Source organism: Kastovskya adunca, from assembly GCF_059505785.1.
This window is the reverse complement of record NZ_JCACLG010000032.1, coordinates 78,180-134,563: the sequence shown is the minus strand read 5'-3', so window position 1 is coordinate 134,563 and position 56,384 is coordinate 78,180. Positions and strand designations below refer to the sequence as shown.

Here is a 56,384-nt window from a genome sequence, read left to right as displayed (position 1 = left end):
CTTGAGTGATTTCTTTAAACCAAGTCTCAAAATTACTGAGAAGTTTAGCATCAAACTTTAAACCAATCTTATAAAGTTCATTGGCAATACTTTTGATAATAACTAAATATAAATCTGTATATTCGGCATCATTGATATCTAATTCTGCATCGGCTTCTAAATAAATGACTCTGTATTCAGACTCCCAGCTTTGCTGAATCCGCCTAAGTTCGGTGCTTTTACCGCATCCCCTATGTCCCGTAAACAAGATAGTGCAAAATTCCGCTGGTTCAAGAAACTCTAAGCGAGTGGTAACGCTTTGAATCGCCTCAGTGTTGCGGACTTTTGACAAGTCAACATAGTATCGCTGCTGAATATCACCAACCAAGGGACTAACATCGCAAGCGCGAAAGGCGGCTTTAAGGGTAGTAGCACGGTTATCGGGGAGTGAAGTCATTGAGCGAATTTAGTTGCTGTAACTGAATATATACAGCAATTTTCAGATGAATACACCACATTCATTTATCAGTAGGGGCTTGACACAGTGTATTGGTGTCAACTTCAGCTTAAATTCCTCAATCCCTAAAAGGCTATTAAAAATGAATGCACATCTCTAGATAGAGGGAAATTAACTTAAAAAATTCAAAGTCAGTAGGAATTAATCGCCGCTCAACCGCAAGTGAATTAGAGGCGATCGCTCAGGAGCGCGAATTAGCCGAAATTCTGGCTTAAGGGCAACTAAAACCCATTCGGGAACGGTAGAGGGGTCAAGTCTTTCATCTCTAACCCCACAACGATTAAGATGCTTGCGATGAACATTTTAGGCGTGGTAGCGTCTGAGAGCTAGCTAGAACGATATAAAAGTAGAACAAACGCCCAAATATGAAGCGATCGCTCATTAGTCTCACCCTCGGCTTAACTTTGCTAGAATTCCTTGCCCCGGTTGCCTTTGCTGCGCCACCGAGAACCCCCGATCAAACAGTAGAATGTGAAATTTTGGTTGTGGGAGGTGGACTCGCGGGTGCGGCTACCGCCTATGAGGGTTTGCGGGCGGGGCGAACTGTTTGTCTCACTGAGATTACCGACTGGGTAGGTGGACAAATTTCCTCCCAAGGAACCTCCGCACTGGATGAACGCCCCACGCAGCGATCGCAACTATTTTATCCTCGCGGCTACCTAGAGTTGCGACAGCAGATTGAACGCAAATACGGCGAACTCAACCCTGGAGACTGCTGGGTAAGTGAATCTTGTTTTCTGCCCCGCGACGCCCACAATATGTTGTCAGGTATATTGCGCGATGCGGCAAAGCAAGGGAAAGGGCAGCTTAAATGGTTCCCTTCCACAGTAATTAAGGAAGTGGATATTAGTGCCGATGGCAAACAGATTGAAAATGCGATCGCTATTCAACACAAACCTGCTCCTAACGCCCCGCCCCTCAACACTAGACCTCTATCTCAAACTATTGAGGATTCCTATCAGTACCAATCTTCCTCGCAGTTTGACAAAACCATCATCCGCTTTACTCCCAAACCTGCCACAACCCAGCAACCGACAAATTGGTATGTCGTAGACGCCAGCGAAACAGGCGAACTCATCGCCCTAGCTGACGTTCCTTACCGCCTTGGCATCGATCCTCGTTCCTACTTAGAGCCTTCCTCCGCTAGCACCACGAGCGACCCCTATTGCACCCAAGGCTTTACCTACACCTTTGCCATGGAAGCCACAGAGGAACCACAGCCCCATCGGATGCCCTCGTTTTATCCCCAGTACGAACCCTACTACAGCTACGAGTTATCTCGACTAGCAGACTTCGGATTAGTGTTTACCTATCGGCGCATTTGGAGTCCCCAAGCCGGAGAAACGCAAAAGTTTGGCGGCATAACTTACACCGCCCCCGCGCCGGGAGACATCTCAATGCAGAACTGGACGTGGGGCAACGATTACCGCCCAGGTAATGCCGTTGATAACCTGGTTTACACCCGCGAACAATTGCAATCCACAGGACAGCTACAACCGGGAAATTGGATGGGTGGCTTGCGGACAGAAAGCCTGGCTAAAGCTGAGGAAATTTCTCAAGGTTTCTTCCACTGGTTGGTTGCTGGTACGACAGACTCCCAGCTAGGCGATGGCGTCAAAACACCCCAACCCAACAACCGCTACTTATCGGGGTTAGATTCCCCGATGGGAACGGTGCATGGCTTGTCGAAGTACCCTTACATGCGCGAGGGACGGCGAATTATTGGACGCCCCAGTTTTGGTTATCCCCAAGGCTTTGCCGTTGCAGAAATTGATATTTCTCGCCGCGACTACAAAGATGAGTATTACCAACAGGCTCTTTCACCCCAAGCCAATCGCAGTTTAGGGGCTGCCCTTGCAGGTTTAGAAGCCATTTCTGCTATTCAAGGCAACAAAACCCCGCAAGACGTGAGGCGTCGTACTCGCTCTAGTATCTATCCTGATTCGGTAGGGATTGCTCATTACGCTATTGATTTCCACCCCTGTATGACCCTCAGCCCTCCCGAAGCCCCCGGCAACACGGAACGTGAAGGAGAACGACAGGGTGCAGGTCAAGCTTATCCCTTCCAGATTCCCCTGCGGGCGATGATTCCCCAGAAGATCGATAACTTGCTGGTGGCGGGGAAAAGTATTGCAACTAGCCACATTGCTGCCGCCGCTTATCGTGTCCATTCCTTTGAATGGTCAGTAGGAGCAGCCGCCGGAACAACCGCTAGCTTTGCGCTGGAAAACGGCATCATGCCTTACCAGTTAACGGAGGGGCTACCTCGTCAGAAAACGCAGATCCAAGCCCTACGGCAACTTTTGGAAAGAAATGGCAATCCGACAACATTTCCAAATACTTCTATCTTTAATGAAGATTGGGATGAGTGGAGATAGTCATCGGTAGGGTGTTGCCCAATCAGTAGGGGCGTATAGCCTACGCCCATCAAACTTCTGCGTGGGAACCAGAATTTTTAAGGGCGCAAGCCTTGCCCCCCTAAATCAATCAGTATTCCAAAATTGTCCAATACCTGATAAAATCTGGCTTTTATAGCAGAAAAATTGAGCTTTCTGGCAGTACTTCTGTAAACTAGAGGAAAACGAATCGTTGTTTGATTTGTGTGCAGAATTCTGGTAACTGTCCTATGTCTATGGTAATTTCAGCGGCTTTTTATGCGACCTCGGCTTCGCCTGTTAAAGCTCCTGAACGTTCTGGTCAAGTTACCCAAAAGCCCTATCCCAACTACAAGGTGATTGTGCTAAATGATGATGTCAACACCTTTCAGTATGTTGCCGAGTGTTTGATGAAGTATATTCCTGGGATGGTAAGCGATCGCGCTTGGGAACTCACACATCAGGTTCACAACGAAGGGCAAGCAACGGTTTGGGTGGGCCCCAAAGAACAGGCGGAACTTTACCACCAACAGCTTAGACGTGCCGGGTTAACGATGGCTCCTTTGGAATCAGCGTGAGGTGATGAGTAAACCCAGTGGCGGCAGGTTGGTTTGGAATCACTCTACTCATCTTCAAGGTTTGATTCCGATTCTGGAACGACTGACTTATTACCAAGGCATTCAAACAATTACGCCTGCTGTGCTGGGACGTACCAAAAGCCATCGCCCTCATTTGCAACTCAAAGTGTCTGTCCCCATTCGTGGGGGATTTAAGCTGATTGCTAGAGCCGGAAAAACCTATCAAGAAGTGTTTATCCTCACGAGTTTGAGTCAAGACGAATTAGAAGACGCGATCGCTCAAATCCTCAAAGCTAAATAATTTTTGGCACAACTGAATAAGAATCGGCGTTGAGTCAAGCAAATTTAGTTCTAGAAGCGATCGCTTCTGGAATATCTCTGATTCGGCATGTAGATCGTGCCAGAGGTCAGGGGTTTGTTCAGATTCCCAACTTCTTGAAGAAGTCGGGGATCTCGGCTGGGAATCTAGAGCCTCGATATTGCCGAATTCAAGTCGAGAACAATGCACGTAATGAAAAGACTTGCCCGCAGCAAACAGCTCATCTGGGCAATTTTGTTGTGTCTGTCGGTTGTTTTGTTTCCCGTTCTCAGTCAGGCGGTGACGGTGCAGGAGGTTCCCAATCCCCGACAGCTTTATGGCGGTTGGGTAAGCGATGGGGCAAGTCTGCTCAGTGACAGTACTAAAGCCCAACTGAACGCGATGATTTCTGAGTTGGAGGGTCAAAACGGCAGTGAAATTGCTGTTGTCACGGTGACAGAAACAGCCCCCGCACCGAGTCCAAAAGCCTTTACTACGGAACTCTTTAACTACTGGGGAATTGGCAAAAAAGACCGGGATAATGGGGTGCTATTTTTGATTTCAAAAGGCGATCGCCGCGTGGAAATCGAGACGGGTGATGGTTTAGAAGCTATCTTGCCTGATGCCGAAGTAAAGCGAATTATCGATACTCAGATTATCCCTCAGTTCAAACAGGGTAATTTTGAAGCCGGAGCGATCGCAGGAACTACAGCTTTAGTGGACGTTTTAAAGCCAGAGTCAATCACTCCGATTCAGCCCCCGCTAAATGCTCCTCTCCCCTCTTCTCAACCCAACGAAACCACGTCTTCGGACGTTCCTAATCTAGAACTAGAACCAGCGCCCTCTTCTCCTCTGCCCAAGTACGTTGATTTACTCTGGATAATCGCCCTTTTGCTAGCTGTGCTTAGTTACTACGGAACCAAACGAATCGTTTCGCGTCCTGCCGCGATCGCAGCAACGGGTTCCTTTCGCTTCCAACGTACCGATCCTCACGATCAATCCATTTACTTGCTACTAGGGCTAGGCACGTTTTGTGCCGTTTTTGCGGGATCTTTTCTAATTTTAGAATTCTTTGTCCCGTTAGCAGAGACGTCAATCCCACTGATTGCTGCCTTTTTGGGATTAGTCCTCGGCATCCCGCTTTCTTTCTTCCTTGCCCAAAAGTTTTTTAACCCCAATAAAGAGGGACGAGCCTTGCGAAGCTTTCAGTGTGAAACCTGCGCTCAACCCATGAAGGCTGTCAACTCTGTTTCATTATCCCAAATCCTCAGCAAGCCAGAAAAAGTCGCCTCGAAGCTGAAGAGCGTTTGCTATGAAGGTTGGCAATGTCCTAGTTGCAGCCCGAAGCTATCGCGTTATGGAATTAATTTCCGCGCCTATGTCCTCAATTCCATAACTTTCCACAACTGCCCTAAGTGTCAAGAGCTAACGGTCACTCGCACCTCAGATGTTTTGGTACACCCAACACAACATAGCACGGGCGTTCGTCTTATTACTGATACCTGTCACTGCTGTAGCTACATTCATGAAAGACGTACAACGATTGCCCGTCTTCCAAGCAGCAGTAGCAGTAGTAGTAGCAGCAGTAATAGCAGTAGTAGCGGTAGTAGCGGTAGTGACTTCGGCGGTGGTAGCAGCGATGGCGGTGGTGCTGGAGGCAGTTGGTAACGTTGCTGTATTTCAAGCTTCTATTAGAGTTGCCATTGGAAGAAAAGTACCAGACGACCGACAAGGCGATCGCGCCAAGAACGCTTGCGCCAATCGGCTAAATTCACTCGCTTACTGCGGGATAAACCTAACTCGAAAAAGTGCTGGATATTTTCCACTATGACTTGATCGGCAGTAGAGATATCTAATTCATCGTTGTGGAAAAAGCTGCGCGGGTCAAAGTTGGCACTGCCTGTACTCACCCAAAGGTCATCAATCAACAAAATTTTAGCGTGCAGCATACTCGGCTGGTATTCATAAATCTCGATTCCCGCTTTCAAAAGCTCGCCGTAAAGTTCAGTAGAGGCGTAGTAAACAAACTTTTTATCGCTGCGCGATCCCGTGGTGAGGATGCGGACTTCAACCCCAGTGTTGTGAGTATTGATTAGTTCCTGACGCGATTTGCGGTCAGGCAAAAAATAGGGACTGGCAAGCCAGACTCGCTTTCGAGAAGCTAAAATACCGCCTTGAAACAAGGCTCTCACTGAAGAAGACCTGTAGGAGGGGTCATCCCCTGGCGTCACTAACATAAGCTCCTCCTCAGCCCGTTCAGGATTGAAGATGTGTTTTCCAAAGTCAGCTGTGCCGCCTGTAAGCGTCCAGTGTTGCATGAACACCCCTTCCAGGACAGCAACAACGGTGCCTTCCACGCGAAATTCAAAGTCAAACCAGGGGGCAGTATCGCCGATTTTATCCAACCCATCCCAATAGTCAGAAATGCCTGCACCGCCGATTAATCCAACTTCTCCATCGATTAACAAGAGCTTGCGGTGAGTTCGTCCGGCATAGGTGGTGGGGGCTTTCCAGTCGAAAGAGTTGAAAAAGTGAACTTCGACTCCCGCCTTTTGCAGGCGACTCCAGTACTTTTTGGAAATTTCTTTGACGCCGTAACTGTCTACAATAAGCTGAACGTCAACTCCGGCGGCGGCGCGTTCGGCAATCGCGGCGGCGAAGTCATTGGCGCGTCGCCCTGGCGTCATGAAAAAGGTTTCAAAGTGAATGGTGCGCTTGGCACTGGCGATCGCTTCTAGTCGCGCTGATTGCAGTTCATCCGCTTCTACCCAAAACCCTGTCGTCACTCCAGTGGTGGTGAGGGAGTTTGATAAGCTGGCAAGAGCAAGCGGAAAGCGGGGTTCATTAGGAGCAGGAACATTCTTTGCCCTGTACTTGATGCGCTCGCGGAAGGTGCCGAGGAAGTAAAGTGCAAAAAATATTACGACGACTATAACGACAATAGCGATACCGAGCCATTTAAATATGAAAATGATTTGCTCCATGACAAGGCGCTTGCTCCAAGTTCACCCTCACGTTAGACAAGAATGGAGGGCAAATAAAATTAATCAGATCATTTCATTGGTAGTGAGAAATGGCAAACGTTCGGCTTGAAGAAATTACCCGCCAATTCGATAACGTTACGGCAATTGAAAACATTAGTTTTGAAGTGCCAAATGGGGAATTTTGGGTGTTAGTTGGCCCCTCTGGTTGCGGAAAATCGACAATCTTACGGACGATTGCCGGATTGGAAACAGCAACGAATGGCAATCTCTACATCGGTGAAAATTTGGTTAATGATGTCCCCGCACGGCAGCGAGATGTGGCAATGGTGTTTCAAAACTACGCCCTTTACCCTCACATGAGCGTGGCGGAAAATCTTTCCTTTGGGCTGCGGATGCGAAAAGCTGACGCTAAAACTATTGCCGAACGGGTGGAGAGGGTAGCGCGATCGCTGAATATTTCCCATCTCCTCGACCGCAAGCCTAAACAGCTATCCGGCGGACAACAGCAACGGGTAGCCCTCGGTAGAGCGATCGCCCGCGAACCCCAGGTGTTTCTCCTCGACGAACCCCTGTCTAACCTCGATGCTCAGTTGCGGGACGATACTAGAGCCGAACTGAAGCAACTCCACCAACGTCTTGGCATCACTACCCTCTACGTCACCCACGACCAAATCGAAGCGATGACTTTAGGCGATCGCATCGTCGTATTAGAGGGAGGGAAAATTCAACAAATTGGCGAGCCACAAACGATTTATGCCCGCCCTGCAAACCGCATGGTCGCAACGTTTCTGGGCAATCCGCCAATGAACATTTTGCCCGCAACTTACACGAATGCAGACTTCCACGTCAGCGGTCAATTCTTACCCTGTCCAGCGGTCTTGAAAACATCGCTACACCCTACCCAAGAACAAGTGTTTGACTTAGGCATTCGCCCGGAACATCTCAGCATTGTCTCTAGTCCTGCTGAAAAACCCCAAGTAGAGATGGCTCAACTCACCCTAGAGGTAAACGTCGTTGAACCCTTGGGACGCGAAACATTAATTCGCGGCAATCTCCCAGATTCAGAAGTTTTGTTGAACGTACAAGCCGCTGCCAATTGGCGAGGGCGTCCGGGCGATCGCATTACTGTACAACTCAACCTAGACGAGCTATTTGTCTTTGATGCTGCAACGGGTGAAGTCTTGTATTCGTAGGAAAATTACGCGGTTGACTGGAGACGCGATCGCTATTTTTTAGCTGATCATCTGAGTCTAATCAAACGTCAGCAAAGCTAAATAATCCGGCTTTTCAAGTAGCTCCTTGGCTAGCAAAAAACTAGAAATTGTCCAGGTTTGGTACTTCCTGGCTTCTTTGCCAATTAGCCTGCCATTTTGCCCATCATAGTATTCTGGCCACTGCTCCTTACTCAATCTGCTTTCAGCGATCGCCACTGCTTTAACTGCTAGTTCTGTTCTCCCAGTTTTTAAAGCAGCAGCCGTCAACATCCACAGCAAAACGGGCCAATTGCCACCATTGTGATACGACCAAGACTTATTTTTCGGGTCGCATCCCGTCAGCATTTTCCATTCCTGACCTTCCAAAGCGGGGAAACAGATTTTCATCGGCATATAGCCCACCAAATCGTCCCAGCGTTGGTCAATTAATTGCATTACTTCTTGGGATTGTTTTTCGCTGGTTAAGGAAGAAATGACAGCCATCAAATTTCCCAAAGCAAAAAAGCGGCAGTCCAATTGGGAAGGGCCGAGATTTCCCGCTAAGTAGCCACCTTTTTCTGGCAACCAACTACTCAACCAGTCATAGGGGATGGAGTCAGAATAGATATTAAACTGATTAATCGCTGCTTTACCGTACTCTTCCCCTTTGTAGCGGTAAATCACAGTCAATCGCTCCAAGTCTAGCCAATAGTGCTTGCGAAGATGAGCAGAAAGTGGCCCTAAGCGTTGAATGACTGCCTGAATGGTTGATTTGTTGATGGCGTTATCTAGTAGCAGTGCTTCCGCTGCGCGTAAGGCGGTGTAGAACAACGACTGAATTTCTAAAGGATGTCCGTAAATCCCTAGACGGCGGTCAATCATGCAAGCACCATCCGGGACTAGGATCGTGGGATACATATCAAATCGCGCTATCAAGCACAGTTCCAGAATTAGGCGAATTCCTTCTTGGAAGTCTTCTCGTTCTGCTAAAGAGGTGTCCCCCGTGGCTTTGACATAGGCTCGCAAGAGAAATATCCACCAGAGACAGGAATCAACGGGGGTGACTCGACCAATGGCATGATCGCCAAAGTCTGGTTCGAGGTATTGCTGCCCTTTGATCGTTTCAACTTTGAAACTCGCTGGCATCAAACCGCGACCGGGTTCGAGAAAGTCTAATTGCCTTTGTTTAATTTGTAGTTTTAGGGTTTCTTCTAGGAAATTGCGAACAATTTCTGCTCGACCTTTCAGTAAAAATAGTAAGGCGGCGGAGACAAAATCTCGAATAAAGCATTGGTCATAATTTAGGGACTCGACGCTGGGGTCACAGGCAGCTAGAGTCCCGATAGGGCGGTCGTTGTAGTAAATGATCGACTTTTCTAGGTAAGCCCAAGCTTCTTCTTCAATAGTGCATTCCGTTGTCATAGATTCGTCGATGCGTTGATCCATAGGGGCTTAACCTGAGCAGCAAAAAAGTTGAGTGCGATCGCGCTCAATTTTATCAGCTAATTCCGCCAGGAGCCTCACACTGAACTCGTAGGGTCAGTGTCGAGAGGAATGACGGGTCTGTCGATGGGGTTCAACGCCCCAGAGACAGACAAACTCCTAATGTATTGTCGAAGCACATCACTGATAGTTCTTTCTGTAAGCTCACAGTACCGCTCTAAGTGAGCTTTTTCCTTGTCTGCCAGTCTGAAATTTATCTGCTGCATATAGAAAAAGTATAGATATTTGCTATAATCATGACATGAAATTAGCCTACCAGTTCAAGCTAATCCCAACTTCTAGTCAAAAGTGCCGCATGAGTAAATGGCTCGATATGCTGCGACACCAATATAATTATTTGTTAGCAGATAGGTTTGACTGGTGGGAAATGAATCGCTGCTCAATCAACGCTTGTCCGTTGGTGTGCAGTATAACCGAACCACGAGAGCAGCCCGAATACTACGGACAAAAGCGTTCTTTGGTGTCTCTCAAGCTCCAACGGGAATGGTACAAAGATATCCATGCTGATGTCTTGCAAGACATGGTGAAACGGGTAGACTTAGCTTTTGCTCGGTTCATAAAGGGAGATAGCAACGGTAAGCGTAGTGGCAAGCCTCGATTCAAGAGCAAAAACCGATATCGCACTTTTGCCTATCAACGAGTAAAGCCTGACTGCATCCAAGGCAATCGCGTTGGACTTCCCAAACTAGGAGAAATCAAGTTTATCCAACATCGCCCCATTCCCGATGGATTCGTCATTAAACGAGCATTAGTTACGCTCAAGGCAGATAGCTGGTATTTGACGTTGACATTAGAAGATGCGGGCGTCCCAGATAATCCAACGATTGACATTGAACCGACCGAAGCCAATAGTATTGGCGTTGATGCGGGTCTGGAATATTTTGCCGCTTGCTCTGATGGCACAATGGTGGAACCTCCCAAGTTTTACCGACGAGCCGAACAAAAGCTAGCCAAACTACAAGCCAAAAGAGAGCTAAGGAAAAAAGGTTCTACCGCACGTCGCAAACTCAATCATTGCCTTGCTAAATTGCATCAACAAATAGCGAGACAACGCAAGCAATGGCACTTTGAATTGGCGGGTGATCTGGTAGGTAAGGCTGAGGTTATCTTCATAGAAGACCTCAAAGTTTCTAACATGGCAAAGCGCAATAAACCTAAGCAAGATGAAGAAGGAAACTTTCTTCCTAACGGGCAAGCTGCCAAGTCTGGTTTAAACAAAAGTTTTGCTGATGCTGGGATATCTGGATTCTTGAACGAAGTCCTTCCGTACAAGGCTGCAAGAGCTGGGCGGTTGGTTGTAAAAGTTAATCCTTCGGGGACATCTCAACATTGTGCAATATGCCTTTCGAGAGTTCCAAAAGAATTAAGTGATAGATGGCATGAATGTTCCTGTGGTGCATCCATGCCCCGCGACTTGAATTCTGGAATTCTAATTAAAAAAGTGGGGTTGGGCGTTCGCCTCACTATAAAACGCGAATCCGGGAAGTCTCGGAGGAGAAGCCCACACTCTAATCTTTGATTGAGTGTGGGGGTACGTCACGTTGGCACCGCTCAGGAAGGTGCCCCTCAGGTCAGCTTCAGCAAAATCTGTGAGAAGGTCTAAACCAACAATTTTTGCTAACTCCAGAAAGTTCGTTGTTTCTGCCTCTACAACTTGCTGGATTAGCGCTTGAGCTTCTTGGAGAAATTCTTCGTCAGACATATTCCAACTCTTGCCGACTGAGATAGGGTTTTATTTTGCGCTTTAGCAGAAGTTTGGCAAGCCCTATATACTTTCCTCTTTTCTGGGCTTAAATCTTTTAGCCACAAGCCCTCAGCCTCAATCACACGCACATTCTTCAGTGAGACTTCAAAGGTTTCTTCTACACGGCAGGGCATTGCTGTTACGTTCAGAGTTACCAGCGTTGTCTTCTTGAGCAAACCTTTCAAAACTGGTTCGCCTCTCTTCTCTTCAAATTCCCAAAGGGAACAGGAACTCTCAAAAATTCCAAAACGATCGCCTAACCAATCCTTCACAATTTGCGCCGCGTCGCTGTAAATCACGCTGTAACTGCTCGGAAAGCCCTTCATTCTCTTTGAAGCAAGCATTCTCAATCTTGGTACTTCCCAGATTCGTATCGCTAAAGTTGGCATAACGACAGTCTGCACCGCTCAAATCTGCACCAAGCAAATTGGCACCAACTAGGATTGCATAGCTTAAATCAGCACGACGTAGAGAGGCGTGGCTTAAGTTAGCTTCGCTTAAATTGGCATAACTCAAATTAATATTAACCAAATTGGCACGTCGCAGGTTCGCACCAATCAGAACGCCATTACTCAACTGGACGCGGAGTAAGTTAGCACTAACTAAACTAGCCCCAATCAAATTAGCACTGTAGCAATTAGCGCCAATCATCTCCGCATCATCCAACACAGCACTAAGAAAATTAGTATTACTGAGGTTTGCACTTGTGAGTTTGGCGCTTCTCAAGTTGGCACCACTGAAGTCTGCCCCTCGCAGGTCAGAATTCACCAAGTTTGTCCTCAATAAAATCGCACCACTAAGGTCAGCTCCTCGCAGATCAACACCACTGAGGTTAGCACCAGCAAAATCTTTGACTGGATTAAGACCAGCAATTTTGGCTAACTCTGAGAAGTTGTCTGTATCTGCTTCGACAATATTCTGAATCAACTCGCGCAGTCTTTGTAACGATCTTTCATTAGGCACATTCTGGTTTTGTCTTCCCTGAAAAAGGCAATTATTTTAGCGTCTAACATACCGAATGGCAATAATCCTCTCGATTAATGCCCTTTTATTTCGGCTGATATTATTTAGTGACAGCCCTGATGCTTTTAGTTGTTCCCCTGATGATTGACTGTATTCCTCGCTTCTTCGCAGAATCGTTTCTAACGACCCTGGCAGCTCATCGGTGGTGTCGTAGGTGAGTTGCTCAAGGGGGAGGTCTATAGAGTCGGAGTGCTTCATCTTTAATTCTAGAGTAAACAACTTAGCAGATCTGCTACAAAACTAGCATCTCATTAATTGCTAAGGAGCAGTAGATACTATAGGGCTAATTAATCTAGTGTCCGCAAACGCGATCGCACCCCTTCCAAATGAAGGTAATGCCATCTGTACGGAACAAGCGTCAGCCCTGATAGAAACTAGAAACTGGCAGCGCTAACGCCACCTTACTGCTAATTTTCTGGCAAAAACAAACCCCCTCCTCGTTAAGAGGAAAGGGGAAAAGGGAGTCTAAAAATGTCAGACTGTGGCGTATCCTACAAAAACCTGCTTTAATTGCCTGAGTGGCAGAAGATTTGCGGGTAGAAAAGAGATGAGGAAATTTCCAGCTTCCGAAGGTACATCTTTCTTTCCTACCCTGTGCCACCTATCACCTAGCTTTTCTCCACCTCTGTGCTTTACCAGAGGTGTTTAGAAGCGTATACCGACTCCAGCTTGGACGCTAACGGCTTCTGCTGAGCTGTTTTCGTAGGCGTTAAGACCAACCTTGACATCGCTGTAGCCAACGATGTTTTGACCAAATTGGCTTTCCACACCGACAACTCCGGCGAAGGAGTCTCTATTACCCAGGGGGGTGTTTTGACCATCGGCTTCTACCAATGAGGCACCACCACCGACGTAGACGTTGGTATTTCTAGCAACAGGAACATCGACTGTCACCATCGGAGCGATCGCACTGGTTTCATCACTGAAGAGGACAGCACCACGGACAGAAACGGGTACTTTGGGAAGCGCGAAACGACCTTGGATAGTACCACCGAACTCGGCTTCATCGCCACCTTGTCCGCCATTGGTGACACCAGCCGCAACACCAGCACCGACGTAGCTGGCGTTGGTTCCTTTTACGGGTTGTGCTTGTACTGTTCGTACAGCTTGTGCTGAGGCGCTACCCGCAGAAAGCAACATGGGAGCGATCGCCACAGCAGACAAAGCAGAAATGGTGAAGAGAGATTTAAGTGTGAGTTTCATAATTACTTCCATCAACGGCTAGGGTGTATCGTTGCGTTGTTACTTTTAAAGTCGTTGGGAAGTTTAAAAAAGTTCCAGGAATTCTTGTAAATCTTCTAACTTCCTTAGGGGAAAGATAAATAGGTATTAATAAAGAACTACTTGTCTCTCTACCAGAAGTTGAAGGCTAGCTATAATAAATTCTAAATCTATTTTTCCGGATTGAATAGAAAGCATAGACCCTTTATTTTTAGGCTTATTTAGCATTATTTAGAAGAATGTGTGCCACAAGTGGACTGTTTTTTAACTGTCACTTACTGCTCTAAAAGTAAGTAGTACTTACCAGTGTCTTAATTGGAAAAGGAGCGGGAATGATGGGAGATAGGGAGAGAAAAACTCATTCGCCTCTTTACCAATCCCTAGCTCCTTAGTCGTTCGGCAATCAGGGAAGCGAGCTTGGCTGGCTCGACGGGCTTGCTGACATGGTAGGTAAATCCGGCAAATAGGGCTTGTTGGGAGTCACTCTCGCTGGCATAAGCCGTAAGCGCGATCGCGGGAATATCTCCCCCTGCTTCTGGCGCTAAGGCTCTGACTTGGCTAATCAACATATAGCCATCCATTTCTGGCATCCCGACATCACTGATCAGTAAATCGGACGTTGACTGCTTCAAAACAGATAGGGCTTGCTTTGCTGAAGATGCAGCCATCACCTCTGCCCCATACTTCTCTAATGAGAACACCAGCAGTTCCAGGGAGTCTGCATCATCATCGACAACTAAAAGGCGTATCCCCCTTAAATCGGGAGCCGCACAAGACGGCATGGGTTCTGAGTCAATCGGCGAGGAAGCAGGTATCAAGGGGAATTGGACACAAAAGGTAGCTCCTTGCCCCACTCCTGAACTCTCTGCCCAAACCATGCCTCCGTGCAGTTCCACAAGCTGACGGACGATCGCTAACCCCAAACCAAGCCCTCCAAAGGTGCGAGTCGTGGCGCTGTCTTCCTGTCGGAAGTAATCAAATACATAGGGGAGAAAATCAGGCTCAATGCCTTTGCCCGTATCGCTGACTGTAATTTTGGCATAGGCATCAACCGCCTCAAGCTGGATTGTCACCTTTCCCCCAGAAGGGGTGAATTTAACAGAATTGGAAAGGAGATTCCAGATAATTTGCTGTAAACGACCAGGATCGCCAGAAACCTGACCGACAGTGGGATCAAGGTTGGTTTCAAGAGTAATGGACTTAGCAACGGCGGCTAAATGCACCGTCTCTAGTGCTGCTGTAATAGCGGATACCAAGTTAACTGTACTCACCTTTAAACTGAGCTTACCTTGCAAAATCCGGGAGATATCCAGCAAGTCTTCAATCAGTTGTGTTTGTAACTGGGCATTGCGTTCAATCGTCTCTAGTGCCCGTGCTGTTGTCTGCTCGCTAAGTTGACCGCGTCGCAGGAGCTTTGCCCAACCGAGAATCGGGTTGAGGGGAGTACGCAGTTCGTGGGAAAGGACAGCGAGAAACTCATCTTTAAGACGGTTAGCCCTTTCTGCTTGGGTGCGTGCCGATTGTTCCGCTTCGTACAAGCGGGTATTCTCAATGGCAATTGATGCCATTTGGGCAAGTTGAACGAGAATCGCTTCGTCTTCTTGAGTAAACTCGCCTTGGTATTTATCAGATAACTGCACTAAGCCGATGTTGTGCCCATCGCGTCCTTTAAGGGGAGCAGCCAGCCAGCCGCGCATGGGGGGATGACGATGTGCCGCGTCCCCAAAGCCGTTCCATCGGGGATGGGCTTCGAGTTCGGCTTGCGTCAGGCGCATCGGGCGATTGGCATGGCAGACGCAGGTATAAATGCCGGAGCCATCGGTCAGTTCTTCGTAGTCTTGCCACTCGGCGTATTTATCGGAGAGGGAAACGGCATTGATCGCTTGCGCCCAGTTTTCCCCCACTGTCATGCTGGTTACAGCCTGGTGTGCGCCAATAATTGAACGCGCTCGTTCGGTAATGACTTTGAGGGATTCATCGACAGACAGTACCGAGTTGACGGCAAGTGCCGCTTCTGTTAAACCGTGCAGTTGTCTAGAATACTGCTGTTCCCGCAGGAGGAGTTGTTCGCGCTCTTTTTCAGCCTTTTTGCGATCGCTAATATCTAAATAAAACCCGATCGCCTCTTGCTGAATAAACGGTTCCTCAAGTATTGCTCCACCAAAGAGAATAGGGATGTGACTTCCATCTCTACGGATGTATTCTTTTTCAAAGGGAGTGGCAATGCCTTGGGTTTTGAGTTCGGCAATCGCTTTCTCATCTAAGGCAAGAAATTCTGAAGGCGTCATCTGCTTCCAGTTCACTTGACCCGCCAGCAGCGCTTCCCAGTCATAGCCTACCAGTTGCAGAAAATAGTCGTTGGCGTAGTGGATACCACCGTTTAAATCACCGAAGGTAACGCCGAACATATTCGACTCCACCAAACGACGGAAACGCTTTTCGCTTTCTCGCAACGCGGCTTCTGAATCGCGCAGGTTGGCTGCCGAGCGTTCTGCGGCTGTCCGGGCTTGGGCTTGCGATCGCGTTACTCCAAACAACACTAAACTTATGACTACGCCGCTAAGCCCGATATAAGGCATCAGCCGTCTTTCCGACAACAAACCAATTTCCGGTCGTGAGGTGAACAGGAGCGTCCAAGGGCGTCCTGCAACATCAATTGTTCTCTTGGTTGTAAAGTGAGGTCGATTAAAGAAGCTTCCAGTCCTACGATTTGGGTTAGAGCGATATAGAAGCTTTTCTGGGCTGGCAGTTATGCCGTCGTAAACTTGAAAGTCGATCACAGGGTTTTTCTGAGTACCGAAGATACCTGTTAGCAGGTCATCAGCCCGAAAAGGACTGTAGACAAAGCCGATTAATGCCTCTCGCCGCTCAGCGACAGTATCAGGTATGATGCCATCGCGGTAAATCGGAAGGTAAATCAGGAAGCCAGACTGCTTTTGCTCGTCAATTTCTTGCATTAAGGTGACTTGCCCCGAAGCCGCCGCCGCCGCAGTATCGCGGGCTTGTTCCATCGCCGCGCGGCGCATCGGTTCGGTGAACATATCGAATCCGATTGCCGCTTGGTTACGCCGATCTAGGGGTTCAAGATAAGCGATCACATAATATTCTGGACGGGGAAAGTCGGGTCTGATGGCAAAGTTGCCCCGTCCCTGACGCCCCATCTGGGCAATTAGCGCCTCTTTTTCCGCTTCGTTGACTCTTACCGAGAAACCGATGCCCTGAATACCTGGATAACGACGCCGTAGTTCGAGACTATTAACATAGGCACGGAAATCCCTAAGGCTGACGTTGTCACTAGCGGCAAATAAGCCCTGACTTCCCCGCAATAAAACAATATAGGTGTCCAAACGATTTTGGATGTCTTCTTGCGTGCGACCGACAGCATTGTCAAAGCGTAACTGGTCTTTGGCGTCTGCCATTCTTGACGCAGAGAGGGTGGTAATAGCCGTTAGCAACAACGTTACAACCAAGACAACATAAGCAATCCCAGTGCGACGTAGGTGGATAGATTTCAAGGAATTCAGTTTCATAGAGAGCTTTCAAAACTAGAAACTGGGCAAGCAGGTTGAGGATTTATCCAGGGTCAGTTGTTGTGAGTCGGTGAGTTAGGTGTTCCCCATCACCTCAGCTCCCCACTTTTTCATGCTTCACCCTTTTCTCTCCCCCATTGTCAGCCTATCGCCCCGTCACTGTAGCCACCTACCTCCTAACTCAGATCATCTGCTTGCTTTGACTCAACGACCAAGCCCGGTAGTCCTTGCAGGCGTTCGGGTGGAGGGAGGGCTTGAGAGGCAGGCACCATAATGGTCAAGGCACCGGGAAGGCAATCAATATCTATGGGAGTTGTCCCCACGATTTCTCCATCGACGACGACTTTTTGCGGGGGTACGGTGCTGATTTTGAGGTTTTTGGCGCGGAGGTAGCCGATATCATCCCGATCGGTGGCTTCTCCCTGAAGAGCAGTTTGTAGCAGATGATAGGATGCGGCGATCACTCCAGTGCGAGTTTGTGGGGCAACCACAGTTACATCCAGTAAGCCATCATCATAAATAATTCCTGCTGGGCCCTGAGCCAAGATAGAAGTAGGGGGAGCAGCATTGGCGATCGTTACTGCGGCGGCGGCTAGGGTAATCACCCGGTCATCGGTTTCAATCTTGACTTCAAAGGTATCAAACTCCCGCAGCTCTTGTAGGCCTGCCAAAAGATAAGCCAGCATCCCGAAGCGGTTTTTTGTCTCGCGGTCAGCTTTTTTTACCAGTTCCGCTTCAAACCCAATGCCAGCTAACAACACCATCGGCTTACCGTTGCATATTGCCGCATCGATAACCTTTTGTGTCCCATCCAAAATCGTCTGACAAGCCGCTTCAATGGTGTCAGGAATTCCTAAAGCCGAGGCAAAAGCGTTTGCCGTACCCCGTGAAATTATCCCTAAAGGAATCTGCGTCTGAACCACTGCCTCAGCCGCTGCTGAGAGGGTGCCATCCCCCCCAGAGGCAATAATCAGCTCCACACCTCTGTCTACCGCTTCCCGCGCCAGTTGATTGGCATCAACTTCCGGCGTCGTCATGTGAATATCTAGGTCAATTTCCTGATCTAAAAGCGTCCGAATTTTAAACAAATCTGTTTCGGGGTTACTTTGACCCGCAACGGGATTAAAGATCAGGCAGGCAGAACGTTTCATAGTTTTTAGTTATTAGGTATTACTCAAATAGGATAGAAGCTGATGAAAGCCCATTGATGTTGAGTAACAGTTTTATGGCAGTGCCCAGTCGTCAGGGTTAGAAGTTAGTATGACTTACACCCATCACCTGTGCCCTCTTACCTCTGAAGTAATAACTAATAACTTACCTCTGAAGTAATAACTAAGAACCTTCCTCAACTTGACTAATTCGACGCAAGTTGAGAATGTCGCTCATTTTCTTAATTTGGGTGAAGCTGCTTTCGAGCTGATCATGGTCGCGGATGTCGATGCAGAGGTCGATAATTGCGGGTCTACCTTGGTGAGTTTTGACGCTGGCGTTGCGAACGTTGATGTTTTGGTCGCTGAGGCGCAACAAGACATCCTTGAAGACGCCGACCCGGTCGAGAACTTCGATTTGAACGTTGACAGGGTAGGTTTGCGGACGCCCCTGACCGTTATCGGTGGGGTTCCAGTTGACGGGGACGAGGCGATCGCCGGAGAAATTTTCCACGTTAGGACAACCCTGGCGGTGAATGGAAATCCCCCGCAAGCGGGTAACCGCACCGATAATTCCTTCCCCTGGTAGGGGATTGCAGCACCCGGCGATGTGATACATGAGGCCTTCGACACCAGCAATGGGTTCGCCCTTAGTGGTTTGGGTTGGGGGAAGTTTTACGATCGCGGTTTGGGTAGCGATCAACTCTTGCGGGTTTAGTTCTGGGGGATTCTGGGCTTTGACGGCTTCTCGGATGCGATTGACCACCAGGTTTAATGTCACTTCCCCGTAGCCCAAGGCGGCGAGTAAGTCTTCTACGCTGTGGTAGTTACAGCGTTCGGCAACAGCCTGTAGGGGAGCCGATTTCATTAAGGCTTCAAAGCCTTGTTTACCGAGTTCTTTTTCCAGAAGTTCCCGACCGCGAGCCACATTTTCGTCTCGATGCGATCGCTTAAACCACTGCCGAATTCGGTTCCGGGCACTGGGCGTCACCACAAAGTTCAGCCAGTCTAAACTAGGATGACCATTTTTCTGGGTGACAATTTCCACAATGTCGCCATTCTGGAGAGTCGTATCAAGCTGTACCATCCGCCCATTGACTCTGCCTCCGGCACAATGGTTTCCCACCTCTGTATGAATCCGGTAGGCAAAATCTACAGGTGTTGCGTTCCGGCTCAGGGGGATCACGTCACCTTTAGGCGTGAAAACATAAACATCATCGTCAAATAAATTGTCTTTGACGCTTTGCATATATTCCTGAGCGTCTTTCAGGTCGTTTTGCCATTCCAATAGTTGCCGCAGCCAAGTCAGCTTTTCGTCTTCAGCGGTGATTTGGGTATTGTTAGAGCCACCTGATTCTTTATATTTCCAGTGTGCCGCGATCCCCCACTCGGCAATATGGTGCATATCAGCCGTGCGAATTTGCACCTCAATGGGGCGACCTGTTTGTCCAATCACACCAGTATGCAAAGACTGATAGCGGTTTGGCTTAGGCAAACCAATGTAATCTTTAAAGCGACCAGGAATCGGTCGAAAGGCATCATGAACCACGGCTAGAGCGCGATAACACTCTTCTTTGGTTTGCACAATCAGCCGCACGGCGGCAATATCATAAATTTCATCAAAGCTTTTGCTCTGCCGCTCCATCTTCTGGTAAATCCCATACAAGTGCTTGGGACGCCCGCTGACTTCTCGGCACCCAATCCCCACTGCTTCTAGTCGTTGGCGCAGCATTTGGGTTACCTGAGTCAGTCGCTCTTCCCGGTCTGAGCGACGTTCGGCAACCAATTCCTGCATTTCCCGGTAAGCCTCTGGCTCAAGATACTTAAAGGATAAATCTTCTAATTCCCACTTAAAGCGTCCAATTCCGAGGCGATTTGCTAGGGGGGCAAAAATGTCTCGCGTTTCTCTGGCAATTCGTCGCTGTTTGTCCGGGCGCAGGTGGGACAGCGTCCGCATATTGTGCAGGCGGTCTGCTAGCTTCACTACAATGACCCGAATATCTGCTGCCATTGCTAAGAACATGCGGCGGAAGTTTTCCGCTTGACGTTCGGTTTTGCTGGAAAAGTTGAACGAAGACAGTTTAGTTACCCCTTCTACCAGTTGCCGCACTTCGATACCAAAGCGCGATTCGATTTCTTCTGGGGTAACATCCGTATCTTCAACGACATCATGGAGGAATCCCGCTGCAATCATGGCACTGCTACCGCCCAAATCTCGCAGTAAGCCAGCAACAGCAACGGGATGAGCAATATAGGCGTCGCCAGAGGCGCGGTACTGACCTTCATGAAGTTCGTAGGCAAAGCTAAATGCCCGACAAATCAGGTCAGTGTCCTCGGAATAGACTGCATCATGGGACGATGAGGCTGTTATTAGACATTCCCGTAACCAGTCAGGAACAACAAAATTAAAAGTGGGGAGAGTGGCTGTGGCTTCCATGGTTCTGTAATTCTTTGGTTAAGGATTAAAAATAGATATGCAAGTTTAGCAGAACTGTTAGGTTCTTCAATATCTTGAAAATAAAGAGAGAATTAATTACCCCAGAGGAATTATTCTGGAGCGTAATGGCTTAGTACTAATTCCGGTTGTTGGCTTTTGGTTGTTCTTGGCGATCGCCTACCAATTAACAACTCAAACCAAGCCAGGTTGAATCCATCAATCGATTTAAATATGAGTTGCTAAAATTCTTGCAGATCGGATGTTAAAAGTAATCTGGCGCTGGACATAAGCACCAAAGTGATATTGGTAGCTGCTTCCTTTCAGTTTGCAGGCTAAGAAGCGGGCTTTTACCGACCGCTATTAATAGAAATAAAATTCTTTATATTAATTCTAGACTAAGAAGGCTCAGATGTTGACACCATCCTATCGTCAAGCTTATCAAACTTTTTTAGAGGCACTTCAGGAGGCGCAGCAAACCACGAGCGTTTCTGCCGGAGGGACGATCGCGCCTATCGTTCAAAACCTGCAAACGTTATTTAAAAATCATATTTTCAGCCTGGATGGAGAGGAATTAGATGGGGCGGTTTTGTCCCGATGGCAGTCTATTCAGACTGAACTTTACAAACAGATGCGGTTGTTGGAGACAGACGCGATGTTGTTGCAGGCAGCGCGGAGTACAACGACTGTGGTGACTCGCCGTGCCTATTTAAGCGATCGCCTCAACATCTTGGTACGCTACTGTGACGCTTTGTTACAACCCCAGGCAGAGTAGGCGCAAACATCGGCAAGAAAAGCAGTCGCTTAAATAGGGAAATTTAGCCGACCAGCACACGTTGTAATCACCAGGAAGAAACATCTGTGCAATGTCCGAAATGTAAGCAGGTAGAGTTGGTTGATGGCATTCTAGATGAGCAGTTGGGAGTGCAGTACTGCAATGAGTTAGGACACAAACTGGCAGAGCGGGTGTTTGAACTGGCAGATTTAGTGAAGCACACCCTAATGGAGATTTTGGCGTTGCCTACCTCATGTGCCAAGTTGCCGTTAATCCGCAACCCGCGAAGCGCAGTGAGTAGACCTCTTGCAATAAATGTACCAGACCCCTCCCCAACCCTCCCCTTACTAAGGGGAGGGGGCAAGATTTCAAGTCTCCCCCCTTACTAAGGGGGGTCTATTCGACTTATGCAAGAGGTCTAGTGATAAGCTGTTACGCATTTAGTTGATTCAAAATGGACTCCCTGTTCTGTGTAGAAAACTTGCGGGTTGCTTATCCCCAGCGACAGCACTCGACGTCAGCGCCTGTTTGGGCGGTGGATGATGTGTCCTTTAGCTTGCAGCCGGGAGAACGCCTGGGATTGGTGGGCGAGTCAGGCTGTGGCAAGTCTACTCTGGGACGAGCGGTAATGCGCTTGTTGCCGGAGTCGTCCCAGGTTGAGGGGCGGGTGATGTTTGCCGGACAGTCGGTGTTCGATCTCTCGCCTGCTCAGTTGCGACGGTTTCGGGGCGAAGTGGTGGCGTTGGTGTTTCAAGACCCGATGACGCGGCTCGATCCCTTGATGACGATTGGGGATCACTGTCTGGAAACGTTACGGGCGCATCAGCCGCAGTTGTCGCGACGGGAATGTAAGGAGAAAGCGATCGCCACCTTAGAAGCGGTAAAAATTCCAGCTAGTCGTTGGTCTCAGTATCCCCACGAGTTTAGCGGTGGTATGCGCCAACGGGTAGCGATCGCTTTAGCATTACTCTTGGAACCCAAGGTGATTGTGGCAGATGAGCCGACGACTAGCTTAGATGTGACGGTTTCGGCACAGATTTTGCAGGAGTTGACCCGCCTATGTCAGGAACGGGAGATGGCACTGCTGTTGATTTCTCACGATTTGGCAATGGTGGGAGAGTATTGCGATCGCATTGCCGTGATGTACAAAGGTCAGATGGTGGAAATGGGAGCCGTTAAGCCAATTTTCCAAGACCCCCAACATGAGTACACGCGATCGCTTCTAGAAGCAGCACTGCATATTCAAGCGATTAATAGTCATACTCAGGACTCCCAACCTAACGATTTGGAATCCTCCCTGCTGCGCGTCACGGATTTAAAGCAGCACTACACCCTGGAAAGCAACTTTTTTGAGCAACTGTTGTTTAAAAAGCCTGCCTCGCTGATTAAAGCGGTGGATGGAGTCAGTTTTGAGTTGTATGCGGGTGAGATTTTGGGATTAGTCGGAGAATCCGGTTGTGGGAAGAGTACTCTCTCTCGAACCATTTTGCAGCTCGTTCGCCCTACTTCTGGCAAGGTAGAGTTTTTAGGGAAAAATTTAACCCAGTTGTCAGGGCAATCACTGCGAGAAATCCGCAGGCAAATTCAGATGGTATTTCAAGACCCCCACGCTTGCTTGAACCCATTGATGACGGTGGGTGAAAGTATTGCTGACCCGTTATTTATCCATCGGCTAGCGGATCGGGAGGAGGCGAAACAGCAGGTGCTGCAGATGCTGGAACGAGTGGGGTTAACGCCCGCTGAGGATTTTTACTCTTACTACCCTAGTAACCTGTCGGGAGGACAACAACAACGGGTAGCGATCGCCAGAGCTTTAATTACTCATCCGCAACTGCTAATCTGTGATGAACCAGTGAGTATGTTGGATGCCAGCGTGCAGACGCAGGTGCTGGAGTTGATGCAGTCCCTGAAGGAAGAGTTTAACCTCACGTACTTATTTATTACCCATGACCTGTGGGTGGCAAGATTTTTATGCGATCGCATCGCCGTCATGAACAACGGTCAGATTGTGGAAATTGGGCCAACCCACGAACTGTTTACCAATCCCCAGCATCCTTACACCCGCACCTTACTCCAAGCCGCTCCCTTACTCGCCTTGCAGAAACCTTAGCTTTACTGACTAGCTAATTAGTCATCATCCTCAAGAGAGGTTCGGGAGCAAACCTAGCGAATCAGCGTCTATTGACAAGACTTAGCCTATGTCAGAAATTATGAAAACTTTACGTTTGCTTCCCCTCGCTGCCCTTGCTACAGCATCCTTCTTTTCTTTTGGTGGAGTTCGCCCCACTGCTGCTAGTACGTTTGACGCGGTTGATGTTGACCAAGGTCGATTCGTCGCTGTTGCGGCTCCCTTCGGAAGCAATCGTTACCAACTATTAATTATTGAGCAAGTATCAGACCAGCAAGACTGCTGGAGCGAAAATGGTTCCGAACCTGTGACAATCGAGCCGCTGCTGATGAACTTTGACTTTACGGGTATTTGTTCCCGTAGCACCGATAGCAATGGCTATTCGATTCGCATGGCAGATGAAGATATGGGACTGCAATATATCCTGCGATTAGTACAGCGCAACGGAGAATTGAAGCTGATTGGCAGCCACCGGACAAATCGCAAAGCGCCAGAAATTGAAATCGGTAGCACCCAAGGGTTAGCCGACGGCTTCCACAAAATCATCCTCAACCCAGAGTGGGCATTTGCCCGCCGCGCCTACAACGGCAAAAACTTAGGTCATGTTTATCTCAGCAGTCAGGAAACGGCTCCGGCTCCTGTGGCAAATACTAGCCAACCCTTACTTCCCTCACGCTCAGAACCGTTACCCCCACTTCCTACGGCTCCAGCAAGTGATAGGGAGCTAATCTTCACTCCCCAACCCAACACCCCACCTGCTGATTTAGAACCAATTCCCGAAATAGCTCCACAACCCCTACCAGAAGTTCCTGTGTTTGTGTTGCCGGCTAATTAATTGATCCTAAATTTGCACGGGCTAACTTTGCCAGCGTTGCTATTAGGTTTAGGTAAGGGGTCAGGATACATGGCACCTGTAACCCTCTTCAAACCTTCTTATCCCTCTCTCTTCCAAAAGCTACTGTGTTGTGTCTGACAAGATGGCTTTGCCTCATGAAGATCCCCCTAATAACCTTTTTTAAGGGGGTTAGGGGGATCAGACTTTTACATCCTGGTAAGAGATGTGCGTACAGGGTAGGGGGAGTAAGAAAAGTATCTGTAGCAAGCATTAGAGAATTGATGTAACAACTACCTGGAAGCGCCGATGATGCAGCCACTACGGGCAGGCAGTTTCAGGGATAGGTTACGAGAGTCTGAACTACCCCACGATGCCTCAGCACTGCCATACAACACCTGGGTGGGCTGAGAGAGTAAGTCTGTTGCCTCAACGCTGATCTGTGCGGATTCCGTGTCTGCATTGATGGCAACGATAATTTCTTCTGCTCCCAATCGCCGTACAAAGACATACACCAGTCCCTCGGCAAACAAGACATTGTAGGAACCTGTCCGCAAGGCTGTGTAAGTGTGACGCAGGGCGATTAGATGGCGATGATACTCAAGAATGTCTCGGTTCCAGGCTTGTTCTAAGGGGAAGCTACGCCGGGAGTCAGGATCAACAGCACCGGGCAAACCGACTTCATCGCCGTAGTAGATGCTAGGCGCACCGGGAAAGGTGAGCAATAACAAGGTTGCCAACTCTACGCTGGCGTGGTCTTCTCCGGCAATGCTCAGTAATCGGGCTGTGTCATGACTGGCGAGTAAGTTGAGCTGAGTGAGTTGAATTTCCCAAGGGTACAGTTGCAGCAAGTACTGAATTTTGGCGGCATATCCGGCAGCATCGAGGGCAGGATAGGGTTCGTAGGAGGAGTGCTGTACGTATTCCATGACAACGCGATCGCCAGCGGTAAAGGCAATGGTGGGAGCGGTAAATAGGTAATTCATCACGCCGTCAAATTGCGTGCCATCTAGCCACTGACGAGAGTCTCGCCACACTTCCCCGACGATATAAGCTTCCGGGTTGATTCCTTTGACGCGATCGCGAAATTCTTGCCAAAACCCTGGTGTCTTCACCTCAAACGGCACATCCAAGCGCCAGCCATCGATACCGAGTTTGACCCAGTACTCGGCAATCTGCATAATGTATTCCCGCACGTCTGGATTGTCGTGGTTAAACTCCGGTAACGCCCGGTTACCGTCCCAACTGCCATAGTTAGCAGGTTTGCTGCCATCGTAGGCAGATAGGGGCCAACCTTCAATCTTGAACCAATCCACCCAAGGCGAGTGGGGGCCATTTTCTAGCACATCATGGAAAAAGAAAAAGCCGCGACTGGAGTGGTTAAATACGCCATCCAGGACGACTTTGATGTCCCGCTCGTGCGCCGCCTCCAGCAGCTCCATAAAGGCCACATTCCCCCCTAGGAGAGGATCTATCTGGTAGTAGTCGTGGGTATGATAGCGATGATTGCTGGCAGATTGGAAAATGGGGGTAAAGTAAATTGCGTTGATTCCCAGGTTTTGCAAGTAATCCAGTTGCTCGATTGTGCCCCACAAGTCGCCTCCTTTGTAGCCTTGGAGAGTCGGGAGGGCATCCCAGGGTTCTAAGGGCATTCCTTTGGAAAAGTGCGATCGCGGTTGTTTGCTACGAGCAAAACGGTCTGGAAAGATTTGATAAAAAACAGCGTGTTTAACCCAATCCGGTGTCTGAATCTGCATAGATAACTGCCTAGCTTTTTCATGGCTACCTTACAGACATTCAGTCCTTTCTGGGTCTTACTTCTGATAGATAAATTTCTTAAAAGCGCGATCGCTTGAGGCAAAAATCTTTAAAGAGGGCTAAAAGGCGATCGCTCCCTAACATTCCCAAAATTTGCCTTAATTAATTGTCCTTCCTACCCGGTTAGGAAAAATAAAAAAACTACCTTCCTTTCCGGCTCTCTAAATGTTCAGTAATTACACGGTTATCCTCTACCGTCAAGCCAGTAATACAGTAATTACACTGACACTCTCTCTGCTAAAACCCGAAACTTTTACAATTCTCAAAATACCAGGAACACTTTTTCTCTCGCTTTATCAAGGCGCTGGAATGATGGCAAAGAGTTGATTTACTGCTCATGTAGCGATCCTGCAACTCTATATCCGAAGTGCGATCGCCTCGATCCTCTCTTCCTTCCCCAACGAGGGGAACTCAAATCTTTGATATCTAAAAATCACTCCTTTTTCCATCGGCTTTAGAAAAATTTTATATTCTTTAAGTTTTATAAATAAATTACTTGCGTCTATTAATAGTGTTTTATTTGTTGATTCATTCGCACGGTAGAGGGCTTTCAATAACAAAGCACCCTAGACTATGATTGTTAGTTAATCGATTTAAGTTGTTCCCTCATGTTGTCCTATCAGCCCCCTGTTCTACGCGTCCTCGTCGTTGATGACCACGAACTGACTCGTTTTAGTCTCAAATTAGCTCTCTCTAGCCAACGAAACATTGAATTGGTAGGTTTAGCTAGTAATGGTAAAGAAGCTATTGAAATGGTCGAGCGTTATCGACCGGACGTGATTATCCTCGACTTGCAGATGCCAGTGATGGATGGTCTGAGTGCCTCTACTCACATCAAAAGCATTGAACCCAATATTCAAATCATCGCCTACTCGTCAGTCGATGATCCGCAAATTGAAGTCATGAGCCAAACAGCTCGAGTTGACGCCTTTTGCAAAAAAGACACAGCCACCAAAGATCTGATTGCATTAGTTAGACAATTGGGCTTGCGAGCCGCTAGTTGCTAAAAATCCCTTCAAATCCTTTGGTAGCTCTGAAGGGAGCAATGCTCCCTACCTAATTCATTAATTCTCGTTGGCTTTTCCCGAAAAAGTCCGCTGGAATTCCTCAATCAAGTCATCTAACTCTTCAAGAGCTTGATTGACATCAATTCTTAGCGTACCCAAGTCTGGTTGCTCTAAGAGCCGCACTAGATATTCTCGCTTGCTTTCTACGATGGCAATCCGTTCTCGAATCATTTTTTCGTCCATTGTCTGCCTCCTGTGCCGACTCTCTTACTGATATAAATCAAGACTAACGCAGGAACGGTGGACGCTTAGGATCAGTAGGCTTATTTTTAATCACCTCAGAAATAAAGCGCTTGAGTGCCTTCTCACGGTTCTTCATAAAGGCAGACCAGAAGCCCGGTTGAAATTCGTCCATTGTTTTTGCCAACGCCCAAACATCTACAGCCAAGATGTTGTAGAGCGTTTCATCTTCACGCTTCAACGTGTTGAGTTGATCGAGGATAACCCGGCTTTTCTTCGGAGCTTCCTGTTTTTCTTCTTTAATCATGGTGAGAACTCGGCTACTAATCTAGTGACGGATGGCAGACTACAACGACCTGTTTTAATCATACGGGGTGTCTCGGTAACTGCCCTTAGTGTGAATTACTGAAGTTTAGAAAATTCGCTCTAGTGTAAGCCGTACAATCTTCACCCCAATTTCGAGGTCAAATTTTTGCCAAAATCGACAAAAACGGCTGCTGACCGGGCTTTTGTATAAGTAAAGCCGCCCTCTCCTAGATAGGCGTTGTCCAGCATCTACCCCTAAGATTACCCACTGGCAACGATAATTAAAGCTAAAGTGACTGCTAGTTGGATAGTAACTTGTGAAACTATTACCTCAAACTTCTCTAGGAACATTAGGTCTAATTGTCGGTGGGCTATTGGCATTAATGGGCTTCGTTGCCTATGGCACCGGAAACGCTACCTTAAACTTGGTGGGATTCTTCTACGGTATTCCTATCCTCTTAGGAGGACTCGCCCTCAAAGCCTCCGAACTCAAGCCTGTCCCCTTCAGCCAGCCGACAACTCCGGAGATGCTGGAACTGCGCGAGCAACAATCCACTTCTACCCAAAAGCAAATTCGCGAAGATGTCATGCGCTATCGCTACGGACAAGAAGCTCATCTCGATAGCTCCTTAGAGCTTCTAGGTCTATCCCCCACCGATGAGGAAAGACCAGTACTGACAGGCTTGCGAGAAACTGAAGTAGATGGAGGTTACGCGTTAATTTTGGAATTCAACTCACCCTTGATTCCCTTAGAGACTTGGCAGCAAAAGCAGGAAAAGCTCGAAAAATTTTTTGGGCCGGGTATCCGAGTTGACTTAATGCAACCAGAGGAAGACCGTGTTGATGTAGCGTTGATTGCTACACCTAAAGTCGCCGCCGCCTAATCATTGTCTAAGCACACGGCGTACCCTTAAAGATAGCGGTCTAGACCAACATTCAGTTCAGTAGCCACCGCCTGATGATTACTTTTCTAAGCGCACGGCGTACCATTGGAGATAGTGGTCTGGGCCAACATCCAGCTCACAAGATGTGTTGAGCAAGTAGCGAGCTTGTTCCTCCACAGCACTAATTTTCTGCAAATCTCGTGGCAAATCATCCTGCCGAGTCGCTAAGACGGCTTGTAATTTTTCCAGTAACTCTGCCTGAGTGAGAAACTGCTCCGGTTGGTCGGATTCCAGCAGGACGTAGGCATCTTCCTGGTACATGATGGAGTCTGGCATGGTGATTTCCTAGCTGGGAAGCGTCTGGCTCAAGTGTAACGCTATTGATTTTAAGGCTGAAGTGTAAAGGATGAAGTCAAAAAATTGCTTCCAACCTTCTGACTTCACGCTTCAGATTTGACATCTTTTTCCAAACGCATAAAAATTTTTTCATCCTTGGCTTCGCCCGCTTCATACTTCATCCTTCAGACTTTTTAAAAAATATGTTTCTCTCTCTCGAATATGAACCCGCTTTAGAGTCATTGGGTTATGACTACTTCGATGAAGTAACCGCAGCGGAATTTCCTAGTCATATCCTGCGGTTTCGTAATGACCGATTGCTCCCGCTCCTGGGCTTAAATCCTCAAGAAGTCACGGACGCTGATTTTATCCAAGCCTTTGGTAAATTTCAGGGCGTACGACCATTTTTGGCACTGCGCTACCACGGCTATCAGTTTGGGGAGTATAATCCCCGGCTAGGAGATGGCAGAGGCTTTCTCTACGGTCAAGTTCGTGGCGTTGATGGCGAACTCTACGATTTCGGTACTAAAGGCTCTGGAACAACTCCCTACTCTCGCAGTGCCGATGGCAGGTTGACGCTCAAAGGTGGCGTCCGGGAAGTGCTGGCGGCGGAAGCATTGCATAGTCTGGGTGTCCGCACTTCCCGCTGTCTGAGCATGATTGAAACGGGTGAGGGGCTGTGGCGGGGAGATGAGCCGTCGCCTACCCGCTCTTCTGTGATGATCCGTCTGAACCGCTCCCACATTCGCTTTGGTACTTTTGAGCGATTGCACTTCTTTAAGCGGAAGGATTTAATCGAGAAGCTTTTAGACCATGTAATTGAGGAATACTATTCCCATATTCTTGCTCAAGCAGGAGAAAAACAGCAGCAGTACGCGGAGTTTTACGCGGAGTTAGTGCAACGCACTGCCAAACTCGCGGCTCAATGGATGGCAGCAGGCTTTTGTCATGCCGTTTTGAATACGGATAATATGTCGATTACAGGGGAAAGCTTTGATTATGGCCCCTACGCTTTTATCCCCACCTACAATCCCGAATTTACCGCTGCCTATTTTGACTATTACGGGCGCTACAGTTACGGCAATCAACCTGCCATTTGTCGATTAAATCTAGAAATGCTTGGCTCTGCTTTGGGCGCTGTGATTCCAGAAGCTGATTTGGAAGCTGGTTTGGCAAGGTTCGAGGAGCATTACTACCTCACCTATCGAGAGCTAATGCTGAATAAATTGGGATTTGAGCAAGTTAGCGAACCGCAAGCCGATCAGTTATTGACGCTGACTATTCAATTTTTGCAAGCTAGTCAGGTGGGTTATCACGCTTTCTTTGGGGAACTCAGTCAACAGTTTGAGGCAAGTTGGCGAGATGATAGTGAGCAAATTTTAAACCCCAATTCCTCTTCTGTCATAACTGAGGAAACATCGTTACTACTTACAAAATGGCGAGAGCCTTACCATCACCTTTTGCAGAGTTTATCAGCGGCTGAACTGGAAAGTATAGCGATCCGGCTCAAGGATAAAAATCCTCAAACGGCGTTATTGCGTCCGTTGATTGAGTCGGTTTGGGCAGCGATTACTCAAGAGGATAATTGGCAGCCGTTCTATGAGTTGGTGCAGCGACTACAAAATAAGCAGTGAGCTGAGATGTCGTTGAGGATCAATGCACTGAGGGGATTTATAGGGGCGTGAATCGCCTAAAATCACTGTAAAATCAAGCTCAACTATTACCCAAAGGTGAGCTTGTGCGTGAAGAATTTATTAAACCACGGCAACCCAGCTTACCGATTCCACCGCCCTTGGTTTCCTCAAAGCTGGGTTCGTTTGCTCACGCAACTGTCACTCAGCGCCTTCCGGCGATCGCTAAACGAGTGATTGAACTTAACTCCTTTCCCCCAAGCATTGATGAAAAGCTGGAACTTCTGAGGCGGGAACTGTTGCAGGGGGTTGTGCGTTTTTTGCACGATGAGGCGGCACCGGATGCAGCCGTGTGGCGGGAGTATCTAGAACCCTACTTAGGACAAAGCTGGCTGGATATTCCTTGGTACTTTGCCGAGGTCTACTTTTACCGCCGCATTCTAGAAGCGACAGGTTACTTTCTGCCTGGGGAATGGCAGGGTTTCGATCCCTTTACGGTGCAAAAACATCAAGGTTTAGTCACCGCGATCGCTTCTATTCAAACCTTAAGCCAACAAGTCAATGTCGTCATTGAAAATCTCCAACAGAACGATTGTCAATGGGACAAAGCTGAGGTGATTAACCTGCTGTATGTTGCCCTGTGGGGGAATCGGGCGGACTTAAGCCTCTGGGTGGAAGGAGAACACGACCGCCGCCTCACAGAAGCTCCCCCAGAACAAACCCACGTCTTAGTCGATCGAACGGCTCAAATTGCAGACAAGCTGGCTAGTTTTGAGCAGGTACGTCTGGATGTAATTGTTGATAATTCGGGATTTGAGCTATTTTGCGATTTGTGCCTAGTGGATTTTTTGCTGGCAACTCAGGTGGCTCAAACGATCTACCTGCATCTCAAAGGGCAACCCCTTTTTGTATCTGATGCCCTGATTAAGGATGTTCACTACACCTTAGAGGTATTGGCGGCGGATCATTCGCCAGCCGTGGGAGCGGTGACTCGACGCCTGCAAGACTATATTGCTAGCGATCGCTTGCGGATGCGCGAACATGCGTTTTGGGCGGCACCCCAGAGTTTTTGGGAAATGCCAGAGGATTTGCGTCAAGAACTCGCCCAATCCCAGTTAGTGTTTGTTAAAGGGGATGCCAACTATCGACGATTATTAGGCGATCGCCACTGGGAATTTACCACCAATTTTGAGGATATTGTTGATTATTTTCCTGCTCCCTTCCTAGTTGCCCTCCGCACATTGAAGTCGGAAGTAGCAGCAGGATTGCAGCCAGAACAGGTAGAGGCATTGAATCAGGAAGATCCCCAGTGGTTAGTTAATGGAAAGTGGGGGTTAATTCAGCGGGCTGGGGATGGGGAGAGTTCTCAGTAAGATGTAATTGCCCAAGCACTCTACCCCAGCCCTCTCACCTTATCGAGACCCTACCTCTCCAAAATTCTGATAACGCCTGTGCCTATCCTTGGGTAGGGGAGCCGCCATCAGTAAAATCTTCTCCAGTAGCCAAGGTGCAATACGGTTGCACCACACCGCTAAATGACTTTGCCATCCGACGATGATTTCTGGCAAATCCTTCTGCAATCCGGCGACGAGTGCTTGGGCGACTTTCTGCGTCGTCGTCGGTACTATCCAGCGAAACCACTGCAAGTCTCGCACCATATCCGTATCCGTCAAGGTGGGCAACAACGCCAGCACTCGCACATTGTGGGCGGCTAGTTCGCCCCGCAAGGCTTGGGTAAAGCCCAATATGGCAAACTTGGTGGCGGAGTAAGTTGCCATCGTTGGTGCGGCTACCTTACCCATCAAGCTCGAAACATTGACGATTGTCCCTTCGCGTTGCACTACCATGCGTCGGGCAATCAGACGAGTCATGGTGTACATGCCGATTAAGTTGATCCCCAGTTCTTCCTGCACTTGCGGCAGTCGAGACTCTAAGAACGGTGCTTGGTGGGCAACGCCTGCACAGTTAACGAGGAGATGAATGGGGCCACAATCGCGCCACGCTTTGGCGATCGCAATATTCACCTCTACCAACTGCGACAAATCCAGCGCCAAAATTACGGCTTGTGCGCCCAGTGCTTCGATTTCTGCGGCGACTTCTGCTAGTCGAGTTTCATCGCGGGCTACTAGTAACAAGCGTTTGGCTCCTTGTTTGGCTAGTTCTAGGGCGATCGCTCGCCCAATTCCACGAGAAGCTCCGGTAATCAGAGCCGTCTTTCCTTGAATATTCATAGATAAAACCTCCAGAGTTGGAGTCTCACCACCGATTTAACCAGTGCAAAATAGGATGTTTTTGTTGCTTAAGTATCCTAATCTGCACCCAGTGAGACAAATGTTGACTCGTAACTGAGGGATGAATTGATGCTTCCAAAGCAAGATAGTTAACGGAAATCTTGCTGCTAAGACCTCATTTTTGTAGAGCCTGAAACGTATCTTTGGTAGAAACCTCAGTAATGTTTGAGTTGAAGGGGCAAGGAGGCAATGGTGTGTAGATTCCTAAGCCAGCTCAAACAAATTCAAGATATCTCTTGGCTGACTGCATGGGGTGCGTTTAGCACAGTCAGGGATATATCTTTGAGGCAATTCGGGAATTAGTTCCCAGAACAGCCAAGGGTGAGGTAGAGCATAAATGGTACGTCTCCTAGATACGAATAGCTACTTGAAGTAAGCTTACATGCATACTGTATCAATCAAATCAAGCAGTAGCAACATTTTTTTATAAACTTTCCGTAACATTTGTTTACAAAGTTGTTTATTCCTTGCCTGAAAAAGGTTTGAGCGATCGCAGTTTTGTATTAGGTGCGGCTTATTTGTGTAAAAGGCGTAATAAAACTCAGTAGCGATCGCTTTTATTTACAGCAAAAAGTTGAGGAAGCGTCTTCAGCTACCACTCAACTAAGCAGGCTTAATTTATTAGAGCCTGCCGAAAAATTTGTCTTGTTACAGTTCTTGACGATGAGGCTGAGTGACAGTTCCTGAATGAAGCTGAGTTGTCAGCGATCCCCACCGCAGATTAAGACTGCACCCGTTGCAAAGTGGTTCGTTTGGGATCGAGAATTTTTTGCCCCACACTGGAGAACTTAACCGCAATAGACACCTTAGTTCCTGAACCGAAAACGTGAGTCACTTGACCTGTACCGAAAAGCTCGTGAATGATTAGTTCACCGACTTTCCAACTTTGTGACTGATCTGAGGAAAGCTTAGTGGTTTGCGACTTCCGTTGTGAGGACGTGGAAGCATTCCCGTTAGTTTTGACCTTTACTAAGGTGCTGCAAAGGAGTTCTTTGGGGATTTCTCCTAAGAATTGCGAGACAACAGCGGGTTCCCGATTTCCGTAGAGGCGGCGCTCCCGTGCATGGGAGAGATAGAGTTGTTCCTCAGCCCTGGTAATCCCTACATAACAGAGGCGACGTTCTTCTTCCAAGGCTACGGGATCGTCCATCGAGCGGAAGTTGGGGAAAAGCCCCTGTTCTAACCCGACTAAAAAGACGAGGGGGAATTCTAATCCCTTCGCCGCGTGTAATGTCATTAGTGAGACTGCGTTTTGTCCCTCTTTTAAGTTATCTAGGTCAGAGGCGAGGGAGGCATTAGCCAGAAAATTTTCTAGGTTGGAGTCGTCATTTTCTTCCTCAAACTGCAACACCGCATTGTAGAGTTCTTGAACGTTAGCGATTCTATCTTGGGCTTCATCCGTTCCTTGGTTTTTTAACTCTTGAATGTAAGCAGAATCATCCATAATGCCCTGAAGAATCTGGGAAGCAGGTAATATCTCAATCTGCGATCGCCAATTGCTAATCGTTTCTACAAACTTCAGAATCGGCTTAGCCGTGCGTCCGGCGAGGGTATTTACCGATGTTTCATCGCTGATAATTTCCCACAATGGCACGCCCAATTCCACCGCCGCCCCTTCTAAGCGATCCATCGTCGCTTTACCGATCCCGCGTCGAGGAATGTTAATAATCCGCTTCAAGCTGACGCTATCGGCAGGATTTACCAAAATCCGCAGGTAAGCCAGGCAGTCTTTAACTTCTTTGCGGTCGTAAAATTTCAAACCACCAACAACGTGATAAGGAATACTGGCGCGAACTAAAATGTCTTCAAAGGGTCGAGACTGGGCATTAGTGCGGTAGAGAATCGCAAAATCGCCCCAGTTCCACTCTGGGTGCTGACGTTCGTAGGTACGAATGCGCTCGATGACAAATTCTGCTTCGTCACGCTCATCTTCGGCGCGGTGGTAATAAATCGGCAGCCCCGCTTCACGGGTAGGGCGCAAAATTTTCTCAATCCGCTGAGTGTTCTTCTCAATTAGGTGATTAGCCGCTTGCAGAATGTTTTCTCTAGAGCGGTAGTTTTCCTCTAGCTTCACCAATGTGCGGCTGTCTTCATGAGGTAACCCATCACCAAAGTCTTCCTGAAATTCCAGCAAAATTTTGTAATCGGCTCCCCGGAAGGCGTAAATGCTTTGGTCAACATCCCCAACCGCGAAAATAGAGCGATTTTGCCACTCCCACTCGGTTTTTTGCGTCTCTCCATTCGTAGTTAGCAGGCGGATGAGTTCGTACTGGATGCGGTTGGTGTCTTGATACTCATCTACCAGAATGTGCCGAAATTGCCGATGCCAATAACCCAGTACCTGCTCGTTTTGGCGGAAGAGTTGCACGGGGACGAGAATCAGGTCGTCAAAGTCGAGGGAGTTGTTTTCGGCGAGGGCTTTCTGATAACGGCTGTAAACTTCAGCGATCGCTCGTCCTCGATAGTTGGATTGGCTTTGTTCAAATTCACTGGGGGTCAAGCCTTGGTTTTTTGCCGCACTGATGGTGTAGCGGACAGCACGCGGGTTAAATTTCTTTTCATCTAGGTTTAGCTGCTTGATGACGATCTCTTTAACTAGGCTTTGGGCGTCGTTTTCGTCAAAGATGGAAAAGCTGCGCGTCCATGTATGACCTTTTTCATCTTGGTATTTATTGATGTCGTAGCGCAAGATTCTGGCACAAAGGGCGTGGAAGGTGCCGATCCACAAGTCTTTGACAATGGTTTTATAAATGCGCGATCGCAGCCTGGTCTGTTCTTCCGGTGTCAGTGCTGACCACGGCTTACCATACTCAGATTCGGCTTTTTGTTCGGCAAATAGCTTCTCAATCCGTTCTTTCATCTCCCGCGCCGCTTTATTTGTGAAGGTAACGGCAAGGATATTGTCGGGAGCAACACGGTGCTTCAAAATCAGATTCGCAATGCGGTAGATTAGCACCCTGGTTTTACCAGCACCAGCACCAGCAGCAACCAGCAAGGGCCCGCAGAAGTGTTCAACGGCTTGGCGTTGGCTGGGATTTAGGTGGCGGAGAAAGTCAGTGGTTGACGGCATGGCTGGACGGAGGGACGCGAAAGTTATCAGTAAGGTTATCCTAGCCTGCTCTGCTTTACTAAGGATTTTTGTTGAGGGGGTAGGTATAAAGGAACGAATTATAGAATCTGTGGGTTGATCAGGGCTGATTAACTGCCCGTGTGATTGATTGATGTTTCATTTTGCCCCTTTAGCTTATATTTAATCCGGAATCAATCAGGTAGCGTTTGTTATGGTATCGGGGAGTAGGGTGAACAAGGCGATTAAGAGCCTAATTAAATGAAAGTGCGATCGCTACTGCCACACGAATAACGGCAGTTAATTTTTGGCAATAAATCTGTAGGAGACACTGAAGGCAATGGAGGAAAAATCCAAGCAATCTAGAACCGCTGAGACGGCTCAAACTCCCAAAAAGATTCTTATTGTTGATGATGATGCTGCTATCCGGAAGTTAATCTACCGCTTTTTAGGTCAAAAGAACTATCAAGTGGAGGCGGCTGAAGACGGCAGGACTGCCCTAAAACGATTTGAAGAATTTAGCCCTGACCTGGTAATTCTCGATGTGATTTTGCCTGACATTATCGGCTATGAAGTTTGCCAGGAAATGAAGCAGCGCTGGGGGGGTACTCTGGTCATGCTGCTGACTAGCTTGACCGATGTAGAGCACCACGTTACAGGACTAGAGTGGGCTGATGCCTATCTGACGAAGCCCTTCCATCTCCGAGTTCTGGAAAAGCAAGTGCAAGCGCTGTTGCGACTTCTCCCGTCTCCCTCCACTGCGGCGGAACGGGAACCTCTCCACTTTGGTAAATTAATGATTGATCCGATGCGCCGTGAGGTCAGCTTCGACAATCGGCTAATTAGCTTAACGGCGTTGGAATTTGATCTGCTGCATTTTTTTGCACAGCACCCAGGGCGAGTTTGTTCGCGCCAGCAATTGATTAGAGAGGTGTGGGATCACGAATTTGTTGGAGATGGGCGAGTTGTTGACGTTCACATCGGTCAAATTCGCCGCAAGATTGAGCCGGATTCGACTCAGCCGATATATATTCGCACGAGTCGGGGCGTCGGCTATCTATTTGATCCTCCTGAACCTTCAAAACAGTGACGATTAATCAACAAGAGAGTTGAGCCGGATTTTTAGTTGCCAAAACTGTAACTTGTCAACGCTCCAAAAGAGTTAATGCCAGATTGGGAACACCTATCAATTGTGTTCCCTTTATTTTGTTATGACTCGTCTTTGTTTCTATTCCCACCTGAATAATTGGGATCGAATTAGAACGTTATGTCTAGTCGTGAGTTTGCTGGGTTTAACTGCCTGCCAAGCTGCTCCGGCTCAACAAGTAGAAATACCCAGAACTCTGACTGTCTCCGGTAAAGGCTCTGTGAATATCCCCACCAGCCTGACTCAGGTACGTTTGGGGGTTGAGGTGCAGGGTAAAACAGCTCAGGACGTGCAGCAGGAAGTAGCGCAGCGATCGCAAGCTGTAATCGACCAGCTCAAGTCCCGCCAGGTAGAAAAATTGGAAACTACAGGGATCAGCCTCAACCCCAACTACAACTACAACGGCGGGAAACAAACGATTATTGGTTATACTGGCACGAATATCGTCAGCTTTCGGATTGAAACCAAGAATTCCGGGACACTGCTAGATGATGCCATCAAAGCGGGTGCAACTCGGATCGATGGCATTAGTTTTGTGGCTACCGATGAAGCGATCGCCCAAGCCCAACAGCAAGCGATCCAAAAAGCCTCAGACGATGCCAAAAAACAAGCGAATGCGGCTCTAAGTGCCTTGGATCTTAGCCAAAAAGAAGTGATCGGCATTCAAGTCAATGGTGCGAGTCCTCCGTACCCCCCCGTACCTTTTGCTGTGGGAGCGATCGCCAGTCAACCCGCCCAAGAAAATGCCCAAACTCCCGTAATCGGTGGCGAACAGAAAATCGAGCAAGCTGTGACGCTGCAAGTTCGTTACTAATCGACTACTCCTCTCGGCTCGAATTTTGTTACATCCGTTTTTCGCCCATAGGCGTGTAGGTAGGGACGCAAAGCTTTGTGTCCCTACCTTTGATCTATTCAGCAAATGTCGATAATCGTCTAAAGTAAATAGCAATCTTTCAAGAAAACCAGTCTTGAGGTCAGTATTTTGAAGAGCAAGCAGGGGAACTAACGACTCTCTGCTGGCGACACTGTCAAAAATACGAGGTGAGGAGATGAGAAAATTTGCTGTCCCCAGATTGGTGATTCTGGGTTCAATCGGGTTTATTTCACTCAGAGTTATAGGAGGGGCGATCGCCTTTCCTTTCCCTCAGCCAGCTGCCAATGCTCCCACATCAATCGCCGCCTCAAATACGTCTGGCTTAATCTGGCCCACTCAAGGCTTCATTTCTCAAGGCTTTCATACCTATCACGAAGGAATCGACATTTCAGGATCGATCGGGGTTCCTGTTGTTGCTGCGGCTACAGGTGAAGTGATCAAGGCAGGTTGGGATGATTGGGGATTAGGCAATGCCATAGAAATCAAGCATCCCGATGGTAGTCAAACGGTCTATGGTCACAATCATCGTCTATTCGTAAGCAAGGGTGATGTTGTGCGCCAGGGTGAAGTTATTGCCGAGATGGGCAGTAGTGGTAATAGCACAGGCCCTCACTTGCATTTTGAAGTTTATCCCAATGGTCGCGATCCCATTAACCCCTTGGCGTCTTTACCGTCTCTAGTGGCAGGTAAGATTCCATCACAGCAATCCATTGCCGTTGCTCCAGGAAGACCTGCATCTGTTGCTCCTGAACTTACTACTCCTGTACCTTTTACAGCAACTGCTGTTAGGGCTACCGGAATATGTAGCAATGAAACTCTAGTTACAGGTGAGACGGCAAAGTTTCGTGTGAATATTTGTCGGGAAAATGGTCAGTTATTTTACGTTGGGCAATCGAAGCAGAATCCTAACGATTCCATGCGGATACCTGCTCGCAACATTGGTGGCGGTCGGTATCGTGCAGATAACGGTAGTTATTCCTACTACGTTACCCAGAATCGCCTAGAGGTGTTGCGGTATGGTCGTCGGATTCGTGTGGAAAATTTGTCCAATCGAGGTAGCTAATTCTCTTGGGCAGTAAACAAGATTGGCAACCCGTGGAAGTACTTACTATTTTGGGGTTATTTAGCTCAAAATTTTGAGTTATGTAACACCCTAAGGGCTTAACTGATGCTCTAGAGCGATCGCACTTGTTGCCTTTTCTGTGAAGGCTAGCTTCTGCGATCGCTCTTTTGTTTCTAATTCTCTAGACAAAACCTAATAATCTACAACATTAAGTTTAGATAAACAACCCCAAATTTACTCAAAATCGAGGTTAATTTTGAGGTGAGTCCATCTGTGTTATCACTTACTTCAAAAATAGGTAAATAATCATGGAAATACTTGCTTACGCGCACTCCTATGCTGCTTATGAAGAGGCAGCAGGTATCGAGTACGATCTTCCGAAATTAAATCTAAATTGGGCTAAACTTCCAAGTTCAGCTTGGCTGAGTTTACTCGGCGTCGCTGTTCTGTTCGGCAGTATGAATATGGTGGCTCCAGCTTCAGCCGCCCAATATTTTGTGAATACCAGGGGCAGTTGCTTAAATGCCCGCACTGGCCCCGGCACAGTCTATCCCTCCGCTATCTGCGTCCGCAATGGAGCAGCCCTCAAGAATGTCGTTCGTTTTGAAAACGGTTGGGCGCAACTTTCCAGCGGGCGTTGGGTTGCAGCTCAATTCATCAGCACGGCTCCTGGTAGTGGTAGTACTCCTGGAAACGTGGGTGGCCCACTTCTGCGTCCAGGTGCTCGGAATCAGGCAGTTAGGGATGTTCAAATCGCTTTGAGACTCCCCGTCGATGGAGTTTACGGCCCCAATACCGCAGCAGCCGTCCGACGGTTCCAGGCAAATAATGGCTTACTTGTAGATGGAATTGTTGGGCCACAAACTCGTAGAGCTTTGTTCCGTTGATAGGAAGATTCAGAAAAGAAGCGAGTTCTTACGCTTGGGAACTACCCAAGTTAACCTTACTAACTCAGCAGTTCTCTGGTTTTGAGACTTCTTCCTCAATTACTTCTTCCTTTGACTATTCATCTTTACCCCCGGTGTGTTTGGAAAAAGCAACATACATACCAGGGGATTTTTTTTAGTAAAAGCTCTATAGTCAACTGACTTCTAAAAAATGGTATCTTTTGCACCCCATTGCATCACTAATGAGGGAAATTCTGGCTCAAAAACACCGAGTAAGGAAGCACCAAGGATATCTTAATAGGAGCGGGATGAGGGATGAAAGGGAAAGGGTGAGCCATTAATGACCCACCCTTTTCTTTTCTCATATTTGAGAGTGCAACCTGATTGAAGCTTGCACCCAGATATTACATTGAGCGATGGGGCTTAATCACCGTGTTATCTTGAGCATCAACGCCTAAGGTTTCGCGACGCATTTGCTCTGCCGCGTCAACGGTATCTTGTTTGACATGCATTTCAACTCGTGGCTCTTCCGAGAGGTTTTTTACCTGAGCATCTTGAGAATGAGAAGCTTGAGCACTTTCAACAGCGTGCTTGACGTCACCAGTTGCTTCTTCTACAGATAGCTTGGTGTGGTCAGCCGCACCTTTGACTTTGTTCATTGCCTGTTCTAAATGGGGTTTAGCCCGATCAGCCGCCTCTTTGGCTTGCCCTTGCGCCTCATCTAGGCGGGATTTGACATTTTTAGCCGCATCTTTGACTTTACCTTTGACTTGATCAGCGGCATCTTCCGGTGCATTCTGAGCAGTCAAACCACCAGCAACTGCACCGACGACTGCACCAAGGACGGCTCCAGTGCGACCCGCGATTTTCCCACCCAAAACGGTACCAACAGCGGCTCCTGCGACACCTGCGCCAACAGTACCCATTGTTTTGTTGTCTGCTTTATCGGTTGTAGGAGCTTCAGGTGGCGTAGTGGTCAGTTCAGAATTGTTAGGGAACGGTTCTAAATTGGGATTGTGAGTAGTCATATTCTTTTATAATCTCTTTAACATTAAAACGATAAAACTTCATTTGGAAAAAGTTTTATGTCTACCTTCTATTTAAGAAGTACTCAGAAGAATTAACCTGAGGCTAAAGAGATAAATTGCCTTGGCGCTAGTCTGTCGTTGGGAATAATTCTTAGGTTTAATTAAGAAAGATACTAAGAACTATTTTTGTTAAGATATGCTACCGAATATTTTTACTACTTTACTAGTAAGACGGGCAATGTACCTATTCACTTCTCCTAGTATTAGGGCTGAGAAATTATGATTTTTTGTGATGCGCTTCCACAACAGTGTGAACATTGCCGCGTGGAGTAAAGTCACCTTTAACGGCAATTTCTAACGGATCACAGACGGCAATTAAGTCATCAAGAATTTGGTTAATACTTTCTTCGTGAGAAATGTAGCGATCGCGGTAGCTATTGATATACAGTTTCAGTGCCTTTAGTTCCACCACTTTTTCATCAGGAACGTAATCGACATGAATAGTCGCAAAGTCTGGATACCCAGAAAACGGACATTTGCAAGTAAATTCTGGCAACGTAATTTGAATGTTGTAGCGACGCCCAATGCGCGGGTTTGGGAAGGTAATTAGCTGTCCTTCCGCAATGGCACGTTCGCCATAGGTCATTGGCTCGGTCGGGGCTTCAGGAGAAGGCGGCTGGGCTGAGAATTGAGTCATAGTATATGTTGTTGTAGTCCGTAGTTATTCGCCCTGAGGATTTTGAGCAATAGCATCGGTTAGCTGTATAAATTTTACAAGTGAACAATTTACAGCTAGTTATTTTTTCACCTTTTAGTGGCTAGGCAAGTTTAGCCAACCTATCTCACTTTCCAGCTTTAGCTGTTATTAGAAAGTTTTGTGAGATTTTGAGGCGTCTGTGTCGAAGGATTCCCAATCGGGGCATTGCTCGGTATCCCATCCATAGGGGTGCATCCCACAAACCAGCAAGTTTCCTTCATAAACTTGACCGTGGTAATTGCAGCAACCAATGCAAGCGGGGTTCTTCTGTGCAGTTGGTTCTTCCGGATAGACGAAATAATAATCCGGTTCTCCGGCTATCTGCTCAAGCTCTGAGTAGATCTCAGAAATGGGTTCAAGCATCTCTTGGAGATATTGGTCAAATTCAGCACCGAAAGCATTTTCCACTTCATCGGCAACCGCATCAACAACTTCAGCAACTCCCTGGAAGAATTGCTCAACTTCAGAAGCTACTGCTTCAGCGATTTCCAAAAAACTTTTAGGCCACTCTTCCATTTTGGGCACCAACTATACACAATAATAACGGCAACTGAGGTATAGGAGCGATCGCGCCCGGACTTCCACACCTGTTGTTGCCTCGTACTTTTCTATTGACGATTTAGCCGACGCAGTTCTTCTTGCATTGCTTGCACCTGTTGGCGCAAAACTTCGACATTTTCGTCATCTGTATCAGTCGTCTCGTCCTCATCAGAGAGGATCTCAATCCGGCGCGGCTCATTTTTATTTTTAGAGGCATCCGAAGCTTGCTCAACCGGAGGTTGTTGCGCTTGCTTCATCATGTCATCTACAAAGCGACGGGCTTCGTCGGCTGTCATTTCGCCCTTGGATACCATTTCATCTGCCAGCTTTTGAGCCTGAGAACGTAACTCACCTAGAGTTACCCCGGCTCTTTCACTCGCAGAAGCAGCCAAACCTACTCCAAGGTAAAACGCTTTTTGTACAAGATTTCCAAAACCACCAGCCATCGCAATTAAGGCTCCAACACTTACGCCAGTATCATCTGCTTCCAGGATACGAGCGAAACCAGAAACTTGCCCACCCCACTCAAGGTAGACAAATCACTAGTTAATTATGACGGTAATCCAGCCCTAGCGCCAAGTCAAAATAGCGATCGCCTAATTATTTGTTACTTTCTACGGCTTTAGTTTCTTAGCGAACTGCTCATATCAGTCTAGCCAAACTAATGTGCGATCGCGCCCTCCCATCCTTCTCCAACCCCCGACCTTAATAAAGACCAGAGGACTCTAATGACCGTATTAAAGCTTCAATAAATCTTTTGCCCAACAGGCTTGATAATAACCCACATGACACAACCAGCAAGGCTGCAATCCCTATGTTAAGCAAGTTCAATTCTGTAGACGATAACAAGTAAGGGATGAGTACCATAAAAGTACCAAGTGCAGCTCCTCCCAGAAATCGGTAGACAACCTTAGCGGCAGAATGCTTTTTAAGATCAGTATCTTCCGAAGCCATATAAGGGTTCTTTAACTCCTTAGTCACATAATAGCCCGCTGCAACGAAGGGTTAGGTTTCAGTGCGTGACTGAGGGGCTTGCTGTTTCTTCCAGTCGTCGGTTAGTAGACCAGAAAAACCCCAGTCTTCGTCTGCAATTTCTTGAATGACAATATGCGTATGCTCTGGCTTCTTCCCAAGTATACGCACCAGTGAAGCGGTCACCTCTTTGACTAGTTGAGCCTTTTGGTCTCTCGTCGCACCTTTCGTAATCTGGATGTTCACGTATGGCATGGTAATTCCTTTGTGGGTGTTCAATTCGCGAAAGCTTGAACAGCTTAGGCAAGGGTTAAACTCATGAAACCTAAGGCAAAAGTCAGCGGTTGCAGCGCAATATTAGGCGGCTCTAAAGTTAGAGGTGATGCAACGTCCCTCGCCTATTACACTATGAGCGATCGCATCTCATGCAAAGTCACCCTATCATCGGGTGGAGTGGCAGTTTAAGTCATTTGGGGAAATGGCAGAGTATCAGAAAGCTATTGAGCGAAGTATTTTTCTTGATTAGCGGTGGAGGTCAGTGGTAACAGACTCGAAGATCATCAGTCCATCCGGAGTAATAAGGTATTAGGTCGATGGTTCACTGGTGTTCAGTGAGTTCAATAACTGCTCTGTAACTTCAATCAGGTTTAGCACAATGTTTGGTGTGAGGTGGGTCGTTTTGAAACCATGAGCAATAGCATTACGCAACGAAAAAGCATTCATTAGCGATTGATATTCAGCTTTAGAAATCACCCCTTCAGTTGCCAACTGCTTCAACAAACGAAGCGGTTCGGATCGCTGCAAGTCAAGTCCTTCTTTATTAGCAAGAAGTCTTAGAGTTGCCTCAGCAAGAGACCAGGCATAAAGGATAGATGATTCTGGATGATGAACTGTAAGCTCTCTAGCTACTTGTAATTGTGACTTTATCTCATGTTCTTGAAGAGAACCTTCTACTTTTGCAGAGTATAGGGCATCCTCTGGGTTAGTCATTACCAATTCAACTCTCCAACCCGGATGATCTTCCACTGCTTGAGCTAACCCCCGTAGATATTGTGCAGAGGCAATTGAAGGACGTGACTTTACCTCAATAACAACTTTTTCCTCTCCTCGACGTACTATCATGTCAGGACGGTAGCTCCGCAGGAAATCAGGCAACTCTTCAGGTTTGGGAGAGAGTAGCACCTCGTAACCTTTCTGACGATATTCCGTCACTAGTTCGAGTAATCGCGATCTTTCCAATTGCTCAGTTCGGGCATCCATTAAACAATCACCTCCTGGTCAGGGGCATCAGTTACCACAATGTGTAAGAATTCATTACCTCTAGCAAAGCCTTCTGCTAGGGTCGGAGTTATATTTTCTACTTTAAAGTTGCCTGACAAATCTCTTTTTCTTACCAAGACATCAGTTATTTGGTTGTCATCAACATATGCCAGACCAATGATGGCGTCTTGAATTGGCTTAACTATGTTGTCTACATCCATTGCAACCGAATCATAGAAGTACGTCACCTTAAGCATAACTAGCCCAATAGCTGGCGGCTGAGCTGAAGACCAGTATTTTTCTGCTTCTTGTCTAACCGTAGCTTTCCAAGCTCTAAGCCTTTCACGCCTACGAGCTTGTTGCGATACTGGGGGACCATCCACTATGAACTCAAATGTCGTCAATGGGAGAAGCCCTAACATGCTTGACAAAAGCAGCAATCTATGTATCTAAAATGGGGCGAAGGCGATCGCATCTTTCCAATCAAACTCTACTAGGAAAGAGCGATCGCGATTCTAACTAGGCGATAGAGGGAATAAAGAAGACAACATGCCAAAATCATAGCCCCAAGAACAGGACTGGAGAGCTTCGACGAGATTGTCGCTCAGTTTGTGGAAGCCTAGATTTGGGTCAAAGGCGATGTACACCTACAAAAAAAATGACCCGGAGTCCACGCCTGTCACAAGCATCCCGTATTGCTGCTACCTTCCGGTTCTGACAAGATTTGGGCGTTGTGACCGCGTAGGTCCAGGTCTCTTACAGCATAACATTAACGAAGGGGAGTTAACGGGTTAGCCGGATACTTTTTCCCCTCGTGCTCACTCTACAATCACGCGCCATTCATAAAGCTGATAATTGACGCAGCCGTTTTTCACTAGTGGGTCTTGCTCGACAATGGCTTGAGCTTCGTCTAATGACTCAGCTCGGAAGATCATCATGCCGCCACCGCGCTTTGCCCAGTAGCCACTTTTAGCGCCGTGTCCCTTAGCGATCAAGTCCTTAACATAGGCATGGTGGGCAGGGACATGCTGGTCAAAGGTCGGTTTATCGACGATTCCTTCTTCAATCTTTACAAATAGAGGCATTTGACTCGCTAGTTATATCGTTTTCAGTGGCAAAGGTAATGGCTCAATATGGATAAATCAAAGCAGCGCTTTTTCATTGCACTCCTACCACCGCAGGATATAAGAGAGGATGTCAATGAAATCAAGCAGTATTTTGGCGATCGCTACGCCAGCCGCAAGGCTCAGAACTCTCCCCCTCACATTACCCTGCAACCACCTTTTGATTGGCAAGTGGATGAAGTACAGCAACTAGAGCGCTGTTTGAAAGCGTTTGCTGATACCTATAATTCAGTGCCAATTACCCTGAGGGGGTTTGGTGCGTTTGTACCGCGTGTGATTTACATCAATGTTGTAAAAACAGCGGAACTCCTGGCATTACAGCAAGACTTGATGGCTGAGGTAGAAGAGTCGTTGGGGATTGTAGACCGGGTGTCTAAAAGTCGCCCCTTTGCCCCTCATATGACCGTTGCCTTCCGCGATTTGACCAAGCAAAATTTCCGAGCCGCGTGGCAAGAATTTCAGCAGCGGCAGCTAGAGGTTGAATTTACTGCCTCTGGGCTAACGCTGCTGATTCACAACGGACAGCGCTGGATTATTAGTGCCGAATTTCCGTTTCAATCATCAGGGCGGGGAGAACGTATGCAGGATCAAGGGTGAATGCCTCAATCCCTAATCCCCATTAATCCGGTCGTTGGATAATCGTCTCAATAACCCGTCGTTTGGCTTTAGCGTCGATACCAATCAGGCGTACGTAGTCGCCGTCATGTTCGTTGATGCATTCGGCTACAGCGGCAAGTACCTCGTCTTTGCGCTTAGTATCAAGCGTACCGCCACTCTTCCAGGAACCAGTGCGGAAGCGCCGCTTGTCGGCATACTCCATCCCGATGCGGTAACCACCGTTTATGAGTTCCTGCACCTGCTGCTGGACTTCTGAACTGAGTTGATTGTTTTTTGCCGCCTGACCATTACCCTTGTCTGGAGCGCGATCGCCATAACTCCGGTAGTACTGGTCATTAGATGAGGGTGGGTTGGCAATGTCGATGCGGTCTGTAGTTTTACGGCTTTCTTCGTACAAAAAGCGTTCGTGGAGGGCGTCTTCTGTAGCTTGATGAGGGCGGCGAGGGCTATGATCGATATTGCTTCCCTGAGTTTGGGCGCGATCGCCTGAACGTTTTTCCGGCTCGCGTTGCGGCGGCGGGGAATCATCTCTATCGGTGTGCCGCAGGTTTTGGTTATATTGCCGACCTAGGCGCATTGTCTCAACGCGCTCCTGTTCGCCACGCATCACCTTGCCAAACTCTATTAAATGGCGCAGGCTGAAATCCGGTTTCTGGAAATTGGGGGGTGTTTCGTTACTATTGACCACACGACCAGAGATCTTTTCAAAACCCGTTTGGTGAATAAATTTGCGAACTTGTTCATCGTAGAGACGCGATCGCAAAGCACTAAAAAAGTCAATGGATTGATTGGGGAAGGTGTCAACCAATTCTTCAATGGCACTCCGGGACAACCCATCTGCAGCAAAAATGCCGCCGACGATGCCAATTCTATCTTCTCGGTCTGGTGCCCAATAAAACTTATCCATGCGACCATCCCGAATCAAGGGCGCATAGAGGGTGGAAAAGTCATTCCCCGTCACAATAATTGGTACGCGAGGCAAAGGCGTGGAGTCATAACTGCCAGGAAGTTGCACATTAGTGGGGTTATCGGCAATATTCATCAATGTGCCGTTAACCAACTGTGTATTGACCGTGTACTGCGTACCTTGGTCGAAACGCCCTGCTCCCGCATCCAAGTCGTTGATCATCAAGACACACATCTTACCGCGCACCTTAATCAGATCTGCGGCTTCTCGATAGCGCAGGCGAATCAGACGCCCTGGATCTCCCGCATCCGGGCTTTCCATTTCTCCAGCAGACATATGAACCGCTTCTACGCCCATGCGCTCGAAGACAAGCTCGCATTGAAATGACTTACCTTCTCCTTTATGCCCATGAATTCCCAGAATTAGAGGAACTCGTACCTGAGGTAAGTTAAGGAAATTTTTTGTAATATGAACGGCAAGTTTATCTAAAAAGCGAGGAGAAATATAGTAACTCATCAGTTCCCTTATGTGTCGATTGCTTCAGCCGGATATGTCAGAATTTTATGACAAATTATAAACAGGAGGAGAGCCAGGTCAAACGTACAGCCCTGCTAGGTGTTGCCCAAACTAGGAATGACAATGACACCCGCAGCGGCGAAACGGAAACCAATCGGCACGACTACAGGTGCCACCATCACCTGTAAAACCCCTAGAGTAGCGTTAGAGTAAAACTGCGTTTCCGTTCACAGCACCCCAAATTAGGTCGTCTTGATTAAAAACAACTTTATCGTTACTGTGGCAAGCGATCTGCCCATCAACAAGTTCAGGAATTGGTAACACAGGTAGTTCTCAAGTAGGGGAAACGGCATGCGGTGCCTAAAAACTTTGCCTACCTGGGCGTAAACCTCTGTTTTCCTTGGCGTTTCCCAAAAACTTGCCACGGATTGAGAATAAAATGCGGCTTTTCCTGAAGGCTTAGATTCTGGAAAAGCCGCACCTAACCTACACTTTAATCATTACCTGAAACTTCAGGTCTAGAAGCCTCTACTGTTGGGCTTGTGAATGATGAAGCTGAGAACTTGGCACTGCTTCACGTTGTCGAAGCCAACAATCCGCACGAAGCAGTCGCGGTAGTCAGAACGGCAAGCATTAACTTCGTCCATCACTTCCCGGACACTTTTGGCATTGAATAAAGGCAACTTCCACATAGTCCAGTAGTGCTGTTCGGGTTCAGAAACTTCGCTGAACTCAACAGCAGGAAAGTAGCCTTGATCCAAAATGTACTGAATTTGTCTACCCATCTGAGCATCGCTCAGGGGAGGTAGGTAAGAAAGAGTCTCGTAACGGCGTTCTTTGGGTAAAGTTTGCATTGCTTGTTGGTGTACTGGGTATGAATGGTTAACGTTGGCAGGCTAACTGGATTAATCATCCAAATTAGACTCTGAATCGGCTGCAGGTTCGCTGGTTGGGGCGGGGTCAGAAACACTGAGTTGTGTAATTCGCTCTAAATGCTGACGCCGATGTTCGATATTTGCCTTTTGAATGCCTGTACGAACCATTTCTGGCAAAAAATCTAAGACTTCTTCGGCAATATGCTGCCGCACAGTCATAATCCGCAACGCTAGGTCTTGTCTCTCCTTAAGTAATTCCAGGAGATAAGCTTCTCCATCTTGGATACTGTTCCGCGAGGAAAAGCTATGTAGCCATAACGCCTGGGGAGGGTCTGTCTCGCCCAGTTGAGCCAGGACAGTCCGCAGGGCTTGATAGGTCAAATAGCTACTCAGTATCTTAGCCGTGTCTTTGGTAACTTGTTTAAGATCCATGCTTTGACCCCAGCCTCTAAAAGATGAAGTATGAAGGATGAAGTAATTTTACTTTCACCCTTCACCCTTCAGCTCTTCTTATACGGTATCCATTGCCTCGAACTCGAACTTGATTTCCTTCCACAGTTCGCAAGCAACAGCCAACTCAGGACTCCACTTACAAGCTTCGCGGATTACGTCGCCGCCTTCGCGCATCAAGTTGCGACCTTCGTTACGAGCTTGGACACAAGCCTCAAGAGCGACACGGTTGGCAGTTGCACCAGGTGCATTACCCCAAGGGTGGCCCAGGGTTCCACCACCGAACTGCAAGCAGGAGTCATCACCGAAGATTTCTACCAGAGCAGGCATGTGCCAAATGTGGATACCACCGGAAGCCACAGGCATGACACCAGGCATGGATGCCCAGTCTTGGGTGAAGTAAATACCACGGGCGCGGTCTTGTTCGATGTGATCTTCGCGCATCAAATCGACGAAGCCCATGGTGATGCCTTTTTCACCTTCGAGCTTACCAACGACGGTACCGGAGTGAAGGTGGTCACCACCAGACATCCGCAAGCACTTGGCTAGGACGCGGAAGTGGATACCGTGGTTCTTTTGACGGTCGATTACGGCGTGCATCGCGCGGTGGATGTGCAGCAACAGACCGTTACGGCGGCACCACTTCGCCAATGTGGTGTTAGCGGTGAAACCACCTGTCAGGTAGTCGTGCATGATGATCGGGGTGCCGATTTCTTTGGCGAACTCAGCCCGCTCCATCATTTCTTCGCAGGTGGGGGCGGTGACGTTGAGGTAGTGACCTTTGATTTCACCAGTCTCAGCCTGGGATTTTTCGATGGCTTCTTGAACGAATAAGAAGCGATCGCGCCAGCGCATGAAGGGCTGGGAGTTGATGTTTTCGTCGTCTTTGGTGAAGTCTAGACCGCCGCGCAGACACTCGTAAACGGCACGACCGTAGTTCTTAGCAGACAGACCGAGTTTGGGCTTAATCGTACAACCCAAGAGAGGACGACCGTACTTGTTTAGTTTGTCGCGCTCAACGGTAATTCCGTGGGGAGGCCCTTGGAATGTCTTCATGTAGGCAATCGGAATCCGTAGGTCTTCTAAGCGCAGGGCACGCAAAGCTTTGAAACCAAACACGTTGCCCACGAGGGAGGTGAGCAAGTTGGTAACAGATCCTTCTTCAAACAGATCCAATGGGTAGGCAACAAAGCAGATGAACTGGTTGTCTTCACCAGGAACTGGCTCGATATCGTAGCAACGACCTTTGTAACGGTCGAGGTCGGTGAGGAGGTCTGTCCACACGGTTGTCCAGGTACCTGTGGAAGATTCTGCTGCTACCGCCGCGCCTGCTTCTTCGGGGGGAACGCCAGGCTGAGGGGTGACGCGGAATGCCGCCAGAATATCTGTATCTTTTGGAGTGTAGTCGGGGGTGTAATAAGTTAACTTATAATCTTTTACCCCGGCTTCATACCCAGCCTTTGACTGAGTTTTTGTTTGAGAGTAGCTCATGTCTTCCTTCCTTGGGAACTGCTGAATGTTACTGCTGGTTTAGCAGACTGAAATTGTTGCGAGTATTAGTGCAAATTTTAACTTGCTTTATAAAGTCAAAATTCTTTACACAATAGGAGTAATAGCCTTTAACGGTATAACAATACGCGCAACGATTCCATGGTGTAGCTGAGAAATGAAATTACCCAACCACTGCTAATTGTACAAACTCAACTTGTGGAAGTTTCGTTGAACAGGGAAGCGGTAGAGGCAACACATAATTTCTTAAGTGTTTTGAATATACCAAGAATACTGATATTGAAACTTCAAATCTCTTTTATTAATGTATAAGTTTTTTTTATTAATATAACAAATGTATTTTTTTGTGAAGTTTCATTGCCGTAAAAGTATAAGTGTTTGTTGATATGTATTGGCTTGTTGGTAAATTATTGACAACCAGCAAACAATATGATTATTTTTGGCGATCGCTCTTTAGATTCGGCTCAACCAAGTAGAACATAGCGGTACTAGCATCTCGGGGGAAGCCCCTGACTGTGGCGGATCACGATTAGGTAATTCCTACTAAAAATTAAATTAATTAATCTCCAATTCTGTGAAGCAAAATACTCAAACTGTGATACCAAAACAAACACATCAAGGATGGCAGGGCAGTCTTGATTTAGTCTATGCCCGTCACCACAACAAAACCCAGGTGATTCACTCTCAGATGCAAGCCCCGCTGAAGGTGCAGCGTCCGTTTTACCCAGAGAAGGAAGCTGTTTGTCATAGTGTGGTGTTGCATACAGCGGGGGGAATTGTCGGGGGAGATAGGCTTTCCCAAAACATCCATCTGAAACCGAACGCCCAAGCTTTAATTACAACGGCGGCGGCGGGAAAGGTATATCGCACTCAGGGACTAGAGGCGAGACAAAATATCCAGATTCAAGTAGAGGCGGGGGCTTGTTTGGAGTGGTTGCCGCAAGAAACTATTGTGTTTAATGGTGCCGTTTATCGGCAGGAATTGCGGGTAGAATTAGCGCCAGGAGCGAGTTGGTTGGGTTGGGAAATTACGCGGTTTGGGCGAAGTGCGAGGGGGGAGAAGTTCTTGCAGGGGGAATGGCGATCGCATACCGAAATTTGGCAGCAAGCACGCCCGTTGTGGATCGATAGACAATGGTTACCCGGTGGAGAAGAAAGCGTCTATAGTCCCCACGCTTTAGCTGGACAACCCATTGTTGGTACTCTCGCCTGGGTAGGACAACCCGTGTCACTAGAACTGATCGAGAAAGCCAGACAGTTGTGGAGTGACAAAGAACGCCAAGGAAGATCAGGCGTTACGCCCTTAATGTCAGGATTATTGTGCCGCTATCGCGGTTCATCAACCGCAGAGGTGCGAAACTGGTTTACAGATGTTTGGCAGTTACTACGCTTTTCCTGTCTAGGGCGTTCTGTCGTCAAGCCGCGAGTCTGGCAAATCTAAACTCCTAAATCTCAACATGCAACTTACCCCGCAAGAAAAAGACAAACTGCTTATTTTTACCGCCGCTTTAGTCGCAGAACGCCGTAAAGACAAGGGACTGAAGCTAAATTATCCAGAAGCCGTTGCCTACATTTCTGCTGCCATTTTAGAAGGGGCTAGAGAAGGAAGGACAGTGGCTGAATTGATGAGTTATGGGGCTACCTTGCTAACTCAAGATGACGTCATGGAAGGTGTGCCAGAAATGGTGCAGGAAGTGCAGGTAGAAGCAACCTTTCCCGATGGGACAAAGTTGGTGACGGTTCACGATCCGATTCGGTAGGGAATCAGCACGGCTTCCTAACCCTGGACGATATAGCGATCGCCATGACTGGGAGGCTGCGAGGTGACGATGAACTCCAGATCTTCTTCAGAATCATTTTGCATTTGATGGGGCACTCCTGGCGGCACCTCCACGCCTTCATGGGTACAGAGAATTTGGCGATCGCCAGCAATTTCTAACGTGGCTATACCGGAGAGGATAAAGAAAAACTGCCACGCAAAAACATGAAAATGTCTGACTTCTGAGCATCCCGGTGGCATTCGTTCCTGAATAATGCTTAATTGCGGCTGCTTTACTAAGTGCCAGCCATCGCAGCGATCGCCCCAGAGGTAATGTTCCGCAGTATCCTTGCTAATCATTGGCAGTATTTACTCAGTCCCTCATCGGGGATAACCCATGTTTTGAGGGGTTAGTATAGCAGCGCCATTTAATTAAATAGATACCCAAAGTCTTTAGAGGTCAAGATGATTCCAGGGGAAATGATTGTTCAAGACGGCGAAATCGAGCTGAATGCAGGGCGTCCAACCGTGCAGTTACAGGTCGCAAATACAGGCGATCGCCCCATTCAAGTGGGTTCGCATTTCCACTTCTTTGAAGTCAATGAAGCCCTGGATTTTGACCGCGAACAGGCGCATGGGATGCGCCTCGATATCCCTGCGGGTACAGCGGTGCGTTTTGAACCTGGAGATGAACGGGAAGTGACGTTAGTGCCGTTTGCAGGTAGCCGTCAGGTTTACGGCTTTAACGCCAAAATCAATGGTTCACTCGATACGTAATCAGGATCAGCCCCGATCATCAATAAACTTTGACGCTTTTAAGTTTCCTGTTAGGGCGATTAGGGAGATGGGGAAGAATCTCCCGATAAATCTAATCAAGGTGGTGAAACTTGTCAACTCATGTCGTAGCCAAACAAATTGGGGTCAACTTCACCTAGCTGCAAATCTGCTAACCCATACTCTGCCCAGCGTCGCTCTACCATCGCCGCCACATCGGGATCGGACTCCAACGGTTCGCCCCATTCATGTTCCGTTTCCGGGGGAATCTTGGTCGTCGCATCAATTCCCATACGTCCGCCTAAGCCAACCTTTTCGCTGGCGAAGTCCAACGTATCAAAGGGCGTATTCGGCAGAATAAATACGTCCCGCACGGGGTCAACTTTAGAAGAAATTGCCCACACCACCTGACGCGGATCGCGGATATTGATGTCTTTATCTACCACAATTACAAACTTGGTGTAAGTAAATTGGGGCAACGCACTCCAAAAAGCGAGGGCAGCACGACGGGCTTGTCCGGGATAGGCTTTGTCAATGGAGATAATTGCCGCTTTGTAGCTGAGGGCTTCCATGGGCAGGAAGAAGTCTACAATTTCTGGGACTTGTTGCCGCAGGATGGGGGTATAGATGCGGTTAAGGGCGATCGCCATCATCGCTTCTTCTTTCGGTGGGCGTCCGCTAAAGGTGGTGAGATAAAGCGGATCATTGCGATGCGTCATACACCCGAAGCGAATCAAGGGCGAATCTTCCACCCCGCCGTAGTAGCCCATATGATCGCCAAAAGGGCCATCCGGCAGCACTTCCCCTGGCGTAATCGTCCCTTCCAAAACAAACTCGGAGTCCGCTGGTACTTCCAAATCTACGGTTTTGCACTTCGCCAGCTTTACCCCGGAACCGCCATAAAGTCCGGCAAATAGCCATTCAGAAAGGTCTAACGGAATTGGCGTCGCCGCTGCCATGATAATCAACGGATCGACACCAAGGGCGATCGCTACCTCTAATTTTTTGCCATTTTCCGCCGCCTTCCTTAAATGCCTTGCCCCACCCCGCACCGATAACCAATGCACCGTCATCGTATTTTTTGATTGCAGTTGCAGCCGATACACCCCAACATTCGGCGTCCCCGTCTCGCAATCTTTTGTAATCACCAACCCCAACGTGATAATCTTCCCCGCATCCCCCACATAGGGACGAATCAACGGCAGCTTGTTGAAATCCAACTCATCCCCTTCCAGCACTACCTGCTGACAAGCGGGGAAAAAGTCGCGCCCTGGCTTAGCTTTCACCACATCAAACAAAATTTTGCCAAACTCCACCGCCTGAGAAATCTTCTTCGGTGGCTTCGGCTGTTGCAGCATCCCCAGCTTTTTCCCCAGTTCTTCCAACTCCTGCGGGTGCTGCATATTCATTGCCCAGCAAACCCGTTCCTCAGTTCCCAGCAGATTCACCGCCACCGGAAAGGATGCTCCTTTGACATTTTCAAATAGTAGCGCCGGCCCCCCCGCTTGCAGCATCCGGTTAGCAATTTCCGCAATTTCTAAATCTGGGTCAACCAGGGCGTTAATTCTCCGTAATTGCCCTCGTTCTTCCAGTAGCTTAATGAATCCCCGCAAGTCTCTTGACATGATTAAGAAGTATGAACTGCCATCCTTTCTTTTATTATGGGGGGAATTTTAGACCGTAGGAGCACCTCTTCGTCCCTCAGCCCCTGTCACTATGCCAAACAATGCCAGTATGACACTAGAGAATCATCCTGCCCTGATCGATAAAATTAGTCTCTGCATTCATCAAGCGATTTTGAACGTTCAGCAGCAGCATCCAGAATTTCTTAAAGAAAAATATAAAACTGTTGCTTGGAACAATAGCAAACAGAAATCTTCGTTGCTGGAAAAGCTTAAACAAGAATTTAGTAAAACCAAAGACCGGGAATCAATAAATTTAAACTTGCAGAGAATTCTTCAACTTCTGTTTGTGCCTGAATATTTTGATTCTTCGTATTTTACCGATATAAGAAAGCAGCTTACTTCCATACTGACCGCATCCTTAGCAGCAAATACTCCTGAAGATTCAACTTCCCTATCGGCAGGAATTGCTATCCTACTGCTCGACGCGGAAAACTTACAACTCGATACTAAAACAGAAAAGTTTCTTGCTAGTCTCTGTACCTATCCCATCCAAATTAAGATTGCCTTTGCCAACTGGCGTAGTATGGGCAAGCAAGATGTTGACTATCACGGACGCGGCTACGAACTCATTCACGTTCCGGCGGGTAAAGATAGCGCCGATGTGAAAATGGCAACAGTCGGTTCGTCAATTTTTGTTCATTACCCCAATGCCAAAGAGGTTTTAGTCTGCTCCTCCGATGGCGTCTTGACCCATCTTTGTAACACGCTTCAAACTCACGGATTAACAGTGTATTTAGTCCGTAAACAAGGCGACAACATAACTGTTTTAAACAACAAGACTAGTGAAACTCAGACTCATTCGCTGAAAGCGTTACCGGAAGTTCCACCGCTAGAGCAGGCGATCGCGCAGTTAAAAGAGATAATCAAAGCTGAACAAGCACTTACAAATAATCACTGGATAAAGCTATCTAAAATATCCAGCTTATATCACGAGAAATATAAACTAACCATCAGCCAAGTTGTATCCGTTCACCTACCTGGCAAAAGAGCCAGAGATGTTTTTATTGAAAATCCGCAGGACTTTGTTGTTCATCAAGTTTCAGATAAAACAGAAATTTATATTAGCTTGTTTAAGCTATCTGTTTCTGATATCATAAGTTCTAATTTAAGTCAACAAGCAAATCCTCAAACTTCTCCAAACAATGCAACCAAAGTTAAGTCAAAAGTAGAATTGGAACAAGCAATAAGAAAAATTATTAATGTTTCGACTGCTCAATCTCCAGGAAGCTATATCCCTCTGAATACCTTAGGAATTAAATTTAGGCAGCAATACGGTCAGTCTGCCACCACAATTATTAAACAGCTAAAGCTAAGTACCAGTTTTATAAAATTTCTACAGTCTTGCAATGTGTTTGAGTTAAAGAAAATTGATGAAGATTGGAATATAGCGATCAAAGATACGAAATAAAACTAATTTATCAGCAAATATTTGGTATGAATCGACTATTGCCCAAGCCAACCCTTGAAACCAATTACAGCAGCGATAGTCAAAGAAAGTTGCACTCCCGATGTGTCTGCCTTTAAGCTCTAACTTCTATGCGCTTCAAATCTCAACAACGGCGATCGCAAATGCCAGAAGTCAATCTCGTGCCGATGATTGACGTCATGATGAGCGTAATTGCCTTTTTCGTGATTCTCTCGATGACCTTAACGATACAGCAGCAGTCGGTTGACATATCGCTGCCGAGTACCGAGGAAGGAGGTAAGCAACAGGTAACGCCAGACCCTCTGATTGTTAGCATCGATCGCCAAGGGCAGGTGTTTATCGGCAATCAATCCCTTCAGGCATCGGAGTTG

57 protein-coding genes and 1 other RNA gene (2 of these 58 cut by a window edge) are annotated in these 56,384 nt (G+C 47.7%); 26 read left to right on the top strand and 32 right to left on the bottom strand.

Going from position 1 to position 56,384, the window contains the following annotated elements:
• Positions 1-436 carry the start of an ATP-binding protein gene (locus tag AC5JR3_RS12260; RefSeq protein WP_495846327.1) on the bottom strand. Its footprint begins 914 nt before the window's first position, so the window shows 436 of its 1,350 coding nt (coding positions 1-436); it begins with the start codon at positions 434-436; the stop codon falls past the left edge of the window.
• Positions 437-861: 425 nt separating this feature from the next.
• On the opposite strand from AC5JR3_RS12260, the gene AC5JR3_RS12255 reads away from it, so the two are divergent.
• From AC5JR3_RS12255 to AC5JR3_RS12240, 4 genes are all read left to right on the top strand, one after another.
• Positions 862-2,874 carry an FAD-dependent oxidoreductase gene (locus AC5JR3_RS12255; protein WP_495846325.1) on the top strand — a complete coding sequence of 671 codons (2,013 nt, stop codon included), beginning with the start codon at positions 862-864 and terminating at the stop codon, positions 2,872-2,874.
• A gap of 254 nt (positions 2,875-3,128) precedes the next feature.
• Positions 3,129-3,449 (top strand): ATP-dependent Clp protease adapter ClpS, encoded by a 321-nt coding sequence (clpS, locus tag AC5JR3_RS12250; protein WP_495846544.1) that lies wholly within the window; start codon positions 3,129-3,131, stop codon positions 3,447-3,449.
• A gap of 4 nt (positions 3,450-3,453) precedes the next feature.
• Positions 3,454-3,750 carry a DUF2103 domain-containing protein gene (locus AC5JR3_RS12245; RefSeq protein WP_495846323.1) on the top strand — a complete coding sequence of 99 codons (297 nt, stop codon included), beginning with the start codon at positions 3,454-3,456 and terminating at the stop codon, positions 3,748-3,750.
• A 210-nt stretch (positions 3,751-3,960) separates the two neighbouring features.
• Complete coding sequence (locus tag AC5JR3_RS12240; RefSeq protein WP_495846321.1) at positions 3,961-5,415, top strand: TPM domain-containing protein; 1,455 nt, start codon at positions 3,961-3,963, stop codon at positions 5,413-5,415.
• Between the two features lie 23 nt (positions 5,416-5,438).
• Here the strand turns inward: AC5JR3_RS12240 and AC5JR3_RS12235 are convergent, their stop codons facing one another.
• Positions 5,439-6,731, bottom strand: a complete 1,293-nt coding sequence (locus AC5JR3_RS12235) for a phospholipase D-like domain-containing protein (RefSeq protein ID WP_495846319.1) — start codon at positions 6,729-6,731, stop codon at positions 5,439-5,441.
• A gap of 89 nt (positions 6,732-6,820) precedes the next feature.
• Here AC5JR3_RS12235 and AC5JR3_RS12230 point away from each other — a divergent pair, with 89 nt between their 5' ends.
• Positions 6,821-7,924 carry an ABC transporter ATP-binding protein gene (locus tag AC5JR3_RS12230; RefSeq protein WP_495846317.1) on the top strand — a complete coding sequence of 368 codons (1,104 nt, stop codon included), beginning with the start codon at positions 6,821-6,823 and terminating at the stop codon, positions 7,922-7,924.
• 57 nt (positions 7,925-7,981) lie between these two features.
• Here AC5JR3_RS12230 and AC5JR3_RS12225 read toward each other — a convergent pair whose 3' ends face one another.
• Positions 7,982-9,370 carry a glycoside hydrolase 100 family protein gene (locus AC5JR3_RS12225; RefSeq protein WP_495846315.1) on the bottom strand — a complete coding sequence of 463 codons (1,389 nt, stop codon included), beginning with the start codon at positions 9,368-9,370 and terminating at the stop codon, positions 7,982-7,984.
• Between the two features lie 298 nt (positions 9,371-9,668).
• Between AC5JR3_RS12225 and AC5JR3_RS12220 the strand changes: the two genes are divergently transcribed.
• On the top strand, positions 9,669-10,946 hold the full coding sequence (locus AC5JR3_RS12220; protein WP_495846313.1) for an RNA-guided endonuclease InsQ/TnpB family protein: 1,278 nt from the start codon (positions 9,669-9,671) through the stop codon (positions 10,944-10,946).
• Positions 10,947-11,089: 143 nt separating this feature from the next.
• Here AC5JR3_RS12220 and AC5JR3_RS12215 read toward each other — a convergent pair whose 3' ends face one another.
• The 7 genes from AC5JR3_RS12215 to AC5JR3_RS12185 form a co-directional block, all read right to left on the bottom strand.
• Positions 11,090-11,356 carry a hypothetical protein gene (locus tag AC5JR3_RS12215; protein ID WP_495846311.1) on the bottom strand — a complete coding sequence of 89 codons (267 nt, stop codon included), beginning with the start codon at positions 11,354-11,356 and terminating at the stop codon, positions 11,090-11,092.
• Positions 11,357-11,405: 49 nt separating this feature from the next.
• Entirely contained in the window at positions 11,406-12,134 is a 729-nt protein-coding gene (locus AC5JR3_RS12210; protein ID WP_495846309.1) for a pentapeptide repeat-containing protein, read from the bottom strand.
• 36 nt (positions 12,135-12,170) lie between these two features.
• Complete coding sequence (locus AC5JR3_RS12205) at positions 12,171-12,392, bottom strand: hypothetical protein (RefSeq protein WP_495846307.1); 222 nt, start codon at positions 12,390-12,392, stop codon at positions 12,171-12,173.
• Positions 12,393-12,839: 447 nt separating this feature from the next.
• On the bottom strand, positions 12,840-13,397 hold the full coding sequence (locus AC5JR3_RS12200; RefSeq protein WP_495846305.1) for a putative outer membrane beta-barrel protein: 558 nt from the start codon (positions 13,395-13,397) through the stop codon (positions 12,840-12,842).
• A 398-nt stretch (positions 13,398-13,795) separates the two neighbouring features.
• Positions 13,796-16,945: a CHASE domain-containing protein gene (locus AC5JR3_RS12195; RefSeq protein WP_495846303.1), complete on the bottom strand. Its 3,150-nt coding sequence runs from the start codon at positions 16,943-16,945 to the stop codon at positions 13,796-13,798.
• A 176-nt stretch (positions 16,946-17,121) separates the two neighbouring features.
• A complete protein-coding gene (locus AC5JR3_RS12190; RefSeq protein ID WP_495846301.1) occupies positions 17,122-18,096 on the bottom strand; it encodes a YegS/Rv2252/BmrU family lipid kinase in 975 nt (324 codons plus the stop codon).
• Between the two features lie 181 nt (positions 18,097-18,277).
• Positions 18,278-20,530 (bottom strand): RelA/SpoT family protein, encoded by a 2,253-nt coding sequence (locus AC5JR3_RS12185; RefSeq protein ID WP_495846299.1) that lies wholly within the window; start codon positions 20,528-20,530, stop codon positions 18,278-18,280.
• 409 nt (positions 20,531-20,939) lie between these two features.
• Here AC5JR3_RS12185 and patD point away from each other — a divergent pair, with 409 nt between their 5' ends.
• The 4 genes from patD to AC5JR3_RS12165 all read left to right on the top strand — a co-directional run bounded on the left by patD (position 20,940) and on the right by AC5JR3_RS12165 (position 24,265).
• Entirely contained in the window at positions 20,940-21,302 is a 363-nt protein-coding gene (gene patD / locus AC5JR3_RS12180; protein ID WP_495846297.1) for a heterocyst frequency control protein PatD, read from the top strand.
• Between the two features lie 86 nt (positions 21,303-21,388).
• Positions 21,389-21,691, top strand: a complete 303-nt coding sequence (locus AC5JR3_RS12175; RefSeq protein ID WP_495846295.1) for a hypothetical protein — start codon at positions 21,389-21,391, stop codon at positions 21,689-21,691.
• A 65-nt stretch (positions 21,692-21,756) separates the two neighbouring features.
• The gene (locus tag AC5JR3_RS12170; RefSeq protein ID WP_495846293.1) at positions 21,757-23,412 is read left to right on the top strand and encodes a dipeptide ABC transporter ATP-binding protein; all 1,656 of its coding nucleotides are present in this window, start codon (positions 21,757-21,759) and stop codon (positions 23,410-23,412) included.
• A 100-nt stretch (positions 23,413-23,512) separates the two neighbouring features.
• The gene (locus AC5JR3_RS12165; protein WP_495846291.1) at positions 23,513-24,265 is read left to right on the top strand and encodes a DUF3747 domain-containing protein; all 753 of its coding nucleotides are present in this window, start codon (positions 23,513-23,515) and stop codon (positions 24,263-24,265) included.
• Between the two features lie 290 nt (positions 24,266-24,555).
• Here AC5JR3_RS12165 and AC5JR3_RS12160 read toward each other — a convergent pair whose 3' ends face one another.
• Positions 24,556-26,019: a glycoside hydrolase family 13 protein gene (locus AC5JR3_RS12160; protein WP_495846289.1), complete on the bottom strand. Its 1,464-nt coding sequence runs from the start codon at positions 26,017-26,019 to the stop codon at positions 24,556-24,558.
• Positions 26,020-26,688: 669 nt separating this feature from the next.
• On the opposite strand from AC5JR3_RS12160, the gene AC5JR3_RS12155 reads away from it, so the two are divergent.
• Positions 26,689-27,087 (top strand): response regulator, encoded by a 399-nt coding sequence (locus AC5JR3_RS12155; protein ID WP_495846287.1) that lies wholly within the window; start codon positions 26,689-26,691, stop codon positions 27,085-27,087.
• A gap of 57 nt (positions 27,088-27,144) precedes the next feature.
• On the opposite strand, the gene AC5JR3_RS12150 is transcribed toward AC5JR3_RS12155, so the two are convergent.
• Positions 27,145-27,330, bottom strand: a complete 186-nt coding sequence (locus AC5JR3_RS12150; protein WP_495846285.1) for a hypothetical protein — start codon at positions 27,328-27,330, stop codon at positions 27,145-27,147.
• A gap of 43 nt (positions 27,331-27,373) precedes the next feature.
• Positions 27,374-27,634 carry a hypothetical protein gene (locus AC5JR3_RS12145; protein WP_495846283.1) on the bottom strand — a complete coding sequence of 87 codons (261 nt, stop codon included), beginning with the start codon at positions 27,632-27,634 and terminating at the stop codon, positions 27,374-27,376.
• Between the two features lie 382 nt (positions 27,635-28,016).
• Between AC5JR3_RS12145 and AC5JR3_RS12140 the strand changes: the two genes are divergently transcribed.
• Positions 28,017-28,517: a DUF2854 domain-containing protein gene (locus AC5JR3_RS12140; protein WP_495846542.1), complete on the top strand. Its 501-nt coding sequence runs from the start codon at positions 28,017-28,019 to the stop codon at positions 28,515-28,517.
• 78 nt (positions 28,518-28,595) lie between these two features.
• Here the strand turns inward: AC5JR3_RS12140 and AC5JR3_RS12135 are convergent, their stop codons facing one another.
• A complete protein-coding gene (locus tag AC5JR3_RS12135; RefSeq protein ID WP_495846281.1) occupies positions 28,596-28,853 on the bottom strand; it encodes a CRR7 family NDH-1 assembly protein in 258 nt (85 codons plus the stop codon).
• A gap of 203 nt (positions 28,854-29,056) precedes the next feature.
• Between AC5JR3_RS12135 and AC5JR3_RS12130 the strand changes: the two genes are divergently transcribed.
• Positions 29,057-30,487: a protein adenylyltransferase SelO gene (locus AC5JR3_RS12130; protein WP_495846279.1), complete on the top strand. Its 1,431-nt coding sequence runs from the start codon at positions 29,057-29,059 to the stop codon at positions 30,485-30,487.
• A 104-nt stretch (positions 30,488-30,591) separates the two neighbouring features.
• Positions 30,592-31,857 carry a damage-control phosphatase ARMT1 family protein gene (locus tag AC5JR3_RS12125; RefSeq protein WP_495846277.1) on the top strand — a complete coding sequence of 422 codons (1,266 nt, stop codon included), beginning with the start codon at positions 30,592-30,594 and terminating at the stop codon, positions 31,855-31,857.
• 39 nt (positions 31,858-31,896) lie between these two features.
• On the opposite strand, the gene AC5JR3_RS12120 is transcribed toward AC5JR3_RS12125, so the two are convergent.
• Both AC5JR3_RS12120 and pcrA read right to left on the bottom strand, forming a co-directional pair.
• Positions 31,897-32,715, bottom strand: coding sequence for an SDR family NAD(P)-dependent oxidoreductase (locus AC5JR3_RS12120; RefSeq protein ID WP_495846275.1), 819 nt, complete (start codon positions 32,713-32,715; stop codon positions 31,897-31,899).
• Positions 32,716-33,496: 781 nt separating this feature from the next.
• A complete protein-coding gene (gene pcrA / locus AC5JR3_RS12115; RefSeq protein WP_495846273.1) occupies positions 33,497-35,845 on the bottom strand; it encodes a DNA helicase PcrA in 2,349 nt (782 codons plus the stop codon).
• Positions 35,846-36,182: 337 nt separating this feature from the next.
• Between pcrA and AC5JR3_RS12110 the strand changes: the two genes are divergently transcribed.
• From AC5JR3_RS12110 to AC5JR3_RS12095, 4 genes are all read left to right on the top strand, one after another.
• Positions 36,183-36,932, top strand: a complete 750-nt coding sequence (locus AC5JR3_RS12110) for a response regulator transcription factor (RefSeq protein ID WP_495846271.1) — start codon at positions 36,183-36,185, stop codon at positions 36,930-36,932.
• A 187-nt stretch (positions 36,933-37,119) separates the two neighbouring features.
• A complete protein-coding gene (locus tag AC5JR3_RS12105; protein ID WP_495846269.1) occupies positions 37,120-37,803 on the top strand; it encodes an SIMPL domain-containing protein in 684 nt (227 codons plus the stop codon).
• A 235-nt stretch (positions 37,804-38,038) separates the two neighbouring features.
• Positions 38,039-38,926, top strand: a complete 888-nt coding sequence (locus AC5JR3_RS12100; protein WP_495846267.1) for a M23 family metallopeptidase — start codon at positions 38,039-38,041, stop codon at positions 38,924-38,926.
• A 308-nt stretch (positions 38,927-39,234) separates the two neighbouring features.
• Positions 39,235-39,813, top strand: coding sequence for a peptidoglycan-binding protein (locus tag AC5JR3_RS12095; protein ID WP_495846265.1), 579 nt, complete (start codon positions 39,235-39,237; stop codon positions 39,811-39,813).
• 404 nt (positions 39,814-40,217) lie between these two features.
• On the opposite strand, the gene AC5JR3_RS12090 is transcribed toward AC5JR3_RS12095, so the two are convergent.
• The 6 genes from AC5JR3_RS12090 to AC5JR3_RS12065 form a co-directional block, all read right to left on the bottom strand.
• A complete protein-coding gene (locus tag AC5JR3_RS12090) occupies positions 40,218-40,841 on the bottom strand; it encodes a hypothetical protein (RefSeq protein WP_495846263.1) in 624 nt (207 codons plus the stop codon).
• Positions 40,842-41,118: 277 nt separating this feature from the next.
• Positions 41,119-41,538, bottom strand: coding sequence for a preQ(1) synthase (queF, locus tag AC5JR3_RS12085; RefSeq protein WP_495846261.1), 420 nt, complete (start codon positions 41,536-41,538; stop codon positions 41,119-41,121).
• A 168-nt stretch (positions 41,539-41,706) separates the two neighbouring features.
• Entirely contained in the window at positions 41,707-42,114 is a 408-nt protein-coding gene (locus tag AC5JR3_RS12080) for a hypothetical protein (protein ID WP_495846259.1), read from the bottom strand.
• Between the two features lie 92 nt (positions 42,115-42,206).
• Positions 42,207-42,584 (bottom strand): phasin family protein, encoded by a 378-nt coding sequence (locus AC5JR3_RS12075; RefSeq protein ID WP_495846257.1) that lies wholly within the window; start codon positions 42,582-42,584, stop codon positions 42,207-42,209.
• 259 nt (positions 42,585-42,843) lie between these two features.
• Positions 42,844-43,092, bottom strand: coding sequence for a hypothetical protein (locus tag AC5JR3_RS12070; RefSeq protein WP_495846255.1), 249 nt, complete (start codon positions 43,090-43,092; stop codon positions 42,844-42,846).
• Positions 43,093-43,143: 51 nt separating this feature from the next.
• Positions 43,144-43,365: a tautomerase family protein gene (locus AC5JR3_RS12065; RefSeq protein ID WP_495846253.1), complete on the bottom strand. Its 222-nt coding sequence runs from the start codon at positions 43,363-43,365 to the stop codon at positions 43,144-43,146.
• Between the two features lie 63 nt (positions 43,366-43,428).
• Here AC5JR3_RS12065 and AC5JR3_RS12060 point away from each other — a divergent pair, with 63 nt between their 5' ends.
• Positions 43,429-43,575: a hypothetical protein gene (locus tag AC5JR3_RS12060; protein WP_495846251.1), complete on the top strand. Its 147-nt coding sequence runs from the start codon at positions 43,429-43,431 to the stop codon at positions 43,573-43,575.
• A 120-nt stretch (positions 43,576-43,695) separates the two neighbouring features.
• On the opposite strand, the gene AC5JR3_RS12055 is transcribed toward AC5JR3_RS12060, so the two are convergent.
• The 4 genes from AC5JR3_RS12055 to AC5JR3_RS12040 form a co-directional block, all read right to left on the bottom strand.
• Entirely contained in the window at positions 43,696-44,370 is a 675-nt protein-coding gene (locus tag AC5JR3_RS12055) for a hypothetical protein (protein WP_495846249.1), read from the bottom strand.
• Positions 44,370-44,753: a RusA family crossover junction endodeoxyribonuclease gene (locus AC5JR3_RS12050; protein WP_495846247.1), complete on the bottom strand. Its 384-nt coding sequence runs from the start codon at positions 44,751-44,753 to the stop codon at positions 44,370-44,372. The genes AC5JR3_RS12055 and AC5JR3_RS12050 overlap by 1 nt, the downstream gene beginning before the upstream one ends.
• 274 nt (positions 44,754-45,027) lie before the next feature.
• Positions 45,028-45,124: signal recognition particle sRNA small type (ffs, locus tag AC5JR3_RS12045), an RNA gene on the bottom strand.
• Positions 45,125-45,188: 64 nt separating this feature from the next.
• Entirely contained in the window at positions 45,189-45,455 is a 267-nt protein-coding gene (locus AC5JR3_RS12040; protein ID WP_495846245.1) for a YciI family protein, read from the bottom strand.
• A gap of 48 nt (positions 45,456-45,503) precedes the next feature.
• Between AC5JR3_RS12040 and AC5JR3_RS12035 the strand changes: the two genes are divergently transcribed.
• A complete protein-coding gene (locus AC5JR3_RS12035) occupies positions 45,504-46,091 on the top strand; it encodes a 2'-5' RNA ligase family protein (protein ID WP_495846243.1) in 588 nt (195 codons plus the stop codon).
• A gap of 22 nt (positions 46,092-46,113) precedes the next feature.
• Here AC5JR3_RS12035 and AC5JR3_RS12030 read toward each other — a convergent pair whose 3' ends face one another.
• A complete protein-coding gene (locus AC5JR3_RS12030) occupies positions 46,114-47,535 on the bottom strand; it encodes a RuBisCO small subunit-like domain-containing protein (protein WP_495846241.1) in 1,422 nt (473 codons plus the stop codon).
• Between the two features lie 47 nt (positions 47,536-47,582).
• On the opposite strand from AC5JR3_RS12030, the gene AC5JR3_RS12025 reads away from it, so the two are divergent.
• On the top strand, positions 47,583-47,723 hold the full coding sequence (locus AC5JR3_RS12025) for a hypothetical protein (RefSeq protein ID WP_495846239.1): 141 nt from the start codon (positions 47,583-47,585) through the stop codon (positions 47,721-47,723).
• A 330-nt stretch (positions 47,724-48,053) separates the two neighbouring features.
• On the opposite strand, the gene AC5JR3_RS12020 is transcribed toward AC5JR3_RS12025, so the two are convergent.
• The 3 genes from AC5JR3_RS12020 to AC5JR3_RS12010 form a co-directional block, all read right to left on the bottom strand.
• Positions 48,054-48,389, bottom strand: a complete 336-nt coding sequence (locus AC5JR3_RS12020) for a ribulose bisphosphate carboxylase small subunit (RefSeq protein ID WP_495846237.1) — start codon at positions 48,387-48,389, stop codon at positions 48,054-48,056.
• 51 nt (positions 48,390-48,440) lie between these two features.
• A complete protein-coding gene (rcbX, locus tag AC5JR3_RS12015) occupies positions 48,441-48,842 on the bottom strand; it encodes a RuBisCO chaperone RbcX (RefSeq protein WP_495846235.1) in 402 nt (133 codons plus the stop codon).
• Positions 48,843-48,920: 78 nt separating this feature from the next.
• Positions 48,921-50,351: a form I ribulose bisphosphate carboxylase large subunit gene (locus tag AC5JR3_RS12010; protein ID WP_495846233.1), complete on the bottom strand. Its 1,431-nt coding sequence runs from the start codon at positions 50,349-50,351 to the stop codon at positions 48,921-48,923.
• A gap of 613 nt (positions 50,352-50,964) precedes the next feature.
• Here AC5JR3_RS12010 and AC5JR3_RS12005 point away from each other — a divergent pair.
• Positions 50,965-51,810 carry an urease accessory protein UreD gene (locus AC5JR3_RS12005; protein ID WP_495846231.1) on the top strand — a complete coding sequence of 282 codons (846 nt, stop codon included), beginning with the start codon at positions 50,965-50,967 and terminating at the stop codon, positions 51,808-51,810.
• A gap of 16 nt (positions 51,811-51,826) precedes the next feature.
• Positions 51,827-52,129 carry an urease subunit gamma gene (gene ureA / locus AC5JR3_RS12000; protein ID WP_495846229.1) on the top strand — a complete coding sequence of 101 codons (303 nt, stop codon included), beginning with the start codon at positions 51,827-51,829 and terminating at the stop codon, positions 52,127-52,129.
• 17 nt (positions 52,130-52,146) lie between these two features.
• On the opposite strand, the gene AC5JR3_RS11995 is transcribed toward ureA, so the two are convergent.
• The gene (locus AC5JR3_RS11995) at positions 52,147-52,488 is read right to left on the bottom strand and encodes a cupin domain-containing protein (protein WP_495846227.1); all 342 of its coding nucleotides are present in this window, start codon (positions 52,486-52,488) and stop codon (positions 52,147-52,149) included.
• 105 nt (positions 52,489-52,593) lie between these two features.
• Here AC5JR3_RS11995 and AC5JR3_RS11990 point away from each other — a divergent pair, with 105 nt between their 5' ends.
• On the top strand, positions 52,594-52,905 hold the full coding sequence (locus AC5JR3_RS11990) for an urease subunit beta (RefSeq protein ID WP_495846225.1): 312 nt from the start codon (positions 52,594-52,596) through the stop codon (positions 52,903-52,905).
• Positions 52,906-53,018: 113 nt separating this feature from the next.
• Here the strand turns inward: AC5JR3_RS11990 and AC5JR3_RS11985 are convergent, their stop codons facing one another.
• Positions 53,019-54,527 carry a UbiD family decarboxylase gene (locus AC5JR3_RS11985; protein ID WP_495846223.1) on the bottom strand — a complete coding sequence of 503 codons (1,509 nt, stop codon included), beginning with the start codon at positions 54,525-54,527 and terminating at the stop codon, positions 53,019-53,021.
• Positions 54,528-54,618: 91 nt separating this feature from the next.
• Here AC5JR3_RS11985 and AC5JR3_RS11980 point away from each other — a divergent pair, with 91 nt between their 5' ends.
• Positions 54,619-55,995: an NYN domain-containing protein gene (locus AC5JR3_RS11980; protein WP_495846221.1), complete on the top strand. Its 1,377-nt coding sequence runs from the start codon at positions 54,619-54,621 to the stop codon at positions 55,993-55,995.
• Positions 55,996-56,123: 128 nt separating this feature from the next.
• Positions 56,124-56,384, top strand: partial view of an ExbD/TolR family protein gene (locus AC5JR3_RS11975; protein WP_495846219.1) — the 5' portion only. The gene runs 150 nt beyond the window's last position; the window shows 261 of its 411 coding nt (coding positions 1-261); the start codon lies at positions 56,124-56,126; its stop codon lies beyond the right edge, outside the window.

Excerpts from the sequence above, each read along its gene's own strand:
- AC5JR3_RS12195 (WP_495846303.1), bottom strand. The coding sequence starts at position 16,945 with ATGAAACTGAATTCCTTGAAATCTATCCACCTACGTCGCACTGGGATT.
- AC5JR3_RS12150 (WP_495846285.1), bottom strand. The coding sequence starts at position 27,330 with ATGGACGAAAAAATGATTCGAGAACGGATTGCCATCGTAGAAAGCAAG.
- AC5JR3_RS12090 (WP_495846263.1), bottom strand. The coding sequence starts at position 40,841 with ATGACTACTCACAATCCCAATTTAGAACCGTTCCCTAACAATTCTGAA.
- AC5JR3_RS12040 (WP_495846245.1), bottom strand. The coding sequence starts at position 45,455 with ATGCCTCTATTTGTAAAGATTGAAGAAGGAATCGTCGATAAACCGACC.
- AC5JR3_RS12255 (WP_495846325.1), top strand. The coding sequence starts at position 862 with ATGAAGCGATCGCTCATTAGTCTCACCCTCGGCTTAACTTTGCTAGAA.
- AC5JR3_RS12080 (WP_495846259.1), bottom strand. The coding sequence starts at position 42,114 with ATGGAAGAGTGGCCTAAAAGTTTTTTGGAAATCGCTGAAGCAGTAGCT.
- AC5JR3_RS12060 (WP_495846251.1), top strand. The coding sequence starts at position 43,429 with ATGAAACCTAAGGCAAAAGTCAGCGGTTGCAGCGCAATATTAGGCGGC.
- AC5JR3_RS12010 (WP_495846233.1), bottom strand. The coding sequence starts at position 50,351 with ATGAGCTACTCTCAAACAAAAACTCAGTCAAAGGCTGGGTATGAAGCC.
- patD (WP_495846297.1), top strand. The coding sequence starts at position 20,940 with ATGTTGACACCATCCTATCGTCAAGCTTATCAAACTTTTTTAGAGGCA.
- AC5JR3_RS12120 (WP_495846275.1), bottom strand. The coding sequence starts at position 32,715 with ATGAATATTCAAGGAAAGACGGCTCTGATTACCGGAGCTTCTCGTGGA.
- AC5JR3_RS12160 (WP_495846289.1), bottom strand. The coding sequence starts at position 26,019 with ATGCAGATTCAGACACCGGATTGGGTTAAACACGCTGTTTTTTATCAA.
- AC5JR3_RS12225 (WP_495846315.1), bottom strand. The coding sequence starts at position 9,370 with ATGGATCAACGCATCGACGAATCTATGACAACGGAATGCACTATTGAA.
- AC5JR3_RS12165 (WP_495846291.1), top strand. The coding sequence starts at position 23,513 with ATGAAAACTTTACGTTTGCTTCCCCTCGCTGCCCTTGCTACAGCATCC.
- AC5JR3_RS12240 (WP_495846321.1), top strand. The coding sequence starts at position 3,961 with ATGAAAAGACTTGCCCGCAGCAAACAGCTCATCTGGGCAATTTTGTTG.
- AC5JR3_RS12130 (WP_495846279.1), top strand. The coding sequence starts at position 29,057 with ATGTTTCTCTCTCTCGAATATGAACCCGCTTTAGAGTCATTGGGTTAT.
- AC5JR3_RS12065 (WP_495846253.1), bottom strand. The coding sequence starts at position 43,365 with ATGCCATACGTGAACATCCAGATTACGAAAGGTGCGACGAGAGACCAA.
- AC5JR3_RS12155 (WP_495846287.1), top strand. The coding sequence starts at position 26,689 with ATGTTGTCCTATCAGCCCCCTGTTCTACGCGTCCTCGTCGTTGATGAC.
- AC5JR3_RS12190 (WP_495846301.1), bottom strand. The coding sequence starts at position 18,096 with ATGAAACGTTCTGCCTGCCTGATCTTTAATCCCGTTGCGGGTCAAAGT.
- AC5JR3_RS12075 (WP_495846257.1), bottom strand. The coding sequence starts at position 42,584 with ATGGCTGGTGGTTTTGGAAATCTTGTACAAAAAGCGTTTTACCTTGGA.
- pcrA (WP_495846273.1), bottom strand. The coding sequence starts at position 35,845 with ATGCCGTCAACCACTGACTTTCTCCGCCACCTAAATCCCAGCCAACGC.
- AC5JR3_RS12200 (WP_495846305.1), bottom strand. The coding sequence starts at position 13,397 with ATGAAACTCACACTTAAATCTCTCTTCACCATTTCTGCTTTGTCTGCT.
- AC5JR3_RS12185 (WP_495846299.1), bottom strand. The coding sequence starts at position 20,530 with ATGGAAGCCACAGCCACTCTCCCCACTTTTAATTTTGTTGTTCCTGAC.
- AC5JR3_RS12145 (WP_495846283.1), bottom strand. The coding sequence starts at position 27,634 with ATGATTAAAGAAGAAAAACAGGAAGCTCCGAAGAAAAGCCGGGTTATC.
- AC5JR3_RS12245 (WP_495846323.1), top strand. The coding sequence starts at position 3,454 with ATGAGTAAACCCAGTGGCGGCAGGTTGGTTTGGAATCACTCTACTCAT.
- AC5JR3_RS12035 (WP_495846243.1), top strand. The coding sequence starts at position 45,504 with ATGGATAAATCAAAGCAGCGCTTTTTCATTGCACTCCTACCACCGCAG.
- AC5JR3_RS12220 (WP_495846313.1), top strand. The coding sequence starts at position 9,669 with ATGAAATTAGCCTACCAGTTCAAGCTAATCCCAACTTCTAGTCAAAAG.
- AC5JR3_RS12070 (WP_495846255.1), bottom strand. The coding sequence starts at position 43,092 with ATGGCTTCGGAAGATACTGATCTTAAAAAGCATTCTGCCGCTAAGGTT.
- AC5JR3_RS12230 (WP_495846317.1), top strand. The coding sequence starts at position 6,821 with ATGGCAAACGTTCGGCTTGAAGAAATTACCCGCCAATTCGATAACGTT.
- AC5JR3_RS12170 (WP_495846293.1), top strand. The coding sequence starts at position 21,757 with ATGGACTCCCTGTTCTGTGTAGAAAACTTGCGGGTTGCTTATCCCCAG.
- clpS (WP_495846544.1), top strand. The coding sequence starts at position 3,129 with ATGGTAATTTCAGCGGCTTTTTATGCGACCTCGGCTTCGCCTGTTAAA.
- AC5JR3_RS12205 (WP_495846307.1), bottom strand. The coding sequence starts at position 12,392 with ATGAAGCACTCCGACTCTATAGACCTCCCCCTTGAGCAACTCACCTAC.
- AC5JR3_RS12110 (WP_495846271.1), top strand. The coding sequence starts at position 36,183 with ATGGAGGAAAAATCCAAGCAATCTAGAACCGCTGAGACGGCTCAAACT.
- rcbX (WP_495846235.1), bottom strand. The coding sequence starts at position 48,842 with ATGGATCTTAAACAAGTTACCAAAGACACGGCTAAGATACTGAGTAGC.
- AC5JR3_RS12135 (WP_495846281.1), bottom strand. The coding sequence starts at position 28,853 with ATGCCAGACTCCATCATGTACCAGGAAGATGCCTACGTCCTGCTGGAA.
- AC5JR3_RS12055 (WP_495846249.1), bottom strand. The coding sequence starts at position 44,370 with ATGGATGCCCGAACTGAGCAATTGGAAAGATCGCGATTACTCGAACTA.
- AC5JR3_RS12025 (WP_495846239.1), top strand. The coding sequence starts at position 47,583 with ATGACAAATTATAAACAGGAGGAGAGCCAGGTCAAACGTACAGCCCTG.
- AC5JR3_RS11980 (WP_495846221.1), top strand. The coding sequence starts at position 54,619 with ATGCCAAACAATGCCAGTATGACACTAGAGAATCATCCTGCCCTGATC.
- ureA (WP_495846229.1), top strand. The coding sequence starts at position 51,827 with ATGCAACTTACCCCGCAAGAAAAAGACAAACTGCTTATTTTTACCGCC.
- AC5JR3_RS12030 (WP_495846241.1), bottom strand. The coding sequence starts at position 47,535 with ATGAGTTACTATATTTCTCCTCGCTTTTTAGATAAACTTGCCGTTCAT.
- AC5JR3_RS11995 (WP_495846227.1), bottom strand. The coding sequence starts at position 52,488 with ATGATTAGCAAGGATACTGCGGAACATTACCTCTGGGGCGATCGCTGC.
- AC5JR3_RS11985 (WP_495846223.1), bottom strand. The coding sequence starts at position 54,527 with ATGTCAAGAGACTTGCGGGGATTCATTAAGCTACTGGAAGAACGAGGG.
- AC5JR3_RS11990 (WP_495846225.1), top strand. The coding sequence starts at position 52,594 with ATGATTCCAGGGGAAATGATTGTTCAAGACGGCGAAATCGAGCTGAAT.
- queF (WP_495846261.1), bottom strand. The coding sequence starts at position 41,538 with ATGACTCAATTCTCAGCCCAGCCGCCTTCTCCTGAAGCCCCGACCGAG.
- AC5JR3_RS12235 (WP_495846319.1), bottom strand. The coding sequence starts at position 6,731 with ATGGAGCAAATCATTTTCATATTTAAATGGCTCGGTATCGCTATTGTC.
- AC5JR3_RS12100 (WP_495846267.1), top strand. The coding sequence starts at position 38,039 with ATGAGAAAATTTGCTGTCCCCAGATTGGTGATTCTGGGTTCAATCGGG.
- AC5JR3_RS12140 (WP_495846542.1), top strand. The coding sequence starts at position 28,017 with ATGGGCTTCGTTGCCTATGGCACCGGAAACGCTACCTTAAACTTGGTG.
- AC5JR3_RS12095 (WP_495846265.1), top strand. The coding sequence starts at position 39,235 with ATGGAAATACTTGCTTACGCGCACTCCTATGCTGCTTATGAAGAGGCA.
- AC5JR3_RS12020 (WP_495846237.1), bottom strand. The coding sequence starts at position 48,389 with ATGCAAACTTTACCCAAAGAACGCCGTTACGAGACTCTTTCTTACCTA.